The organism is Hymenobacter taeanensis, from assembly GCF_013137895.1.
Lineage (GTDB): Bacteria > Bacteroidota > Bacteroidia > Cytophagales > Hymenobacteraceae > Hymenobacter > Hymenobacter taeanensis.
Genome location: NZ_CP053538.1, coordinates 3593347 through 3651017, shown reverse-complemented (window position 1 = coordinate 3651017; position 57671 = coordinate 3593347). Strand labels below are relative to the sequence as shown.

Below are 57671 nucleotides of genomic sequence, written 5' to 3'. Positions count from 1 at the left end.
GAGGGCAGGCGCCAGCAGCGAAGCCACTCCCAGATTTGAGAAGCCAATAATTTTAACGTCTTGGGGAATAGCCCGGCCAAGGGCTTGGCAGGCTTGGTAACTACTGATTACCAGCCGCTCTACGGAGGCAAATATGCCGTTTACTTCAGGGCGGCGGCGGAGCAGGTCCTTGATGAGCTCGGTATTGCTCTCATCATCTCCATTACCGTCTATTATGAGCGTCTCATCAAAGGGGATGCCGGCGGCCTGTAGTGCCGCCTGGTACCCCTGCATCCGCATGCGCCCGATGGAGAGGTTCCCCGATACCAGCAAGTGCGCAATATGCGTGCAGCCGGCTTCAATCAGGTGCTGGGTAGCGAGGTAGCCGCTTTCGTAGTCGTTGGTAGTAACATTAGCCGTGTGTATGGCTTCGCACACCCGATCGAAAAAAACAATGGCTGGCTTGCTGGCGTAAAGCTTCTGCAAGTGCGAAAACTCCTGGCTGCCGCTGGCCACCGACATCAGCAGGCCATCTACCCGCCCACCCATCAGGTACTGCGTAATAGCTACTTCACGCTCGTAGTCGTCGTGAGTGAGATAAATTAATACGTGGTAGCCGCTCTGGCGGGCTACTTCCTCAATGCCATTGATGGCCAGCGAAAAGAAGTGGTTGTTGACTTCCGGAATAACCACGCCAATGGTTTTACTGATGTTTCGGCGCAGACTGCTGGCGTAGGCGTTCGGCTCATAATTCAGTTCCGCCGCTAGCGCCCGCACCCGCTCCTTCGTTTGCGCCGACACCTCATAACTGTCTTGCAGCGCCCTGGATACCGTGGCAATAGACAGGTTAAGCTCTTGGGCAAGCCGTTTTAAATTAACTGAATTCATGTACTACTTGTGGGCTACAACCGAAATGGTGAGTAAAATGAGTTGTAGCTGAGCTTGGTAAAGCTAACGCATTTTGAGTAATGCCAAATGACCCTTTACCGCGTGTTTTCTCCTCATCATTAGTGGCCCCACGGTTTCGAGCCTGGCTTTTCTGCTCAGACATCGTAAACGTTTGCGTAGATAAACCCACACGGCAGTGCCCGAATCGCAGGTGAGTGTATCGTACTTGGCACTAGCGGGAAGAGGTAGCTTAAGGTGATTGTTGCTTCAGCGTTTCTACCTAAGTTCTGTGCTGCCCATTCTTTCCGCTTGTTTACAAGCCACTACAATACACCGGCAGCATTTCCCATGCACTGGCCTAGGTGTTGCTTGACTTTAGTAGCGTGCCTTGCTTTGGTGTTGAATACCTATTTTACGCAATAGAAAACAGCTCCCCTTCTTTCCATCTTCCTGCTCCACTTAATGGCCTCCCACCCTCTGCTAAAACCTCTTCTCATTGTGTTGCTGCTGGTTGGCGGCGTGATGGGACATACACTGCGCGCCCAATCCACTTTGCTACAGAATGCCCCAGCCCGCCGCGTACTTAGCCTTAATGGCAGCTGGAACTACATCATCGACCCCTACGAAAACGGCTTTTATGATTACCGCCGCGAAGCCTTCGACCAGTCGAAGTCGGGTAAGGGTGGCTACTACGATAACGCTAAGCCTAGCAGCACGCAGGAGCCAGAACTGATTGAGTACGACTTCGACAAATCGGCGGCGCTGCAGGTACCCGGCGACTGGAACTCTCAGGACCCCAAGCTGCTCTACTATGAGGGCACCATCTGGTACAAGAAGAGCTTCCACCTGGCTCCCAAGGCCGGACAGCGGTACTTCCTCTACTTCGGGGCTATTAACTACGAGGCCCATATATACCTGAACGGTAAAAAGCTAGGCATGCACAAGGGCGGCTTCACGCCCATTCAGTACGATATTACCGACCAGCTCAGTCCCAGCGGCGACAACTTTGTGGTGGTGAAGGCCGATAACACACGCCGCCCCAACGAGGTGCCCACTATTAACACCGACTGGTGGAATTACGGCGGCATCACGCGCGACGTATTTATTGCCGAAACTCCTGCTACCTACATCAGCGACTATAAAGTACAGCTGGCCAAGAATGATGCGAATACGCTGGCGGGCTACGTGCAGCTCAGCGGCCCTAACCGCGCAAACCAAGCGGTAACGCTCACTATCGAGGAAGCGGGCATCAAGCAAACCCTGAAAACAGACGGTGAAGGCCGCGTTGCCTTCCGGCTACCGGCAAAAAAGCTGATGCGCTGGTCGCCGCAGAACCCGAAGCTGTATGCCGTGCGGCTCAGCAGCGGCCCCGACGCGGTGCAGGACCGTATTGGGTTCCGCACCATCCAAACGCGCGGAGCCGATGTGTTGCTGAATGGGCAGAGCATTTTTATGCGCGGCATTTCCATCCACGACGAAAACCCGCTAATTCCGGGCCGGGCCCGGGGTGAAGGCGATTTGCGCATGCTCCTGACCTGGGCTAAAGAACTGGGCTGCAACTACGTGCGGCTAGCTCACTATCCGCACAACGAAATCATGCTCAAGCTAGCCGATGAAATGGGCCTGCTAGTGTGGGCTGAGGTGCCCGTGTACTGGACCATTGCCTGGGAAAACCCAGATACGTACCAAAACGCCGAAGCCCAGCTCACCGACCTGATTTCTATGGGGAAGAACCGCGCCAGCGTTGTGGTATGGTCAGTGGGCAATGAGACCCCGCTGGGTGAGCCCCGCCTCAAGTTTATGAGCAGCCTGGCCCAGAAAGCCCGCGCCCTCGATGATACCCGCCTGATTTCGGCGGCTCTGGAGCTCCACCGCACCCCCGATAACGTGATTCACGTGGATGACCCCTTGGGCGAATATCTGGACCTGACCAGCATCAATGAGTACGCAGGCTGGTATTGGGGTGGCAGCCCGAGTGAAATCACCAAGTACACCTTCGATATCAAGTACAACAAGCCCGTAACCATCAGTGAGTTTGGGGGTGATGCGCTGGCCGGCTACCACGGCGACGCCAACACCCGCTGGAGCGAGGAGTATCAGGAGGCGCTGTATGTAAACCAACTGAAGATGCTGAGCACCATAAAAAACCTGCGCGGCATGACCCCCTGGATTCTGGCCGACTTCCGGGCCACGCGCCGCCAGCACCCCGTATACCAAAACGGCTTTAACCGCAAGGGCCTGATTTCAAGCACAGGCACCAAGAAAAAAGCCTTCTTTGTACTGCAGGAATATTACCGGCAGATGGCCCAGAAGTACGACAGAAAATAACCTCACAACTGTGGGGCCCATGTGCCTCTCCTGTAGCGCTTAACAACCCGGACGTTTTTACGTGCCTGCATGCATATGATTTACAAAGCACTTGTATTCTTGCTGTTGTTAACCGCACTGGCGCCCCAGGTACAAGCTCAGAACCTGCAGCCGGTAGTCCGTAAACTGCAAGCACCGCCCGCGCGCAAGGAGAAGTTTCAGCTGTACCTGCTGGTAGGCCAGTCGAATATGGCGGGGCGGGGCCAGGTAGAAGCTCAGGATACCGCCACCAACCCACGAGTGCTGCGCCTGAACAAGGCCGGGCAGTGGGAACTCGCCCAAGACCCGCTCCATTTTGATAAGCCTACGGCGGGCGTAGGCCCGGGCCTGACTTTTGGGCGCGATATGGCGGCCCTGGACCCCAGCGTAGTGGTTGGGCTGATTCCGTGTGCTGTGGGCGGCTCGGGCATTGATGTGTGGCAGCCGGGCGCCTACTTCCCCGATACCCAGGTTAAGCCCTATGATGAAGCATTAGACCGCGCCCGGCTGGCCATGCAGCAGGGTAGGCTGGCCGGCATTATCTGGCACCAGGGCGAAACGGATTGTACTCCGGAGAAGAGCGCAGCCTACCAGCAGAAGCTGCGAGACATGATTGCTCGCTTCCGCCAAGATTTACAGGCACCAACGGTGCCTTTTGTGGCCGGCCAGTTGCCAGCATTTCAGTTTACCACACCTGGTCCCAAGGGCAAACCACAACCCAGCCCCGACCTGACGCGCATTAATCGGGCGCTGGTGCAGCTCAAGCACGACGTAGGCCACTACGAGTACATCAGCACCGAAGGCACCCACGACCGCGGCGACCAACTGCACTTTGACGCCGCCGCCGCCCGCTTACTAGGCCACCGTTACGCGCAGGCCATGCGCAAGCTGCAACAGTCTGGGCGCTCCCGCTCGCACTAAGAAGGCTCTTACACTCCTCAATTAGCACACGCAGCGGCCCGCGGTTATTGTACTGCACACGTTGCATTTGCTCAGGAGTGGCCTAGAGCAGCATTCTTGGTGCTTTTCCACACGTACCGGCTATACGCGTTTAAACGCCCAGTAAGCCGGCACTGGCCTAGCCTCCGGACAAGTGTGCTGCTGCCTGCGCAACCGCACTCACGCAAGCTTATGAGCGGCAGTAACTCCTACCAAACGCTCCCCTTCTGGGTGGCGCACCAGCCGGCTCAGCTCAGATGCATTACGCGCCGAGGAATTTCGCACTAACAGCTCGGGGCGTAGTGCCACTTGGCGGGGTGCAAACGGCCGACCATCGGCTTCAATCAGCTCCAGCAGTAACCGCACCGCGGCCTGCCCCATTTCCTCGCACCGCTGATCAATAGTAGTGAGTGCTGGCTCCGTAACCACGGTGAAGGTTTCGTTACTGAAACCGGCAATGGCAACATCTTGCGGCACTCGCAACCCGTGGCGCTGTACTTCCTGCAGGGCTCCCAGCGCGCCATAGTCGCCGGCGGCAAATACGCCATCCGGAGGATTGGGAGAGGCCAGCAACTCGCGCATGGCGTCTACTGCCTGGCTCTGGACCATATCAGTGTATGCAATCAGGCCCTCGTCTTCGGGTAGGCCCGCTTCGCGCAGTGCATCGAGGTAGCCCTGGCGCCGGTTTTTATAAATGTTGAGGTGCTGCGGCCCCGCAATGTGAGCTATACGGCGGCAGCCCTGCTCAATGAGGTGGCGGGTAGAAACATAGCCTCCCTCCTGGTCGTCGAGCACTACGGCGTTTACGTTGTCGCCCTCCACAATCCGGTCGAAGAACACCAACGGCATACCACGGCTGCGCAGCTTCTCAAAATGCCGAAAATCGTGGGTTGTGCGGGATAAAGACACTAGAACGCCCGCTACCTGAGCACTCAACAGAATATCGAGGTTGCGGCGCTCCTGGGCCACATCTTCATTTGATTGACAGATAATCACGTTGTAGCCCGCCTTGCTGGCAGCCGACTCGATGCCATGCACTACCGACGGAAAGAAACGGCCTTCAATATAAGGCACCACAATGCCCAGCAGTTGGCTCTTACCCTTGCGCAGGGCTGAGGCCAAACGATTGGGCTGGTAATTATACTTCTTGGCCAGCTTGAGCACCTTTTGCTTCATTGCCGGGCCAATGCTGTAATGGTCACTCAGCGCCCGCGAAATAGTAGTCATTGATACGCCTAGCTCCCGAGCCAGGTCGGCCATGGAGACGGGGGTAGAGGTATTTAGTTCGGGTGCTTGCTTTTTTCGAGGAGCCATATTGCGGGATGCTGCACAATGCTTTGTGTAAAGATATAACTATCTGGAGTCAAAAGGCAGTGTATGGTAGCATGCATTTGATTTAGAGGTGGATTATGCTGTTTACCGGCAGCAGCAAAGCCTAGCTACAGGGTATAAAACTCTGCCTTTATTTTCTGAATATAGCCCACTTATTCTGATTTTCTTTTTACTTTACACAATCGATTGTGCATATTAAACATCTCGATAGCCCCTTTTTGATGACGTCATTCTCCAGAAATGTGGCTCTGTGCATTATCGATCCACCCTGTCTGCCTTTCTGACTCCTGTGTCCTTTTGATCATTCCAACCATCCCATGCCCACATCTTCTTCCACCCGTTTAACGCCTCTTCTTACTGGCCTAGCCTTTCTCGGCACGTTAGGTTTAGGCGATGCCTTTGCCCAAACCACGGCCGCTAACACCCTCACGGTGCAGGTAAATAAGCCTGGGGCCCCCATCCAGAAAACGATGTATGGCCTCTTCTTCGAGGACATCAACTTTGCGGCCGACGGCGGGCTCTACCCTGAACTGGTGAAGAACAAGTCGTTTGAGCTGGATGAGCACCTGCTGGGCTGGCGCGGCATTCGGGGCGCGGCGGCGCTTACTACCTACACAGTTTCGAGCCAGCAGCCCATCAGCGCCACTAACAACCATTTTCTGCGCATGACGGCCGCCACGGCCAGCCCCGACGCGGGCTTTATTAATGAAGGCTTCCGGGGCATGGGCGTGAAACAGGGCGGCGAATACACCTTCTCGGTGTATCTGCGCCAGGGTCCTGGCAGTGTGAGTGGCCTCAACGTGATTTTGGAGGAAGGTCGGGCCGGCAACGGCCCCGAAGCCGGGCCCTCGGGAAAAGTACTGGCTCAGACCACCATTACCGGTCTTACCAGTGCGTGGAAGAAGTACAGCGTAGTCCTGAAATCATCGGGTACGGCCGAGAGGGCCCGCCTGAAGCTAACCATGGAAGGCGCCGGCACCCTGGATATTGACGTGGTGTCGCTGTTCCCGAAGGATACCTATAAGAACCGCGAGAACGGCCTGCGCACCGACCTGGTGCAATTGCTGAAAGATATGAACCCTGGCTTCCTGCGCTTCCCCGGCGGCTGCATTGTGGAAGGCCGCAACCTCACGGAGCGGTATCAGTGGAAAGAAACCATCGGCGACGTGGCCAGCCGCGTGCCGCTGGTAAACCGCTGGAACATGGAGTTCAAGCACCGCTCTACCCCCGACTACTATCAGTCGTTTGGCCTGGGCTTCTTCGAGTACTTCCAGCTTTCCGAAGACATTGGCGCTGAGCCCGTACCGATTCTGAACGTAGGCATGGCCTGTCAGTTCAACTCCGCCGAGCTGGCGCCCATTTCGGGGGTAGCGGCCGGTGGCCCGAATGCCAGCTCCTCACACAACCACGAGGACGACGACCCGACGCTGGAAACCTTTATTCAGGATGCGCTGGATTTGATTGAATTTGCCAACGGCCCCGCCAGCAGCCCCTGGGGCGCGAAACGCGTTGCTATGGGGCACGCCGCGCCGTTTAACCTGAAGTACATCGGTATTGGCAACGAGCAGTGGGGGCCCCAGTACCTGGAGCGCTACGAGCCGTTTATGAAAGCCGTGAAGGCTAAGTACCCCAAGATGAACATTGTATCCAGCGCGGGCCCGAGCCCCGATGGGGAGCTGTTTGATAAGGCTACCCAGCGCCTGCGGGAGCTAAATGCTGAGGTGATTGATGAGCACTACTATGCTAAGCCCGAGTGGTTCCGCCAGAACGTGGGCCGCTACGACAGCTACCCCACCACCGGCTCCAAAATCTTCGCGGGCGAATACGCCGCCCAGAGCGTGGCCATCGGTAGCCCCGACAACAAGAACAGCTGGGACTGCGCCATCTCGGAAGCCGCCTTCATGACAGGCCTAGAGCGCAACGCCGACAAGGTGGTAATGGCTTCCTACGCCCCGCTGTTTGCCCACGTAGATGCCTGGCAGTGGACGCCGGATATGATCTGGTTTGACAACTTGAAAGCCTACGGCACGCCGAACTACTACGTGCAGAAGATGTACTCTACCAACCCTGGCACCACCATGCTGCCCGTGCAGCGCGGCGGCAACGCTAAGAATGGTGAGGACAACCTATTCAGCAGCGCCACGGCCGACGACAAAACCGGCGAAATTATTGTGAAGCTGGTAAACTACTCTACGGCTGCGCGTCCGGTTACCATTAACCTGCAGGGGGTGAAGAAGCTGGGCAAAACCGGCAAAGCCACCATACTGGCCAGCAACGACCTGAACGCCGTGAACAGCCTGGAGCAACCTATGAACGTGGCCCCCAAAGACGAGTCGTTTAAGGTGAAGTCCTCGAATGTGACCTACACACTGGCCCCGAACTCGTTCACGGTGCTGCGCATCCCGGGCAAGCGTTAATCAGCCGCAGCTATGACCATGAAACTCTCTCTGCGGCCAGGTATGCGCGCCCTGCTGACTGGCCTGGCACTAGCAATTCTCACTCCTACCCTGGCGCCCACTACGGCGCTGGGGCAGGCCCTGCCGGAGCCCGTGGCGGGCAACCCCATCATCAAAGACAAGTACACCGCCGACCCAGCCGCTATGGTATATAAGGGCACAGTGTACTTATACACCGGCCACGATGAGGCCCCCGCCCGCCAGGAGCGCTACGTGATGAACGACTGGCTCTGCTACTCCTCCACCGATATGGTGAACTGGAAGGAGCACCCCTCCCCCCTGAGCGTGAAGGCGTTTTCCTGGGCGAAGGGAGATGCCTGGGCCTCGCAGGTGATTGAGCGCAACGGCAAGTTCTACTGGTACGTGGCCGTAGAGCATGGCTCAATACCGGGCAAGTCCATTGGGGTGGCCGTATCAGATAGTCCCACGGGGCCGTTCAAGGATGCGCGCGGCTCGGCCATCATCACCAACAACATGACGGAGAGCCCTATCTCCTGGGACGACATTGACCCGACTGTTTTTATCGACGACAAGGGACAGGCCTACCTGTACTGGGGCAACACCAACTGCTATTGGGCCAAGCTGAAGTCGAACATGACGGAGCTGGACGGCCCCATCAACAAGGTGACCACCCTGCCCAAGTTCACGGAAGCGCCCTGGATTCATAAGCACAACGGCTGGTACTACCTCAGCTACGCTTACCAGTTCCCCGAGAAGATTGCCTACGCCATGAGCCGCAGCATTGAGGGCCCCTGGGAATTCAAGGGCATTCTGAACGAGGTAGCCGGTAACTCCAACACCAACCACCAGGCTATTATCGACTTCAAAGGCCAGTCGTACTTCATCTACCACAACGGCAGCATCCCCACCGATGGCGGCAGCTTCCGCCGCTCCGTCTGCATCGACCAGTTGTACTACAACAAGGATGGCACGATGAAGCGCGTAGTCATGACCACCGAAGGCGTGAAGCCCGCCAAGTAGTGGCCCAGCTATAATAAGCGTCATGCTGAGCTTGTCGAAGCATCTCTACCTCTGGCTAATCAACTGGCCCAACGCCCCCCTGCTCACTAGCCCAGGGTTCAAACCCTGGGCTAGTGAATGTTCGTCAGACTGGCTAAGGCCTCTGCAACGAAGCGGTAGAGATGCTTCGACTCCGCTCAACACGACGGGTGAGTGTAATAGCAATCAGTTGGCAAAACCGTGTGACTAGCCCGACATTATGGGCTAGCACACCCGGCCGAACTCCACCCACCAACATTACACAATCGTTTATGTACTCTACTCTTCTGAAGCAGTTTCTAGTGCTGGCTCTCCTGCTAGGCCACTTTGGCACATCAGCCCAAACTACTTCGGCGCTCATTCCGGCGCACGACCCGGTGATGGCCCAGGAGAACGGCACCTACTACATGTTTTGCACGGGGCCGGGCATTGCGGTGTGGTCGTCAAAGGACCGAAAGAACTGGACGCGGGAACAGCCTATTTTCCCTGCGGCGCCGGCCTGGGCTACGCAAGCGGTACCGGGCTTTAAGGGCAACCACATTTGGGCGCCCGATATCTCTTACCACAATGGGGTGTACTCGCTATTCTACTCGATTTCAGCATTCGGAAAAAACACCTCCTGCATAGGCCTGGCCACCAACAAAACCCTCGATCCCAAGTCGAAGGATTTCAAGTGGGAAGATCATGGGCGCGTAATTCAGTCGGTGCCGGGGCGTGATATGTGGAACGCCATCGACCCCAACCTGATCCGGGATGAAAAAGGCACCCCATGGCTTTCTTTCGGTTCTTTCTGGTCAGGCATAAAGCTGGTGAAGCTGCAACCTGACCTAGCGGCCCCGGCCGAGCCCCAGCAGTGGCGCACTATTGCCAAGCGCCCCCGCTCACCCCAGCTCAACGACTCCCTGCCCGGCGATGGTGCCATTGAAGCGCCGTTTATCTTCCGTAAGGGCGATTATTACTACCTGTTTACCTCTTTTGACTTCTGCTGCCGGGGCCCGCAAAGCACCTATAAGATCATGGTGGGCCGCTCTAAAAACGTGAAGGGCCCTTATGTAGATAAGGCTGGGGTAGCCTTAGACCAAGGCGGCGGAACCGAGGTACTGGCCGGCGACAAAAACTGGTTTGGACTGGGCCATAACTCCGTCTATACGTTCAACAAGACCGATTACTTAGTGTTCCATGGTTACGACGCCGCTGACCAGGGCCGCTCTAAACTGCGCATTGAAAAGCTGGGCTGGGACGCCGCGGGCTGGCCGGTGGTGCAGCTATAGTGGCAGCACAAAGGAAATTGTGTAACACAATCGTTTGTGTTTTAACTCCCTGTTTCATACCTTTCTATTGCAGAAAGAATGCTTCTCCTACCGGCGTCGATTTCGGTATCGTTTCCGGTCCTTTTTCTCGTACACAACCTATTTGAAAGGTGGCCTAGGGCTTCTGGAAGCCGTAGCTTAGCACCTTTCCCACTTTTTTCTGCCATCTCGTGACCAAGCCGAATCCTTCTCTCGCTGAATTGAGTGTCAACACCATTCGTCTGCTATCAGTAGACATGGTACAGGCCGCAAACTCAGGCCATCCGGGCCTACCCATGGGGGCCGCACCAATGGCTTACGTGCTGTTTTCACGCTTTCTACGCTTCAACCCCCAAGACCCCGCGTGGCCGAACCGCGACCGGTTTGTGCTGTCGGCAGGCCATGGCTCAGCGTTATTATATAGCCTGTTGCACCTCTACGGCTACGACTTGTCGCTGGATGACTTGAAGAGCTTCCGGCAGCTGCACTCCAAAACGCCCGGCCACCCTGAGTCGAACCTGACGCCGGGTGTGGAGGTAACCACCGGCCCGCTCGGCCAGGGCTTTGCCAACGGCGTGGGTATGGCCATGGCCGAAGCGCACCTTAGCGCCGTGTACAATAAGCCCGGCCACGAGCTGATGGACCACTTCACCTACTCTATTGTGAGTGATGGGGACCTGATGGAAGGCATTGCCTCGGAAGCCGCTTCCCTGGCGGGCCACCTCAAGCTCGGCAAGCTCATCTACCTTTACGACGACAACGATATCAGCCTCGACGGGCCCACCAGCCTGGCCTACACCGAGGATGCTCTGGCCCGTTTTGACGCTTACGGCTGGCACACCCAGCGCGTGATGGACGGCAACGACCTCGATGGCATTGAGGCCGCCATTAAAGCGGCTCAGCAGGAAACTGAGCGGCCTTCTATCATCTCCGTGAAGACCATTATCGGGTACGGCAGCCCCCAGGAAGGCACCAGCAAAGTACACGGCTCTCCCCTCGGCCCCGACAATGTCAAGAAGGCCAAGGAGTTCTTTGGCTTCGACCCCGAGGCCACGTTTGTAGTACCCGAAGAAGTGCGCACGCACCTGGCCGAAGCCGGGCAGCGCGGTGCACAGCTTCAGGCCGAGTGGCAGCAGAAATCAGAGGCGTACCAGCAGGAGTTCGGCACAGAGTGGGAACTGTTCCGGGCTTCGTTTGCGGGAGAGCTCCCCGCAGGCTGGGACGCCTCACTGCCCGTCTTCACGCCTGCCGATGGCGCCATGGCTACCCGCCAGGCTTCCGGTAAGGCACTTACCGCGCTCAAGAAAAGCGTACCCTTCCTGTTTGGGGGCTCCGCCGACCTGGCCAGCTCCAACGAGATGCCCACCGGCGGCGACGCCAGCTTCCAGCCCGGCGCCTACGAGCACAACAACATCTGGTTTGGGGTGCGCGAGCACGCCATGGGCGCGGCCATGAACGGCATGGCCCAGCACGGCGGCGTGCGCACCTACGGCGGCACCTTCCTCACCTTCTCCGACTACATGCGCGGGGCCATCCGCCTCACGGCCCTGGCCGAGTCGGCTGCCACATTCGTGTTCACCCACGACAGCATCGGTCTGGGAGAAGACGGCCCCACTCACCAGCCAGTAGAGCAGGTAGCTGCCTTGCGTACCATCCCGAATATCGTGGTGATTCGCCCCGCCGATGCCAACGAAACGGTGGAAGCCTGGCGCATTGCTATGACCACGCCGAAGTCGCCGGTGGTGCTGATTCTGTCGCGCCAGAAGCTGCCGACGCTTGATCAGGAGAAGTACGGCTCGGCCCGCGAAGGTGTGGCCAAGGGTGGCTACATCCTCAGCGAAGCCGAAGGCGGCAAGCCCCAGCTGATTCTGCTAGCCACCGGCTCGGAAGTATCCTTGGTGATGCAGGCCCAGGAGCAACTCCAGCAACAAGGCGTGCCAACCCGCGTGGTAAGCCTACCCTCCTGGGAGCTGTTTGAGAAGCAGGACAAGGCCTACCAGCAGCAGGTGCTTCCCTCCGACGTGCGCAAGCGCGTGGCTGTGGAAGCTGGCTCGCCCATCGGCTGGCACAAGTACGTGACTGACGAAGGCACCGTCATTGCCATGAACCGCTTCGGCGAGTCGGGCCCGGGGGAGGAGGTAATGGCGTACTTCGGCTTCACGGTAGAGAACGTGGTAAAGCAGGCTAACTGGGTGCTGCAAGGCCAACCCGCCGACATCGAGAAGAAAGAAGTTCTTTCCTAATGGTTGGAAGCCCATCATGCTTGACGGTATTCATAAGTATAGAGCAACAATACCAGCGGGGAGCCATAGTATGGCTCCCCGTTTTCTTACCGCATTACGATGGCTGAAATTACGCCTGCTCAGCGGCGCGTTGCCGTAAGCGCTTTGTTCTTTGTGGCGGGGCTGTGCTTTGCCTCCTGGGCTTCCCGCATCCCCGACATCCGCCTAAAACTTGGGCTCAGTGAAGGTGAGCTAGGCCAGTTACTGCTGGCCTTACCGGTGGGTTCTATGCTGGCGTTGCCGGTGGCGGGCTGGCTAGTGCACAACCACGGCAGCCGGGCGGTGGTCTTGCTTGCTACTTGCCTGTATGCTTTATTTCTGCCCCTGCTGGGGTGGGCACCGGGCTTCTGGAGCTTGGCGGGCAGCCTCGTGCTGTTTGGCTTTGCCGGCAACCTGCTTAACATCTCCGTCAATACGCAAGCAATAGGCGTGCAACAGGCCTACGGGAAACCCATCATGGCCTCTTTCCACGGGCTTTGGAGCTTGGCGGGCTTTCTGGGTGGAGCCCTAGGCACCTTATTTATTCGGTGGCAACAGCCACCCCTCTGGCACTTTCTGCTGGTGATGGTTCTAGGCCTGTTGCTGACGGTGCTGGCCCATCAACGCACCCTTCCGCAAGATACCGGCGCAGAGGCTGGCGGCCCCAGCCTGCGCCGCCCCGAACCGTACCTGCTGCGTATCGGGCTGATTGCGTTTTGCGGGATGCTCTGCGAGGGCTGCATGTTCGACTGGAGCGGCGTGTACTTCCAGAAAGTAGTGCGCCCCGATGCTACGCTGGTTACGGCCGGCTACGTGGCGTGCATGAGCACCATGGCCCTTGGCCGCTTCATCTCCGATTATTTCACTCACCGTCTCGGTACCAACCTCATGCTGCAGATCAGCAGCGCCCTCATCACCGTAGGCCTGGTCACGGCTGTGGTGTGGCCGGCGTTTGTGCCATCGGTGGTGGGGTTTCTGCTGGTGGGGTTTGGCATTGCCTCGGTTACGCCCCTGGCCTACAGCGCCGCCGGGCAATCCACTACCGTGTCGCCGGGCGTGGCATTGGCGATGGTATCTACCATCGGGTACTTCGGGTTTCTGCTGGGCCCACCTCTTATTGGCTTTGTGGCCGAGATATCGAGCCTGCGGGTGTCATTTGCACTGGTAGCTGGCCTGGGCGCGGCTATTGGGGTGCTGGCCGCATTGCCTTCTCCTACCCGGAAGCCAGCTAAACAACTGGCTTAGGACACCTATTTTTAGGTCCATTATCAGAAACAGCTGCCTTAGCTCACGCCAATACTGCGTGGGCTGAGGCAGCTGTTTTTGATGTTTTATCAGTTACCCCTCAGAAAAAATATTTCACCGTAAGCTGTAACCTTCGTGAAAAGGCGCAGTTTCCACCGCCGAATACGCTCCCACACCTCACCGACCAACCGCTTGAACTCGCTCACTGATAATTCGCTCATGCTGCAAGTGAAGGCCGGCCAGGTTGATAAAATGGGCCTGCTGTTCGAGCGTTACCATAGGCCGCTGTTTGCGTTTTTCTACCACTCCAACGGTAACGCCACGGTCAGTGAGGATCTGGTGCAGAATGTATTCTACCGGATGCTGAAATACCGCCACACCTTCACGGGTGAGGGCGAGTTCAGAACCTGGATGTACCACTTGGCGCGCAACGTGCTAGCCGACGCCGCCAAGAAAGACAAACCCTCGCTCCACCACAAAGACGTGGCTGACTTAGCCGAGAAGATTGCCGGCGGTACCCCCGCCGATGGCAGTTTGCAGAAGTCGCAGGATGTGGAGCTGCTCCACCGGGCCATGGCTCGGCTAAGCCCCGACCAACGGGAAGTGCTCGTGCTGAGCCGCTTTCAGGAGCTGAAATACGAGCAGATAGCGCAGCTGCTCGACACCACGGTAGGAGCCGTAAAGGTGCGCGCGCACCGGGCCCTCTGCCAACTCAAGGATATTTATTTGAAACTGGAAAATGGAAGCAAAGTTGAACTGTGAGGGCGTGCAAGTGGAGCTGATGGATTGGTTGGCGGGCACCTTACCAGCCGCCCAGCACCAAGCCGTAGAAGCCCACTTAACCCAATGCCCGGGTTGCCAGCAGGAGCTGGCCACTGTGCAGGCCCTCTGGACCACTATGGGCGAGTTGCCCGTGCCCGCAACCAGTGAGCAGATGCGCCCGCGCTTCTACTCTATGCTGGCCGAGTTTCAGGTGGAGGAGCAACGCAAGCAACGGTGGTCGGTGAGTGGCCTACTGGAGCGGGTGCGCGAGTGGTGGCAACCAGCCTATGCCGTACGCCTGGCCTACAGCCTTGCCTTACTCATTGTAGGCCTAGTGGCAGGCTACGGATTGAAAGGCCGCCCGGAGACGTCCGAGCTGGCCGTGCAGCAACCCGCCACCACTATGCCCGCCGCCACAGAGGACGATGTGCACCAGACCAACGTGCTGGCGCTGCTGAACAACCCCTCGGCGGTGCAGCGCCTGCGGGCCGTGAGCTACGCCGAAGAGGTGGCGCCCAGCAATGAGCGGGTGGTAGCGGCCCTACTCAGCACCCTCAATCAAGACCCCAACGTGAACGTGCGCCTCGCTTCGCTGGAGGTACTAAGTGGGCTCTCCCAAGACCCCATGGTGCGCCAGGGCCTCGTTCGTTCCCTTCCTCTGCAGGAGTCGCCCCTGGTGCAATCGGCTCTGGCCGATGTGATGGTGCGCCTGCAGGAGCGCCGCTCGGTGCGCCCTCTTCGCAAGTTGCTCCAGCAGGACAACCTGAATGAGCAGGTGAAAGACAAAATCGAGCAAAGCATTGAGTCCTTGTCAGATGGCCAGGCTCCCCAACCTTCTACTCCCTCAACCTATCATGAAACGCCCCCTACTACTCAGCCTGATCTGGGCTCTACTGTGGCTGCCTAGCTGCTCTCTGAAAGCCCAGAACCGCGAGGCCACGGAGAAAATCAACAAAGAATTTACCCTCACGGGCAGTGCCGGTAGCAGCACGCTGGCCCTCTACAACATCTTCGGCTCCGTGACGGTGCAGGGCTACAGCGGCAAGACCGTGGTAGTGGAAATCACGAAGACCATTAAAGCGCCTAGCGCCGAGTTGCTGGAACAGGGCAAGAAAGAAGCCCAGCCCGGTTTTGAGCAGCACGGCGACAGTGTGCTGCTGTACGTAGCCGGCCCTCAGGACTCCCGCCCCAACCGCGACCGACAGCAGAACGGCCGCTTTAAGGATAGCTGGAACAATACTAATGAGCGCCCGCACTACTCCTACCAGTTTGATTTTGTGGTGAAAGTACCGGCCGGTATGGAAGTGCGCGCTTCTACGGTGAACGGGGGTAAAATGCTGGTGCAGGATGTAACCGGCCCGCTACAGGCCCGCAATGTGAATGGCCCGGTCACGATTAACAATGCCCAGCAGGCCACCCTGGCGCACACCGTAAATGGTGATGTAAACGTCACGTACGCCGTGGCCCCCACCAAAGCAGCTTCCTACCACACCATCAATGGCAACATTCTAGTGAGCTACCCCGCCAACGTATCCGGCGACCTGTACTTCAAGAGCATGCACGGGGAGATGTTCACCGACTTCCCCAAGGCCGAGGTACTGCCAGCGCGCGTGACGCAAAACCAGCAGCGCGATGGACAGAGCATCAAATACAAACTCAGCAAAGAGACGGCCGTGCGGCTGGGTAAGGGCGGCCCCGATTTCCGCTTCGAAACCCTCAACGGCAACGTCACTATTAAACAGCAAACCCGATGAACAAGCTCCTCTATAGAACCCTCCTGACCCTGCTCGCTTTGGCGTGGGTCCGGCCCACGGTGGCCCAACAAGCTGGCAAAGAACAACTCACCGTGGCTCTCAGCTCGCCTGGCAAGCCTGGCACGCTTCACCTAAAACTAGTGGGTGGCTCCATCAAGGTAGAAGGCACCAGCGGCAAGGAAGTAGTGATTGACGTAGCCAACCGCGGTGCCGGGCGGGTTTCCGGCTCTTCTGATGAGCCCACTCCGGGTGGTATGCGGCGCATATCCCGGGTGAATGGCCTCGATGTGACGGCTCAGGAAAAAGACAACCACGTGTACATCAAAACGCAGTCGTGGCAGAACCCGGTTGACTTCGTGATTAAAGTACCCCGGCAGTTTTCCCTCCAGATTGGCACCGTAAACGAGGGCAACATCTCGGTGCAAAACGTGGCCGGCGAGCTGGAAATCTCCAACGTCAACGGCTCCATCACCCTCGAAGACGTAGCCGGCTCAGCCGTGCTCAACACCGTGAATGGCAACATTATCACCAACTTCAAAGACATCACCAGCGGAGTGCCCATGGCTTTCTCCAGCGTGAACGGCAAGATTGATGTGAGCTTGCCGGCCAAAGCCAAAGCCGACCTGAAACTGAAGTCAGACCGTGGCGAAATCTACAGCGACTTTGACCTGGCCGTGGACAACAACGCCCCCAAAGTAACCCGCACTGCCAAAGACGGCACCTACCGCGTGAGCGTGGACAGCTGGACCAGCGGCAAAATTAACGGCGGCGGCCCTGAGTTTATGATGAAAACCCTCAACGGCAACATCTACATCAGAAAGGCTAAGTGAGTGAAGTAGCCTGCGGAGCCTCTAGCTGCAACTAGAGGCTCCGCCTTTATCGGGTAGCTATCCTGCCTGTCTCTAATACTACTAGATGATGTAGAGACGCAATATTTTGCGTCTTGGCGTTAGCCGCTCTGCGCTTTGGGCGCTGAGGTTCTGTGGGCTGTCATTTAATTACGGTTATGCTGAGTGCAGCCGAAGCCCCTCCACTGTTTCGTTGCAGAGGCCTAGGCCAGTTGAGTAGCCAGGGGTAGAGATGCTTCGACAACTGGACGCCAGATCAAGCAGGATATTCTTTATCTGCCCGAAGAATTTTGGGAGCTGGAATACCAACACCCCCTCCCTTCAAACGGCCACTAGGCTAACCGATTAAGTACAATAGCGCCACGGTGAGACGCGAAATATGACGTCTCTATAGCTGAGTCTGCTACGGCATCTGTAACGAATATTCGTTCGGCCGGTACTCCCTTTCCTGCTCCCTATAACAGCGCAGCTTTTGCTGCTGCCGGGCACGCGCTTGCCCGATTTTTCGCCTCCCTCCTCTTATTCTGACTCTTTCCTTACACCGCCAGGCTATGTCTCGTACCTCTATTCTGCGTTTTTCATTTGTGCTTCTGGGGCTGGCTAGTGGCCTAGGCCTAGCTCAAGCCCAGACCCCGACCCCTCCCCCGGCTGCTACCGGGGCCTCCTCTCCCGCCCCGAAGCGCCAGCTGCAAACCCTGCGCATCACGGAAGCTATTAAGCTGGATGGGGTGCTCAATGAAGCCGTGTGGCAGCAGGCGCCCATTGCTACGGGCTTCACCCAGCAGCGCCCCAACCCCGGCGTACCGGAAAAGCAGAAAACTGAAGTGCGCGTGCTCTACGACGACGCCAGTATCTACGTGGGAGCCATCATGCACGATGTATCCCCCGACTCCATCCCGCGGGAGCTAACGGCGCGCGACAACACCGGCAACTCCGATTTCTTCGGCATCTTTCTCGATACCTATAATGACCACCTGAACGGTTACGGCTTCATTGTAACCAGCAGCGGCGTGCAGCTTGATTCCCGTTACTCCCCAGCCGGCGGCGAAGACTTCAACTGGAATGCTGTGTGGGAAAGCAGCACCTCTCTGCAGGGTACTGATTGGGTGGCGGAAATGCGTATTCCGTATTCGGCCATCCGCTTCAGCAACGCGCAAGAGCAGCTCTGGGGCCTGAACTTTATGCGCCAGCGCAAGCGCGACAACGCCGCCTATTTCTGGAATGAGGTGAAGCCCGCCGCCAGCGGCTTCGTGAACCAGTGGGGTGAGTTGCGCGGCGTGCGCAATATTAAGCCACCGCTGCGCCTCTCACTCACGCCCTACGTATCAAGCTACGTAAACCACAACCCGCTAAACGCGGAGGGCACGCGCCGCACCACCACCAGCTTCAACGGTGGCGCCGATATTAAGTGGGGCATCAACGAGAGCTTCACGCTAGATGCTACGCTGGTACCCGACTTCGGGCAGGTGCAGAGCGACAACCAGGTGCTTAACCTCTCCCCCTTTGAGGTGCAGTTTAATGAGAACCGGCAGTTTTTTACGGAGGGCACCGAGCTGTTTAACAAGGGAAACCTGTTCTACTCGCGGCGGGTGGGGGCCACGCCCATTGGCTTCTACGGTGTGCAGGCGGGCGCTACGGAGAAGATCATTCGTAACCCCGCCGAAACCCGCTTGCTGAACGCTACCAAAGTCTCGGGCCGCACCAAGAGTGGCCTAGGCATTGGGTTTTTCAATGCCCTCAGCAATGATGTGTATGCTACCCTGCGCAACACCGAAACCGGCCAGGAGCGCGAGGTAAAAACCCAGCCCTTCAGCAACTACAACATTATGGTGCTGGACCAGAGCCTCAAGAACAACTCCTACGTTTCGCTCATCAACACCAACGTAACCCGCGCCGGCAGCACCTACGATGCCAACGTAACGGGCGGCCTGTTCCGCTTTGCCAACAAGAAAAATGCCTACGCCGTAGATGGCAGCCTGGTGTATTCGCGCCGGCGCGGCACCGCTTTCGGCTCCGATAGGCCTATCGACGACCAGGATGGCTACAAGTATACGCTGGGCGTGGGCAAGATCAGCGGCAACTTCACCTGGGGCCTGAACCACGGTATTGAGTCGGCGTCGTACAACCCCAACGACCTGGGCATCTTGTTCGGCAACAACAATATCACGCAGTCGGTGGAAGTGGCCTACCGTAAGTACAAGCCGTTCTGGAAGGTGAATAACATGTCCTTCTTCGCGCAGGCCAGCCACTCGCTTTTGTACCGGCCTACGCTCTACCAGAACATGAGCTTCTACACGGGCTTCAACACCACCTTCACCAAGAGCTTCCTGCAGGTGGGGTACGACTTCGACACCAACCCCACCACCCACGATTTCTATGAGCCCCGCACGTTTCCGCTAGGCCAGTACTACGTGCGGGTGCCCGGCAACACCGGCATCGTGGTGTTCGTCAATTCCGATACGCGCAAGAAGTTCTCGTACGGCTGGAACCTTGGCAACCGCACTTTTGCCCTGGATGAGCGTTTGCCCCGGGAGCGGCGCGTGAAGTACAGTGCTGGCTTCTACCCCCGCTACCGCGTCAACGACCACCTCACCTTCCGCTATAGCCTCGACTGGAGCCTAGTGAATAACCAGATTGGTTACGTAAACGGCGGCATGAGTGCCAGTGAGCCGCTCGACAAGCCTTTCCTAGGCCAGGTCATCCTCGGCCGCCGCGATGTAGCCACCGTTTCCAATGTGGTATCCGTGGCCTACACCTTCACTAACCGCATGTCGTTTACGCTGCGCACGCGCCACTACACCAGCAACGTGCGCTACGCCGATTTCTCCCAGCTGGGCCCCAATGGTGAAGAGAAACTAGTGGCCTACCAGCGCAACCGCGACAATACCTACAACGCCTTCAACGTGGATGCCGTGTACTCGTGGTGGTTCGCGCCCGGCTCGCAGGTGAGCATCGTCTGGAAGAACGCCGGCTCTACCTACCTGCTCGCTGAACAGGCAACACCTCTTTACTTCGATAACTTCAACAACACCATTAACACGCCCCACAATAACTCCTTATCAGTGAAAGTACTCTATTACCTCGACTATCTGAGCTTCCGAAAGAAGCGGTAACTGCCCAGCTGCTGCCGTACTGGCTTAGCAGCACGTTATAGAACAAAAAGCCCCTGCTAAAACAGCAGGGGCTTTTTTGGTTGAAGAGGTAAGAGAGAACTGCGTTTAGTGCGCGATGGTGATGCGCTTGTTCTCTACTTTGCCATTCATAATCATGCGGCAGAAATAGACCCCATTCGGTAACTCACTGCCATTTACCTTCACATCATACGCACGCCCACCTTCTACCTCAGCATTGAAGAGCGTTGATACCAGGCCACCTGCGCTGTTGTAGAGATACACCTGCGCCTTACCACCCAGCACCATACGGAAGTGGATAGTGCCCTGTTCAGTCATGGGGTTAGGATAGACTTCCAGCAGGCCGCTCTCGGGTACTGCCGTTGGAGTAGGCCCGCTCAGGACCATTGGCTTGCTGCTGCTAGTAGTAGCGAGAGTCGTGGTATTAGTACCAGAGCCGGTTACCGTTACTACGTCTCCTGCTCCCAAGTCGCGCCGTAGAGTTTGCGTTCCGTTCCAGTTATTTGAGAACCAGACACCACCACTGCTGCGGTACACGGTAATAGCTAGTCGATCTACCTTCTCCGTTGCCGCTGGGTTGTCAATGCCATCAAATAGATCCAACTGCATGGTGCAATTGCCTTCGATGCTTTGCGCAACTCCACCTACAATTTCTGCAATGTTGGCTTTGCTGCTGAATTGTGCAGTGGGGTTGGTAGTAGCCAGAGTAGAAATAGCGTTGCTCTTCAGCTTATAGGTGTGCAACACACCGGGCGTTTCTTTGCCATTCCGGTCGTAGTAGCTGTTCACCGTAATTTCGGCACCACCCTGTGGGTTTTTCAGGCTCTTGTTGTATTGCACATAGAAGGCAAAACTAGAGGAGCCTTTAATGTAGCCAGCAGTGCCAGTGGCATCAAACTTACCACCGCCCGCAATCAGGCCACCAGGAGTTGGTGCTGCTACCATTACCTCTTTGTCGAGCGTTGAATTATCTATGCTCTTGTAGTTTCCGGTTACCACTACGGCAATATTCAGGATAGCGGCCGAGCTACTGATACTGTATTGCACACTAGCTGCAGCGGTTCCTACCGTTAGGTCGCCGGGGTTAACCAGCCCCACCGGCAGGTTTTGCGCCCCATTGATGGGCACCAGCGTTGTACCGTTCCGAACAAAGAACGAGGCTTTGGCTGTCCGGATATCTCCGGTGAAGTTGGGGTTGTTCCGAATGGTAGCCACTAAGTTCAATGTGGCCGTAGAGCTGCTTGAACCAGTTGTCCAGAAGAAGCTAGAGCCTGTGTAGTACGTATCCGCTACTGGATTAGCAGTCTGCTGCGTGATGGTAGCCTTCGTAGTGGCGCTGGTAGTCGTCAGGCTATAGTTGCTGGCGGCTGTTCCGGCCAATGTAAAGCCAGTAGCTGTTACCACTTTGTCAACTCCTACATTTTCATCAGAGAAGGTAGCAGTTCCTCCTGTCAGGGTCACATTAGGCACGTCAGCGGTGAGTACACCAGTTAGTGAGCGGGTCAGGATGGTAGCAGTAGTGGTACCATCATACATCCTGCTGGCCGCTGTGAAGGAAGGCGTAATACCCAGCGGCGTAATATCTGCGGAGGTAGATGCCACCGACATGAGGCTGTAGTTGCCGGCCTGAGCTCCTGCCAGGCTAAAGCCGGTGCCGGTCACCGGCTTACCGGTTCCAACATTCGCATCAGCATAGGTGGCAGTTCCACCGGCCAGGGTTACCGCGTCACCCGCAAACACGTTGTTAAGGCTTCGAGTGGCAATTGTGCTGCCAACCGTACCATTGTAAACTCTGCTATTGGCAGTAAATGAGCCCGTGATACCCAGGGCCGTGATATCGGCAGTGGTAGTGGCGGTGGTCGTTGTCAGGCTGTAGTTACCAGACATGTTTCCTGACAATGCCAGGCCGGTGGCGGTTACCGTTTTACCCGTACCTGCGTTTTTGTCGCCAAAGGCGGCAGTACCGCCCGTTAGCGTCACATCATCCTGACCAACAATCCCCGTAAGGGTCCGGCTGGAAATAGCCGCCGTTGTGTTGTTGTTGTAAACCTTATTGTTGGCCAGAACAGCAGGTACTAGCGGCTTGGCGGTAATGGCAAACGTAGCTCCGGGCGCCAGGCTCAGATCGTAGTTGGTGCCAAGGCTGAGGGTGCCGAGGGAAATAGCATACGTCTTTACCTGTTCACCGTCAGCCCGCACTAATTGCCCGGAGAAGCTGTCCTCGGCCACTTTAGAGCCGGTGGCAATAGTGTAGGCCAGTTGCGGATCAGCAACGGTGCCGTACACCTTGCTTTGGCCTGCCGTAGCTGTTACCTGAATAGGGCGCGGCGTAATATCAGCCGTTGTGCTGCCCACAGATGTGAGGTTATAGTTGCCGGCCTGGGCACCGCCCAGAGTCATACCGCTCGCCGCAACTGTTTTGCCGCTTGCTACATCTTTAGTGTTGAAAGCGGCAGTACCGCTGATCAACGTTACAGCATCGGTACCAAGTACCCCATTTGGAGTCCGACTGATAACGGTAGCAACGGTATTACCATCATACACCTTGTTGCTGGCAACGAATGAGCCCGTTATATCCAGTCGAGCGATGGTGGCCGTTGCAGTAGCCACCGAGCTCAGGCTGTAGTTGCCTTTATCGGCGCCATCAAGAGTAGCATCGGCCAGGGTCACTATTTTGTCAACACCCACGTTTTTATCGGCGAAGGTAGCCGTACCACCTGCCAGGGCCACCGCGTCCTGACCAATTACGCCCGTCAGCGTACGAGTTAAGACGGCGGCAGCGGTTGATGCGTTATAGATTTTGTTTTCGGCGGTGAAGTGACCCACAACTGCCAAAGGCGTGATGTTTGCCGAAGTGGAAGCTGTAGCATTAGCAGAGTAATTCCCCTTATCGGCGCCGCCCGCTATGCTTACATCAGCCCATACAGGTTTTCCGTTGCCTACGCTTTTGTTATCAAAGGCCCCATGGGTGGCTTCTACCAGTACCGCATCACCTTGCACTAGGCCACTACCTATAGTGGCATGAGCCGTAGCATCTGCATTGCCATTATAGGTTTTGTTGTCGGCCGTGATGACGATTTCCAACGCCTTGGGCGTGATAGCAGCAGTAGTGGAGGCACTTGTGGAAGTGAGGCTATAATTGGAAGAAGCGGTGCCACTCAAGGCTACAGTTGCCGTCACCGTTTTACCACCGCCAACATTCTTGTTGTTGAATGCGGCGTAGCTTACTGTAACTCCTACTGCTTCCCCATCAATGAGGTCAGCATCAGGCACCGAACCAGTAGCCGTAGCCGCAGGGCTACCGTTGTAGGTTTTGTTCTGGGCCACAATTGTAGCCGTGAGCTGCTTAGCCGTGATGGCTGCTGTGGTTGTGGCGGTAGCGCTGGCGCTATAGTTCCCCCTGTCAGCGCCACTGAGTGCCAAGCCATTAGCCGTTACTGTTTTATTAGCACCCACGTCCTTGGTATCAAACGTAGCCGAACCACCGGTCAGGGTTACGTCGTCATCCGGTAGCTGCCCGGCAAGGCTGCGGGTTAGAATGGTGGCATTTGTGTTGCCATCGTAGGTTTTGCTTTGTGCTGTGAATACCGGAGTAATGGCTTTGGGAGTGATGGCCGCCGTAGCTGTAGCCGTACTATTGGCGGTATAGTTGCCAGCATCGGCGCCGGCTTTACTAACAGCAGCCGTTACCGTTTTGCCAGAAGCTACATTCTTATCATTGAAGTTGCCTCCTCTGCTGCTCACCGTTACTACATCATTCATCACCAGTCCGCTGGTAGAAGCCAGGAGTGCAGAAGTTATAGCAGCTGTATTTCCATTGTAGACCTTATCGGTAGCGGTAATGGAAATAACCAGGGGTTTGGCCGAAATTGCAGCAGTTGTGGTAGCCGTGGTATTAGCCGTGTAGTTGTCCGCATCAGCCCCTGCTTTGCTCACATTGCTGTTTACAGTTTTGGTGGTACCCACGTGCTTATCGGCAAAGAGTGCTTCCGTAGCACTCACCGTTACTACATCATCGTCTACTAGGCCACTTGCAATGGAAGCCGTTACGGCTGCGTTCCGGTTGCCATCATACACTTTGTCTTGGGCCGCAATGGCAATGGAGAGTGCTTTACTGCTGATAGCCGCCGTGGTGGTGGCCGTGGTGTTGGCAGTGTAGTTGCCAGCATCGGCACCGGCTTTGCTTACAGCAGCCGTAACCGTTTTGCCAGTACCCACATTCTTGGTATCAAACAAGCCATTGCCTGCGCTTACCGTTACGGCATCGTTGGATACCAGGCCACTTTCAATAGAAGCTGTTACAGCAGCATCGCGGTTGCCATCATAAGGCTTATTAGTGGCGCTGATGGCAATGGTCATTGCCTTGGGCGTGATATCAGCTTTGGTAGTTGGGTTAGTAGCAGGTAAGCGGTAGTTGCCTGCGTCCGTGCCGGTCAGGCTGAAACCTGTACCAGTTACGGTTTTTGCCTCACCCACATTCTTATCGACGAAGCTGGCAGTGCCTGCTGAAAGGAATACCTGATCGGTGAGCAATACCCCATCAATGGAGCGGCCAGTAATACGCGTTGCCAGGTCACCGTTATACACTCTACTAGCGGCCGTGAAGGAAGGCACCAGCTCAGCGGCCGTAATATTGGCCGTGGTAGCGGCCGTGTTAGAAGTCAGGCTGTAGTTACCGGTTGCCCCGCCACCCAGCGCTACCGTAGCCATAACCGGCTTGGTATTCCCAACGCGCTTGTCGTTGAACTGGGCATCGGTAACTGTTATCGTTACGATGTCGTTGCCAACCAGATCAGCAGCTAACACGCTGCCGGTGGCCGTGGCATCCACAGTAGCATCATATACCTTATTCTGGGCCACAATGGATGCTGTCAGGGCTTTGCGTGTGATGGCAAAGGAGCTGCCAGAAGCTAGGCTGAGGCTGTAGTTGTTGCCCAGCGTCAGGCTACCAAGACTGATGGCGTAGGTATTTACCAGTTCACCTTCAGCACGCAACAGTTGTCCGGAGAAGTTGTCGCCGCTTACTTTGGTACCGCTGGTAATGGTGTAGGCCAGTACCGGATCGGTAGTGGTGCCGTACACTTTGCTCTGGCCCGCCGTGGCGGTTACCTCCAGAGGGCGGGGCGTGATGTCGGCAGTAGCCGTGGTTGTAGCACTGACGCTGTAGTTGCTCTCATCGGCACCCGTCAGGCTTAGGCCTGTGATGGTAACCGTCTTGGTATTCTGAACATTCTTATCGGTGAATGTAGCCGTACCCCCAGTCAGTGAAACCACGTCGCTGGGCACTACTCCATCTAGGGTGCGAGTGGCAATTATTGCCGCTGTACCACCGTCGTAAACCTTGTTGTTGATGGTTACTGAGGCGGTAAGTGGTTTAGCCGTTATGTCGGCTTGAGCCGTGGCGATATTTGCTGACAACCGGTAGTTAGGCGCTGATGCACCGCTCAGGGCCACAGTAGCCGTTACCGTTTTATCAGCTCCAACCTGCTTGGTGGCAAACACAGGGTTGGTTACATCTACCCTCACTTCATCACCGCTAACCACTTCTGCGGGTAATACGCTGCCGGTAGCAGTGGCTACTAGGCCACCATCATATACTTTATCATTTGCAGCAATAGAGGCCGTTAGGGCTTTAGCCGTGATGGTAAATTTCACTTGGGGCGTGAAGTTCAAAGTGTAGTTATTGCTCAAGCCCAAGGAACCCTGCGTGATGTTATACGTGCCCACAGTGTTTCCCTGTACTCTCGATAAGCTGCCTGTGAAAGCATCGTTACCCACCAACGTAACGGGCTCATAGGCCAGTACGGGCTCAACAGAACCATACGTTTTGCCTTGCCCAGCCGCAGGTGTTACCGTAACGGCTTTCGGAGTGATGGTAAAATCGTTGGGCACATAAGTCAGCGAATAGTTATCGATTGTGGAAGCGCTGGTTGACTTGCTCCTGATAGACAAGCTCCCCTGACCAATTGTGTAGGCTCCTACAGTATTCCCTATGGCCCGGCTTAAGGCTCCGGTGAAAGCATCAACACTGGCCAGGCCACTGCCGCTTACAGCATAAGTGAAAGCCTCTGGCTCATTGTCGCCGTATACTTTGGTTTGCCCAAGGTTTGCTGTAATCGTAATGGGGCGAGCCGATACTTCCAGCGCAGTGCTGTTGTCAGAAGCTTGTGCAAACGTATAGTTACCATACTTAGCAGCCAGGCCTGCTCCGGTTACCCCATACCGGCCTACCGGACTAGCAGCATCGGCCACAGAAGTAAAGCTTGCTGTTCCGGTGGTAGCAGTGGCAGCAGTTTCATTATTGACGAAACCAGTTACGGTGCCACTGAGCGAACCATTTGCCTCGCCATACATTCGGGTAGCGGAGTTAGCGGTATACGTCAGCGTAGCGGCCGTAATGTTGGCAGTAGCGGTGGGGTTAGTGGCTGACAGGCTGTAGTTGCCGGCCTGTGCTCCGTCCAACGTAAAGCTGCTGACCGTAACCATTTTGCTGGTGCCCACATCTTTGGTATTGAAGTTGGCTATGCCACCTTCCAGCGTCACATTATCACCTTCCAGTACCCCATTTAGGGCCTTGTTCAGAATTACTGCCTGCGCAGTGCCATCATATACTTTGCTTTGGGCAGTGAACGAAGCCGTGAGTTCCGCAGCCGTAATGTTGGCTTTAGTTGTGGCAGTGGCATTAGCCGTGTAGTTGCCGGCATCAGCGCCAGCTTTGCTAACATTGGCCGTTACCACCTTGTTCGTACCTACATTTTTGTCTTCGAACGAGCCACCGCCCGCGCTTACGGTCACAACGTCGTTGTCTACTAGGCCACTTTCAATGGAAGCGTGCGTCGTGGCTGAGGTAGAACCATCATATGTCTTGTTATCAGCCGTGATGGCGATAGTAAGTGCCTTCGCTGTGATGTCGGCGGTAGTAGAAGCACTCGTAGAGGTGAGGCTGTAGTTGCCTTTGTCTGTACCCGCAAGCTCTAGGCCACTGGCCGTAACTGTCTTGCCGCTGCCTACATTTTTGTCCGAGAAGTTCAGCGCGTTAATGGTAAAGCTTACCGCATCCGACTCAACGATGCCTGACAAGCTGAGCCCGTTAATCAACGCCGTAGTCGTACCATTATATTCCTTGTTCAGGGCAGTAACGGTAGCAACCAGCGGTTTGGGGGTGATATCCGCCGCAGTGGTAGCGGAGCCATCCAGGGAGTAGTTACCCGCATCGTTACCTGACAGGGTCAGGCCCGTGGCCGTAACGGTTTTGCTCTGGCCTGCGGCCTTGCTAGCAAAAGTAGCGGTGCCCAAGTTGCTCAGGCTAACATCATCACCCTGTAGCTGGCCACTTACCGAGCGCCCCGTGAGGGAAGCCTCCGTATTGCCGTCGTATACTTTGTTGCTAGCCACAATATGTGCCGTAAGCGACAAGGCTTTGATGTCAGCAGTGGTAGTAGCCAATGGTGTAGCCTGCAGTGCATAGTTGCTTGCTTGTGCCCCACTCAAGGTAAAGCCCGCTCCGGTTACTGTTTTGTTGTCAGCAGCAGTTTTATCCGCAAACGTGGCAGTACCACCTGCCAAGCTTACGTCTTCGTTGCCAACCTTCCCGCTTACTGAGCGGGTAAGGATTTCAGCGGCGGTGTTACCGTCGTATGTTTTGCTTTTGGCAGTGAAAGAAGCCGTGAGCAGTTTGGGGTTGATGTCGGCTGTAAGGTTTGTTGGCAGCGAGAGGCTGTAGTTGCCGGGCGCAGTGCCACCGAGGGTTAGCCCCGAAACCGTTACCGCTTTAGTAGTTCCGATAGAGGCAGAGGCGAATGCACCAGCGGCTGTACCGTTCAGAGCAACGGCTCCTGCTACTTCTGCGGCAGGAACACCAACCAAAGAAGGCGTACCCGTCAGGGCCGCCGCAGCAGTACCATCATAGGCTTTAGAGCTGGCAGCTAGTCCGGCTACTGTTAACGGTTTAGCCGTAATACCCGCTGTAGTGGTAGGTGAGGTTGCCGACAAAACATAGTTCGTCGCATCCGCTCCAGTTAAAGAAAAGCCACTTGCCGTTACTGTCTTACCGGTGCCGACGTTCTTATCAGCAAAGCTGGCTGTTCCTCCCGTTATGTTTACGGCATCAGTGCTCAAAACACCGGCTAAGTTTCTTTCAACAATAGCTGCAGCCGTGGTAGCATCATACTCCCGGGTAGCCGTTGTAGTGAAGGAAGGGGTTAGCGTGGCCGTCGTAATATTCGCCGTGGCAGTTGTAGTGGCCGAAGCCAGGCTGTAATTTCCTGCTGCCGCACCTGTCAGGCCTAGGCCTGTAACTGTTACGGTTTTGCCATTTGCTACCACTTTGTCAGCAAACGCAGCCGTACCGCCAGTTAGGGTTACATCTTCGCTACCAACTTTACCTGTTACTGAGCGCGTCAGAATGGTAGCCGTTGTGCCAGCGTCGTATACTTTGTTGCTGACCGTGACGACAGGAGTCAGGGACTTGGCCGTGATGTTAGCAGAGAGGCCTGTTGGTTGAGAAAGGCTGTAGTTTCCTGCGTCCGTATTGCTGATCGCAAATCCTGATACAGTCACGGCTTTGCCCGTTCCTATGTTACCATCATTAAATGCTCCCTGAGCACCTGCACTGCTGAAGTTTACCGCATCGCCAGAAAAAACGCCGGATAAAGCAGCGCTACCTGTGTTCAGAGTGGCTGTTGAATTTCCGTCGTACACTTTATTACTGGCAGTTACGCCAGTAATAGTAATTCCCTTTGCTGTGATGGTAGCGGTTAGGCCAGTAGGCTGAGTCAGGGTATAGTTGCTGGCTGTGGTACCGCTCAAGCCTAAGCCTGACACGGTTACAGGCTTGTTCGTACCTACTACCTTAGTTGCAAATGATGCTGTAGCGCCGGACGTATTCAGCGTGACGGTTTCGCCACTGACCACTCCGGATAAAGTGGCGTTGCTTGTATTTAGAGTTGCTGTTGAAGTAGCATTGTACTCTCTGTTATTAGCAGTAATGTTCGAAACAGTTACCGTCGCTTTGTTAACAGTAAGCTGATTCGCGCCGGAAGAAGAATCGTAAATATTATCGCCCACGAAGCTGGCAGTAATACCATTACTATAAGTAGCAGAAGGAATAGTGCTTGGAAGATTAACCGTGATCATAGCTACTCCTGCAGAAGTCGTGTTTGTAGACCCAACAAAAGTATTATTCAACGAAAAGCTAATGGGCTTACTCGCCACCAATGAGCCATTACCCTGTCCACTTGACTGGGTAAGAGTCGCTTTTAGCGTTATAGACCCATTATAAACTCCTGCACTCGACTCTACGGCTAGATTTGTCTTAAAACCATCCGTAAACACCCATGTTGCTTTTGCTCCACTCTGGCGTCCAACAGCCGTAACTATGAACTTCACCCCTAAGTGACGTTCCTCAATGGCATAATCAATCTGCCACGTCCCATCAGAGTTTACCCCAATGTCATAACTGTGGTAATCAGGATAGTCAGGTTCCTCTTTGAACTCGACGTGCACCATTTGATCCTGAGTCCAGCCGGTGCCAGTAATGTGAGCTATTTCACCGGGCGCGTAGTCATCCTTATCTGAAGTGACTGTTTGTGCCATAGCGCCTACTGATACAAAGAAGCTCAGCAGCAGGAACAGCAAGCACCAATAGGCCTTGAGTTGTCTCCCGATTTTTGGGGTGGGTAGGGGTGTACGCATAGGTGTGCTAAGTGAAGGGTTACGAAGCTCTACTACTGTAAAAAGTTCAAGAATTGGCTGGCACTAACCCTAGCTTTATAACCTCAATGAGGAATAACAACCACTAGCAGGATGCCATTATTCATCTAAGTTATTGTCATTTTTTAATAAAAATTATCATAAAAATATTTTTTATTGTTTTATATCAAGTTTTAATTCGCTTTATTATGGAATATGACTGACGCAACATGAATATGACTATAACGTTATCAACAACGGCTTTAAACCCTATTTGCACGCTGTTGACCGTCATTTCCAGCTATAAAAGTCCTATTCGTTATTTCAGCAACCTACTGTTCTGCTTACCCTCGTATTTCAGCTGTTCACCAAGCCAACTATGTTACAGCAGATAAGCAGTGCTTTCAATGCACTAACTTCAACCGGTGGATGTACATAGCTTCGTAAGACAATGAATAATCCTATTATAGGCTACTGTATATTCTGACTTACTATATTTAGCTAGAAATACATAAAAGCTGGTCAAATTGCCCTATTGGCCAATTTTTCAGATTTACAAGGATATACTCACCTTGAATGGCGAATAGTTCAGTAGGAACTGTCAGTGGTAAACGATATTAAACAAAGCAAAACTCCTATATGAAACCCTTGAGTAAGGATTTACCCTTTATTAAGTAACTGCGCTCTGATTATATTAAGATAAGTGGGTATAAGCGTTGTTAACAAAGGCTATAATGAGCGAGGACGAGTGACGCCGTTGTATACTCACGACCTTATATTTTCTCCCACAAGTTAAATTTGCACCGTTGAAAAGCTAACTCAGGTAAAACTGAACAATTCTATCATTTAGCCACTAAAAGAATGTTCTCAGCCAGTTTTTGAGGCTTTTCGCCGAATTTTTTTGGAATAAAAATTAACTCCTTCAGCCTTCCTTACTTCAGTCCTATTTTTTAGCTATCAACTCAGGAGCTTTATGGAGCATTACTTCAACGCCAGTAAGCTGTTGAGGTAACCACATCATCTTTTCACCACTGCCGCGGTTGGTGCAAGCGTAATAAGAAAGCCCGTCATGGCTTGGCGAGTAGTGCTGATGGGGTTGTTAGTAGCCTCTATTCACACGGCGGGTACTATGGCCCTAGCTGCACAATGGCCTTAAGTATCTCAGGTTGGCAGGCAGCAGTGAAGCTGGTAGCAGCCAACAGAATCAGGTAGCTGGCTTTACCGTTGTTGCCCTTCCACTCAGCACACTACACCATAGGGCCGCGCTGCAGAGCTACTTAACCTGGGTCATTCTGCACTTTGGGGTTAGCTACTACCCAGTAAACTCACCCGATCTGGTGGCTCTCTCGAAGTTCTTTCCCCTGCTCGTGGCTTCGCACCGCTGAAACTAGGCGGGGATGGTTACATCGGTGTTGGTTTTCAGGCGGAGCACCCAGAAGTTGTCGGGCAGCTTCACCTTGGTAAACGACACGGCTTGGATAGGGTAGTCAGATCCTTGACCGCTTGCGCCAGGCCAGGGCTGGTAAACAGCCCGGCAGCAGAAAACGCTTCACAGGAAGCTGGTAAGGCGAAAGAACGAGACAATCAGGCCTGAGCTTATTTAGCGGTTGCCGTTCCACGCGTTGATATTCGATACAGCTTGGCGCCATGCCTACGCACATAGGGAGCAAAATTCCCTGTTACCTGGCCTAGCTGCTTGCCGGTCCACAGATCATGCACGGTGCAGGGCCCAGATAGGCCTAGCTGCGCCAGCGTCACGAAAATTTTGGCGGAATCGGCGGGCATGGGCCGCAACGGGTTTTTGGTGTAGACCAGGAACTGAAGCGTGCCGCCGGTATTCTGGGCGGCGCCCGCGTTGTCGAGGCCGGCCGTGGCCCGGAAGCGGGTGAAGCCGGCGGGCAGGTCGTACTCAATCAGGGAGTTGGAGTGTGTTCCGATGCCCTGCTCATACGTCTTCCCGGCTACCAGCAAATCGGCCCCCGATACACTTTTATTAGCCGTGACTTTACCCCAACCGGCCGAAGCGCTTTTCCAGGGCAGCGCGCTGAGCGGCACCGTTTGGCTCCCGTTGCTGAGCACGGGGTTGAGCCAGTCGGCGTGGTCCCAGGCAATGTCGTCGCCCCCATCACGCACGTTGAGATAGAGCTTGGTAGCGCCCGTAATGTCTACGTCTACGGACTGGATCTGGCCGGGCGTTTGGCGCGTGATGATGTTGCTGGCCCAGGCGGCCTCATTGGCAGGGGCCAGCTCCTGGTCCTGAGCGTTGAACAGACCCAGAAACTTGTCGCCGGTTTTGGGGTCGTCAGCGGTCCAGGCAATCAGGTTGTCGCGGCGGAAAAGCTGGCGGTTGTTGGTGCTGTTGTGGTGCATAGCCAGCACGGCCTTGTTGGTGAGCAACGACAAGGTGAAGGCATCGTTGCTGGGCAAATCGCCGCCAAACATCAGCGGAGAGCGGAAGATGCTCCAGAGGCTCATCAGCGTAAACTGTTCGTCGTGGGAGAAGCGGGTCATGCGGTCGTCGCCCCGCTCAGCCCGGATGCCCAGGTGACCGAGCGGCAGCATATCGGCATCGGGGAAAGCACCCGGCCGGATAAAGGGCGCCCAGCGGTTGCAGACATCAAAGTGCTCCTTGAGTTGCTCCCAGCTGTCCCAGAAATCACCCACGGTGCGCCACATGTTGGCGTTGGCCTGCACGTGCTTGGCTTCTGCAATGGGTGTTTCGCCGGGTGAGGTGCTGAGCACAATCTTGCGCCCCGACAGGTCAATAGCCTTCCGAATCATTTCCACCTCCGGCTTGTGGTAAGGCGACGACAGATCATCGACCTTCACAAAATCAACGCCCCACGAGGCATAGAGCTTGAACAGCGAGTTGTAGTACTCCTGTGCCCCTGCCCTACCTGCTACCACGGTGTACATATCGTGGAGCCAGCCGGCCTGGCCTTCCTTGGAGTAGATATCGGCGGCGGAGGCTTTGCTCCCAAAGATGGGGAGCTTGCGCTGCACAGCTATTACCGGCACGCCGCGCATAATATGAATGCCAAACTTCAGGCCCTTGGCGTGCATATAATCGGCGAGGGGCTTAAAGCCCTTTCCTCCTGCCGCCGACGGAAAGCGGTTTGGGGCCGGCACAAAACGTCCATACTCGTCAATATTCCACTCGGGGTTCTTCTCGTTGTAGCCATGGGCGGTGTCGTTGCCTACATACCACCGGATATCCACCACCACGTACTCCCAGCCATTACTTTTAAGGTTGGCAGCCATGTAGTCGGCGTTGGCTTTTACCTCGGCTTCCGTGACGGTGGGGCCGTAGCAGTCCCAGCTATTCCAGCCCATGGGCGGCGTAATGGCCCACTGGTGGAAGTCAGAATTAATGGGTGCTTTTTGAGCGAAAGCCAGGGCTGCAGTTAAACTCAGCAATCCGCTTAGTAAGGTGGTATGTCGTTTTTTCACAGCGAAAGACGTAGCAGGAAACAGGCTATAGTTAGAGCATGAGAAGCTTGCGGGTGGTGATACCAGCTGCCGTTTTTACCTGCACCACATAAGCTCCTGCTCCTAGGCCTGTTATAATTTCTGCGCTGCCACGGCCGGATAGCTCGCGGTGATATACAACCCGACCGCCCATGTCCGTGACCATGATGGTAGCAGCAGTGCCGGCGGGTAGTTGCACCGAGAAATTCCCATCCCGCGTAGGGTTAGGGAAAAGCTGAATCTGAGCCTCATGAGCTGAGCGGGCAGCCGTAACTGTGCTCACGGGAGTAATAGTCCAGCGCTGGTTTGCTTCGCCGGTATAGTCCAACAACTGTAGCACTGTTCCGTCGGTAGTAGAAGCATTGGGTACTCCAATTACCCGGTTGCCGTAGATATATGATAGCACGTACGAACCATCAGCCGCACGTTCTACCCAAAATCGCTGGCAGGTGAAAGGGGAAGCAGCCCGTATGCTCAAGGCTGTACCAGCTGCTTCATTGCAGTCAATCACATCGACATTAATGCCCTGTGATGAGGAGCCAATGATATAAACGCCGTTGCCTGTAGAACGAAGTCTCCACTGCTGGCAGTCCTGACCGGGAACAGCCGTGGTTTGTAGTAAGGGTTGCCTAGCTGTTACATCAATATTACACCCAGCGTAGGCCCACACCTTACCGCTAGTGGGGCTAGTAATAGTATAGGTAGCACTCGGCAGCCAGTCATGGGTGACAGCAGGCCAGCCGTTGGAATCCCAACTAAGGTTACTGATTCCCAGCGCAGGAGTTCCGTTGTGGAAACCATCATAGTAGTGAAACGAAAGAAAATTGACGCCATTTTCGGACAATAGACCCACATGGCCTGGGCCGTAATGGCTATCAAACCGGGCGTTGTTATTATCATCTCGGGCCAGGAAATCGGTGCCGCCGCCTGCCAGCAGATCAACGCCGTTTTTGTCAACAAAGGGGCCGTCAGGACTTGTAGAGCGCCCCATTTGCACGTAATAGGTGCTGTTGATGCCCGCGCAGCAAGTACCCCGATTGTAAAACAAGTAATAGTAGCCGCCATGCTGCATCATATAGGCCGCTTCATGCTCTGACTGCCCACTACCCGCTAGATTCTTCGCCACATTGTTAAGCCGCTTGCCAGTAGCGGGGTCCAGCTCGATGCTCCAGATACCGGTTAGGTGCGAGCCAAATACCATCCAAAACCGACCATTGGCATCATCAAACACGGCGGGGTCAATGCTGCCATACACGGTGCTGTTGTCGGAGTACACTACCATGCCTTGGTCCGTCCAGGTGGTGAGGTCTGTGCTGGTTGCTAGGCCTATAGCGCAGGGTCGCTGCCCCGTTGAGCAGGAATAGTACATGTAGTACTTGCCGTTCCGATAAATACACTCAGGCGCCCAAAAGAAACCCTTAAAATCAGACACATAGTTGTTAATCCAGCCTGGCCAGGTGCCGGCGGCAAACACCGTAGGAGCCGTTTGCCAGTGTACCATATCCGTGGAGGTAAGATGGTAGATCTGGTCACCGGTGCCCCAGGTATGGTACACCCCGTTGCGCTTAATAATGGTAGAGGGGTCGTGAATACCAGTCATACCCTGCAAGGCCAAGGAGGAATGGCCTATTAGCAGCAGAAACCCTAGAATAAGGAGCAGTTTGACCTTGTTACGTAACTGTGATAGCATGCGAAAAGGGGAAAAAAGCAGGCGGACGAGCGGTATAGCAGCTAAAGCTACAGTAATATACACAAACGATTGTGTATAGCTATGCAAAAAAGAAAGCCAGAGCCTAACGAAGCTTGGCTCTGGCTTTCTTTTTGAAATAACAATGCCGCTCAAGCACTTAGCTACAAATGGCTATTAGGCGGAGTATGGCCTACCGTTAGGATTATACTGTCTTATTGCACTACTACCTTCTGCGTATAAGTGCGGCCCGCTCCACTGACCTGCAGCAGGTAAAGGCCAGCCGGGACACCGGCTGCTATGGGCAGGGCCTCTTTGCCAGAGCTCGTGAGTGAATACACACGCTGGCCTTTCGCATCAGTTAGCTCTACCTGTACCACTGTTCCTAACATTTCAGGACCAAGCATAATGGTAAAGTGGCCGCGGGTGCTGGGGTTTGGGTAGAGGCTGAACTGCGCGGCTTTGGCAGGCTGCGCGGCCAAAACTTTAGCCGCTGTGGCGGGCGCAATACCCCATTTCTGACAGTTGTTGCCCAGATAATCGTAAAGGGCTAGCTGTACGCCAGCCGTAGCTGAACAGGCGGGCACTTCCACCACGCGGTTTCCATTCACTGATGACAACACATACGTGCCGCCACTAGCCCGCTCAATTTTGAACCGCTGGTTTGCTCCGCCGCTATAGGGATAGAGTTGCAGCACGGCCCCATTACTGGAGCTATTGCCATACACATCGGCAGCTAGACCTGCTCCTACCGCCGACGTGATCTTGTACTCGCCGTTTCCAACCGGCGTTAGGTTCCACTGCTGGCAGTTGAGGCCGGCGGGGCTGCCCTGGGCAATAGCTTGGCCCGAAGTACCCGTGCAGCCCCAGGCATCCCACACCAAGCCACTGTTCTGGTTGGTGAGCGTGTAACGGCCACTAGCCACCCAGTCGCGGGTGATAAAGGGCCAACTGGCAGCATCCCAGCCCATGTTGCTCACGCTTAGGCGCGCACGGCCATTTTGGTTGGAATCGTAGTAATGATGTGTGAGGTAGTTGGCGCCGCCTTCCTGAAACAGGCCTACGTGGCCGGGGCCCACGTAATTTCCGCTGGTGGCAATGAGGGTAGTACCGCCGTTGCGATTCAGATCAACACCGTTTTTGTCGAGGTAAGGCCCCGTGATACTAGTGGAGCGCCCCACCTGAATGTAATAGGTGCTGCTGGAGCCCTGACAGCAGGCGCCCTTATTGATGAACAGGTAGTAATAATTGCCGTTGCGCACAAGGTAAGGTGCTTCGCTCCCACTGTTGTTGCGTGTTACGCCATCGGCGGCCACGTTGCCGGCTATCCAGCTGAAGCTGGTACCGGAGCGCTTCCCCGTAACACCATCGAGCTTAATCAGGCCAATACCTTTGAAGAACGAGCCGAAGGTCATCCAGAGTCCGCCGCTGGCATCCGTTACAATGGCGGGGTCGATGGCGTTGAAGGCGCTGCTGGTAGTGCTGGAAATTACCTCGCCCTGGTCTACCCACTGGTAGCTGGGGTTGGCAGGGTCCAGGGTAACATTGGTGGCTAGGCCTATGGCCGAAACATTGGAGCCAAAGGCATCGGTGAGAGAGTAGTATAGGTAATACTTTCCGTTCCGATAGATGCACTCAGGGGCCCAGTAGTCGCCCTTAAAGTTGGGAGCCTTGGCCGCAATCCAGGCTGGGCGGATGCCGTTGAACACGGTTTTTGGGCCCGATTCCCACTTCACCAGGTCATAAGAATACATGGCGTAGATGTCGGTGCCGGTAGTAAATACCCAGTATTTGTTGCCATCCTTGATGATGCTAGATGGGTCGTGGCAGTTATCGTTTCCCTGGAGGGCATACGCGCCGGTATTGAGTCCCAGAGATAAGCCCAGCAGTAAAGCCAGCAGCTTAATAGAGCGGTGTAGTTTTATGGCAGCTGGCCATGAAGCTTTTTGGGGCTCCAACGATGAGGTGGTACAAGTAGTGTTCATGGTTGTGGTGGGGTTTGGTTGAGGAAAGAAGAGCGGTCAGAAACTAAAACGGGGTCGTGAACACAAATCACGACCCCGTTTTAGCGGTGTGGTACTGGCCTGGCAGTACCGTATAAGAGTGGCTAGTTGCATCTAGCCAGCGCCGGAAACACAAAACGCTTTCGGCTCAGGCTAAAGGCAGCCAACTGGCGCTAGGCCAGTGCTACCAGAATTTGACGTACAAGGCCGTCAGCATGAGCATGGTGATGACAATAAGCGACATGGTTTGGGCACTCACGCGGAACATGCCGGGGTTGAGCTGAATGGCGCGGGGGTTGATTACCGGCCCCGCCAGGCTCACTCCTACCATCAGCACCATCGTGATGGCGAACGACAGGCCCATGCAAATCAGGAAGGGGATTTCGTAGGCTCCGTGGCCGTTGGGGAAGGCAGTGTACAGTACGGTTTCAGTGCCCAGCACCGTGGGAGCGTAGTTGTTGAAAAATACCGACAGCGCAAAGCCCGCCAGAATACCCACAATACCGGCCGTAGCCGTAGTGCGCTTCCAGAACATGCCCAGCAGGAAGATGGCCAGAATACCGGGCGAGATGAAGCCCGTGTATTTCTGAATAAACTGGAAGCCGCCTTCGCCCCCGATACCCAGCAGGTCTTTCCACGTCATAGCCACGCTGAGCACCACGGCAGCCAGAATGGTCAGGCGCCCCACCCACACTTGCTTCTTCTCGGTGGCATCCTTGTTCAGGTAGCGCTTATAAATATCAAGGGTGAAGATGGTGGAGATAGAGTTTACCTTACCCGCCAATGAGGCCACAATGGCCGCCGTGAGGGCCGCCATGCTTAGGCCCTTCAGGCCATTAGGCAGGAAGGTGAGAATGGCCGAATACGCATTGTCGGAGTTGAAAGCCCCCGTAGAGGACATTTCGGCCTGCAAAGCTCCGTTTTTGTAGAGCACGTAGGCCGCAATGCCGGGTAGCATCACAATCACGGGCATCATCAGCTTCAGAATACCTGCGAACAGGATGCCGGTGCGCGCCGTGTGCAGGTCAGCGCCCAGGGCGCGCTGCGTAATGTATTGGTTACAGCCCCAGTAGTTCAGGTTTACAATCCACTGGCCAGCGAAGTACATGGCAATGCCCGGCAAGGCCAGATACTTATCTATTTCTACCTGCGGGGTGGTCTGGGTGGGCTTGTCGAAAATCATCCGGAAGTGGTCGGGGGCTTTGTCCATCAGGGTATTGAAGCCGGTGATGGCGCCTCCGCTCAAGCCAAAATGCTCACTTACCAGCGTAAGGGCAATGTAGGTGGTCACCAGGCCACCTACTACCAGCACTACCACCTGAATCACATCGGTGTAGCCTACCACCTTCATGCCCCCAATAGAGATGAGCAGCGAGAAGATGGCCAGCAGCACAATGATGATGTGGAAGCTGTCGCCACCAATCAGGTTGCTTAACGCCAGGGCACCCAGGTACAAAATGGAGGTTAGGTTAACCAGCACGTATAAAAACAGCCAGAAAATACTCATAATCAGGCTGAGCGTGGAGTTGTAGCGCTGCTCCAGAAACTGCGGCATCGTGAAGATCTTGTTCTTCAGATACACCGGCATAAAGAACACGGCCACAATGATGAGCACTACGGCAGCTACCCACTCGTAAGCGGCCACCGCCACCCCTACCTTAAAGCCCGAGCCGGACATGCCAATGAACTGCTCGGCGGAGATGTTGGAGGCAATCATGCTGGCCCCAATGGCCCACCACGTGAGCGAGCCTTCGGCCAGAAAGTAATCTTTGGTACTCTGCTCGGCCTTCTGCTTACTCTTATAGATGTAAAACCCGTAGGCCGAAACCCCAATCAGGTAAACGAAAAAGACCAAGAGGTCAAGCGTAGTAAGGTTATTACGCATGAGGTGGGAATTGCTATGCAGGAAGCGGGTTGAATGAACGAGGAGAATAGAATGGGCTTAGAATAAGACCAATAGTGGCCTAGCCGAAGCAACTCGCGGGCGGCCGTTGCAGCGGCTTTCACTTCCTGCCCGTGAGTTGCTTCGGAGGTACTCCCCCACTTTTTTGTTAATCGGCCGAAGTGGCCTAACGCTGGCTAAAGGCCACGTCGTTGTAGCGTAGTTCGTTTTTGAAAGTGCGCAGCTTGGTTTCGTCGTCGATGATGAGGTACTCGATGCCCGCCATTTCCGCGAAGTCTTCGAGGTACTCGGCGGTCAGGTTTTGGCTGTAGCCGGTGTGGTGAGCACCGCCGGCATAAATCCAGGCGGCAGCACCCACACTTAGGCTGGGCTTCACTTTCCAAAGCACGCGGGCTACGGGCAGGTTAGGCACATCCTGCTCGGGAGCTACAGCTTCTACCTCGTTCACAATCATGCGGAAGCGGTGGCCTAGGTCCACAATCGTAGCATTCAGGGCCGGACCAGCAGGGCAGTTGAATACCAAACGGGCCGGATCGGCCTTGCCCCCAATGCCGAGGGGGTGCACTTCTACTTTGGCTTTGCCTTCGGCAATGGTGGGGCAGATTTCCAGCATGTGCGAGCCGAGCACCTGCTCGTTACCGGGCTGGAAGTGGTAGGTGTAGTCCTCCATGAAAGAGTTGCCGCCGGGTAGGCCACTGCCCATCACTTTCATGGCGCGCACCAGCGCCGAGGTTTTCCAGTCGCCTTCGCCCCCAAAGCCGTAGCCCTCCGCCATCAGGCGCTGGGTGGCAATGCCGGGCAGCTGCGCCATGCCGTGCAGGTCCTCAAAGGTATCGGTGAACCCGATGGCCTTGTTGTCTTGCAGGAACTTGCGCATGCCCACCTCAATCTTGGCCGCCTCATGCAGTGACTCGCGCTGGCTACCACCTTCACGAAGCGCATCGCCCAGCTCGTACTCTTGCTCGTAAGTAGCCAGCAGCTCCTTCACCTGCTCGTCGCTTACCTCATTAATCACGGCCACCAGGTCGCCGATGCCATAGGTGTTCACGGAGTAGCCAAACTTGAGCTCGGCTTCTACTTTGTCGCCTTCGGTTACGGCTACGTAGCGCATGTTGTCGCCGAAGCGAATGATGCGGGCACCTTGCCAATCGGCCCAGGCGCAGGCGGCGCGGCTCCAGATGCTGAGGCGCTCCTGCACGTCCTGGCTTTGCCAGTGGCCTACCACCACTTTGCGCTTCAGGCGCAGGCGCGCGCCAATGAACCCAAATTCCCGGTCGCCGTGCGCCGACTGGTTGGTGTTCATGAAGTCCATGTCGATGTCGCCCCACGGAATGTCGCGGTTGAACTGGGTATGCAGGTGGGCCAACGGTTTCTGCAGAATTTTCAAGCCGTTGATCCACATTTTGGCCGGCGAGAAGGTGTGCATCCAGGCAATGAGGCCTACGCAGTTGGGGGTAGTATTGGCTTCCTGCACCAGCTTGGTGATGCCATCGGGGCCTGTCAGTACGTCTTTGTACACTACCTTGATAGGTAGCGCCTGGCCTAGGGCCTCCGCAATTTGCTGGGAGTGCTGAGCAACTTGCTCCACGGTTTCGGGGCCATAGAGGTGCTGGCTACCGGTGATAAACCAAGCTTCGTAGTGAGAGATATCAATCATGAGAAAAGGAGATTGGGCTCAGGAAAAGCCCGGTAAATCGATTGTGTAAATAGGTACAGAAGAATTTGCCGCTGGCCAGCATTGCTGCTTTTCAGGCGCAGAGCTGGCAGAAAGCATTAGCTCTGTCCGTAATAGGAGTTTGCACCATGCTTGCGCTCATAGTGCTTTTGAATGAGGGCTTCCTTCAGGCGGGGCACGTCGGGGCGCAGGGTGCAGCTGAGGTAGGCCATGCGGGCTACTTCCTCCAGCACGGCGCTGTGGTACACGGCTTTTTCTACCGTTTTACCCCAGGTAAAGGGCGCATGGTTGCTCAGCAATACCATTTCCACTTCCTCCGGCGAAAGCCCACGGCGCTGAAATTCCTTGATAATCTGCCTGCCCGTTTGGTGCTCATAGTCGCCCGCAATCATGTCATCAGACATGGGCGGCGCGCAGGGGATGTCGGCCGTGAGGTGGTCGGCGTGCGTAGTGCCCAGAATCGGGATATCCAGCTGCGCCTGAGCCCAGGCCGTGGCATAGGTGGAGTGCGTGTGCACAATGCCGCCAATATGCTCCCAGTGGCTGTAGAGTACCGCGTGAGTTTTGGTATCCGAAGAAGGCCGCTTGGTGCCTTCTACCATGTTGTTGGCGAAGTCCACAATCACGATGTCTTCGGGCTTTAGCGTGGCGTAGGGCACTCCGCTGGGCTTGATGGCAAACACACGCTGGCTGCGGTCTACCACGCTGGCGTTGCCGAAGGTGAAGAGCACCAGCCCTAGCTCGGGCAGCTGCATGTTGGCCTCGTAGCAGGCCTGCTTTAATTCCTGAAACTGACTCATGCTTGCTCAACCAAAGCGGTTTCGGCCACTTCACCGGCACGCTGCTCGGTGGCCTGTTCTACATAGTGCCCAAAGGCCTGGTACTGCTCGTAGCGGCGCTGATAATCAGCCACCCGAGCCGGGTTAGGCTCGTAGCTTTCGGCAAAGCCGTTGCCCATAGCCTTCTGCGCGGTTACCACATCGGGGTGGATACCGGCCGCCACGGCCGCGTACATAGCCGCACCCAGCGCGGGGGCCTGGTCCGACTCGGCCACCCGAATGGGGCGGTTCAGTACGTCGGCCAGCGTCTGCATCATAAAGGCCGATTTCTTGGCAACGCCGCCTAGGCCTATCACTTGCTTGATGGGAATACCTTCCTGCTCGAAGCGCTCTACAATTTGCTTGGAGCCGTAGCAGATGGCTTCCACCAGCGCCCGGAAAATATGCGGAGCGCTCGTACCCATTGTCAGGTTCATGATGGCGCCTTTCAGCGCCTGGTTGGCGTCGGGCGTGCGGCGGCCGTTTACCCAGTCAAGGGCCAGTACCGCCGACTCATCGGGGTTTACTGCGGCAGCCGCAATGTTCAGCTCGGCCATCATTTTGTCGCTTAGTTCAGCGCGCAAGGCTTCCTGCTGCTCGGGCGTCAGTACCGCTGATTGGGGCACCAACGTGCGCAGCGGCCACTCAATAACTCCCCGGAACCAGGCTAGCAAGTCACCCACGGCCGACTGCCCGGCCTCTAGGCCCAGCATACCCGGAATAACTGAGCCATCTACCTGGCCACAGATACCGGGTACCAGCTTCCCTCCTACTTCCTGCATGGGGGCTACCACAATATCGCAGGTAGAAGTACCCATCACCTTCACCATGGAATAGGCTTCAATTTCGCCGGCTAAAGCCCCCGCGTGGGCGTCAAATGAGCCAACTGCTACCACGGTGTTTGTGGTCAGGCCCAGGCGCTGCGCCCACTCCTCAGAGAGGTGCCCGGCTACCTCATCGGCAGTGTAGGTTTCCTGGAATAGCCGCTCGCGTAGGCCACTCAGCTTAGGCTCTAGCAGGGTAAGAAACTCTTCCGATGGTAGGCCACCCCAGTTCTCGTGCCACATGGCCTTGTGGCCCGCGGCGCAGCGGCTGCGCTTAAACGTAGCCAAATCACCGCCAGTAAGTAGTAGAGTCAGCCAGTCGCAGTGCTCCATCCAGGAGTAAGCGGCTTTCGCTACGGCCTCATCTTCCCGCACCACGTGCGCAATCTTGGCCCAAAACCATTCCGAGGAATAAATCCCCCCCTCAAACTGCGTAAAGTCCTCACCACCCCAGTGGCGGGCTTTTTCATTGATTTCGGCGGCTTCGGGTAAGGCCGTATGGTCTTTCCAAAGCACAAACATAGCGTTTGGGTTTTCCTCGAAGCCGGGCGTGAGGGCCAGAGCCACGCCGTGTTCATCCACGGCGCCAGGCGTTGAGCCGGTGGTGTCAACGGCTAGCCCTACAATTTGCTCGGCCGGAACGTGCTTGGCTACTTGGCGTACCGTGGCCTCCAGGCCCTCAATGTGGTCGAGGGGGTGCTGGCGAAACTGGTTCCTGGCAGCATTGCAGTAGCGCTGCTCTTTCCAGCGGGCGTAGTTATGCACGGCTTGGGCTACTTCGGCGCCCGTGCGGGCATCCACAAGCAGGGCCCGCACAGAGTCAGTGCCGTAGTCGATGCCAATGACGTATTTCATCAAGGGTAAGATTGAGAAGTTGTGAAGTTGAGAAAGGGCGGATTTGAGAAGTAAAATTCTGTGAACCTGGGTTTCTACACCTTCACAAATCCATCTTTACACTTATTTGCGCACACCAAACTGATAGATAGTAGTTGATTGCAGCGTTTGGCCGGGCTTAAGCGTGGTGCTGGGGAAGCTGGGCTGGTTAGGAGAATCAGGAAAGTGCTGGGTCTCCATGCAGAAGGCCGCGTGCTTGCCGTAGGTCAACCCATTTTTGCCCTTGAGGGTCCCATCGAGGAAGTTACCGGTGTAGAACTGCAGGCCTGGCTCAGTGGTGCGCACCTCCATAGTGCGGCCCGTGGTGGGCTCATATACAGTGGCGGCGGTGTGCATGCCGCTGGTCTGGTTGAGAATCCAGTTGTGGTCGTAGCCACCGGGCACCTGCGTAATTCGCTCCCCAATGGTATGGGGGGTGGTGAAATCAAAGGGCGTGCCTTTCACGGGGCGCAACTCACCGGTTGGTATCAGGCCGGCATCTACCACGTTGTAGCGGTCGGCGGCAATGGTTACCTCGTGGCCCAGGATATCAGGCTTCTGACCCAGAGCCAAGTTGAAGTAAGCGTGGTTGGTCAGGTTAACGGGTGTGGCCTTATCAGTGGTAGCCGAGTAGTCAATCTTCAGGGCGTCGTCGTTGGTGAGGGTGTAGGTTACCGTCACGTTCAGGTTGCCGGGGTAGCCCTCCTCCCCATCCTTGCTCAGGTACGTGAGCCTGAGCGTTTGGCCATCGGTGGAGGTGCCGGGCTCAGCCTGCCACATCACCTTATCGAACCCCTGCTTGCCGCCATGCAGGGTATTCTCGCCGTTGTTTTTGGCCAGCGTGTACTGCTTGCCATCTAAGGTAAATTTTCCGCCTTTGATACGGTTGCCATACCGGCCAATAAGCGCCCCAAAGTATGGCCCCGACTTCACGAACTCCGGGCTCTGGTAGCCGCTTACATCATCAAAGCCCAGTACCACGTCGCTCAGCTTGCCGTCTTTGTCGGGCACCAGAAGGCTGGTGATGGTACCACCGTAGTTGGTGATGGTAGCCTTCAGGCCGTGGGCATTGGTGAGGGTATAGAGCTGGGTTTCGGTGCCATTAGTGGCTTTGCCGAAGGAGGTAGTAGTAGGCGCTGCACTGGTGGCACCGGCAGCAGCCTGAGTAGAGTCGGTCATAGGTTGGGAAGCTTCAGTTGCCTGCTCAGTGGAGGCTGATTGGGTACATCCAACCAGGAGTAATAGGCTGGCAAGGCCAGTTACGCTGCTTGTCAGGAGGCCGGCACGAGAAATAGTGGTCATGAGCACAAGTGGGTTGGGAAGTTCTGGGTAGAGGACGGGAGAATAAGAGCTACTAAAGCACACAATAAAGGTACGCTAGGCCTGTAACCAGCGGGTTTTACGCTGCTGGCCCACAACTAACTACCTCACTTCTGCCTGGTTGGGTTGCATTTGCTGAGCCCTTACCCTACTGAAATGGTGTGTAAAGTAGAAAATGATTTCGAATTTACACAATCGTTTGTGTATTACTTAAGCTATTTAGCTAAATCGTTTTGCTGAGCCTGATATGCTTTTCTGCCACATAGCTTCCCTGTCCCGCGTGCATTGGCACCATTAGCTTTCTCTCTCACAAGCCTTAGAGTACCACCAGCTTTTGGCTGGTGGCTAACGCACCACGCCGCACTGCTATCTGGTACACACCAGGCGCCAAACCCGCTTGCACCGTTAAAGTAGTTAGCTGCTTGCTGAACTCCTGGCGGTACACAACGGCACCTTTCAGATCAGTTACCACAATCTGCGTTTCGGCCCCCAGCGGCTGTCCTGCTAACGCCACCGTGAAGCTCCCCGTTGAGGTGGGCTGCGGATAAATGCTCACCCCCTTCAGTAATTTTCGGTTGGTGCTGGTCAGCACACTCACGTTTGTTAGCGTCCAGCGTTGGCAGGAGCAGCCGTTGTAATCCCAGAGGCCTAGCTGCTGGCCTACGGTGGTAGAAGCATTAGGTACTTCTACTACTCTGTTGCCGTTTGCGGAAGCAAAAACCAAGGTACCGTCATTAGCCCGGTCAATGCGGAAGCGTTGGCAGAAGGCCCCCGTATAGGCACCTAGCTGCAGCTTTGCGCCGGCATCGGGAGAGCACCCGGCTACATCAGCCGCCAGGCCACCCAGGGCGTTAGTAATCTTATATTCACCTTCACCCAGGGGCGTGATGTCCCAGCGCTGGCAGTCAAGCCCAGCAGGCGTGCCCTGCGCAATCATTTGGCCCGCTACCCCGGTGCAGCCCCAGGCATCCCACACCAGGTTGCTGTTCTGGCTCCTGATTTCGTAACGGCCCGCCGTCACCCAGTCGCGGGTTACGCTAGGCCACCCGGCGGCCGTCCAGGTCAGCTTGGCTATTCCCAGCTTGGGGGCGCCGTTATCAAACCCATCGTAGTAGTGGTGCGAAAAGTAGCTTACTCCGTTCTCTTCATAGATGCCCGTATGCCCCGGCCCAATGTAGCGGCCGGCCGCGTTGAGCACCACCGTGCCGCCCCCGTTGTTCAGGTCTGCCCCGTTCTGATCTAGAAAAGGCCCGGTGGGCGATGCAGACCTACCCACCACCATGTAATAGGTGCTATTAACACCGTTGCAGCACGCACCGCGGTTTACGAACAGGTAATAGAAGCTGCCATTTTTGGTCAGGTAAGCGGCCTCGGGGTTTCCATTGGCTACGGCGTGCGTGGTGCCGCCGGTAGGCTTACCCGTAGTGGCGGAGAGCTGGGTAACTCTGATGCCGCCGAAGAATGAGCCGTAGGAAAGCCATACGTCGCCGTTGGTATCCCGGAACACGGCCGGGTCAATGGCATTCACGTCGCTGCTGGCGCTGGTAGAAACTACCTCGCCCTGGTCTTCCCACTTGTAGTTGGGGCTGGTGGGGTCCAGCGTAACGTTGGTAGCCAAACCTATGGCCGACACTTTGGAGCCGAACGTGGAGCAGGAATAGTAGAGGTAGTATTTGCCATTGAGGAAGATGCACTCCGGCGCCCAGAAATTGCCCGCGAAGCCCGGCACCTTGCCGTTAATCCAACCTGGGTAGGCGTTGTTCACAAACACCGTTCGGGGCCCGGGCGTCCAGTTTACCAGGTCAGTTGAGTACATGCTGTAGATGCCCTGGCCGGTGGCAAAAATCCAGTACTTATTGCCCTCCTTTACAATGGTTGACGGATCATGCACCCCCAGCGCGCCCTGTAAAGCACAAGCCGGAGCGCTAGGCCACCCCAGCAGCACAATCAGGAGCGCTCCTAGCTGCAGCAGGTGGCGCAAAGGCCCGCGCGCTGCTTTGGCACGCCGGGCGGAATGTATAGATGGTATCATGTGTAGAGTTAGATGGTGAGGATGAAGGCAAACTGGCACCCAAAATGTAGCTTACTCGCCGCTGGGCTTGGCAATGGGGGTATTAATGGCCACCGGCACCCCAAAGTTGGGCGTACCATCGGGATTCCAGGTGTACCTCTGCATGCGAGGGTTGCGCTTGTCTACGCAGCCCTCATTGGGGTTAGAGTTGGCGTGGTATATAATCCAGTCCTCTTTCCCATCCTTTGAGGTAAAGAATGAATTGTGCCCCGTAGCAAAGGCCCGGTTGGCCGCGTCCTGGGAGAAAACGGGTTTATCTGACTTCTTCCAGGAGGCCGGCAGCAGCGGATCGGCGGTGGCATCGGTGGTGAGCATGCCCAGGGCGTATTGATCGGTGCCGCAGAAGCTGGCTGAGTATACCAGGAACGTTTTGCCGCCGTGCTTCAGAATCTCGGGCCCTTCATTCACGTAAGGAGGCCCTACGTTTTCCCAGATATACTCGGGGTGCGAGAGTTCAACGCGTGGCCCTATGAGCGTCCAGGGGTTGCCCATCTGGGAGATGTAAATGCGCTGGATGCCATCAACCCCATTGTGGCCCGACCAGATGAAGTAGTGCTTGCCGTTTTGCTCCAGCACGGTCCCGTCGATGGCCCAGAAATCTTCGGGTGAGCTAAACAAGCGGCCTTTGTCGGTCCAGGTGCCCGTGGTGGGGTCAGTGGCTGCATTTTCTACTACCCAGGTGCGCTGCCGGCCCAGGTCGGGGCCGGCGGGGCCCGCCGAGTAGTAGATGTACCACTTGCCATCAAGAAAATGTAGCTCCGGCGCCCACAGGTTGCCGGCGGCATTACCCGTGCTGGGCGGCGTCCAGACTACCTTGCTGGGAGCCGTGCGCAACTCCGACATGGCCGCCGTCTTCCAGATTTCCAGCCGGTTGTTGAGCGTGTGCATGTAGTAGTAGTACCCGTCCTTTTGGGTTACCCACGGATCAGGACCCGATGCCAGCAACGGGTTGGTAAACGTGGCCGACGACGTAATAGGCGGCACTACCACGGGCGGCACTATTGCCGCGGGGGCTGGCGCAGGTTTCTGGCAGCCTGCTGCTACTAGCACTACCCCCGCCAGCGTGGCGTAGGCCAGGTGCGAAAATCTTCTCATACACTTAAATCAAGCGGGGCACTAGCTACCCGTTAGAAGAATAACAGCCGCTCCTGGCGGGCCCGGAGCGGCTGTTTTACTTACACCGGGGGTTAGTAGCCGGGGTTCTGCTTTACATTGGGGTCAATGTCAATATCAGACTGCGGAATGGGCAGCAGCTTTGATTTGCCCAGCACAAAGTTGCCGAAGTCGGCGTCGCGCGTTTTTAGGTCGTCAATGCCCGTTTGGTTATCAAGCAAGCCCCACCGGATAATGTCGTACCAGCGCTGCCCTTCACCCGCCAGCTCCTTGGCCCGCTCATTACGCATCTGCAGCCGGAGGCTATTCTGAGTGAAATTGCCAGCCACCAGCGGCGCCAAACCTACCCGCTGCCGAACCTGGTTTACCAGTGGCACGGCGGCGGCGGTTTGTCCCTGCTCATTCAGCGCTTCGGCCTGCAGCAGCAACACATCGGCGTAGCGAATAACACGGAAATTGATGCCCGAGGTGAAGTTTTCCGGGGTGGTGCGGGTACGGTCGTTCAGGTACTTGCGCCAGTACTGCTGGCTGGGATTGTAGCCCAGCTCAGCAAAGGTTTTACCGTAGAAGCGGTCGGGGTTGAGGTTGCTGATGATAGAAATATCGCGGCGGGGGTCAATGCGGTGCTTCGTGGTGCTGCCCGCGGCAAAGGCCACCGTTGAGTCGGTGTAGGCATCGAGCAGCCAGCGGCGGGGCTGCACATCAGAGAACGTGTAAATAGGCGGCCCAAAGAAGTTGGGGCGGTCGTAGGCCTCTGAGGCGGAAGCATTGTCCTGGCCCTGGCCTACGTCGAGGGGAGAGCCTGTGTACTGCACCTCAAAAACCGATTCGCTGTTGTTCTCATTGGTCTCCGTGAAGTTATCCAGGTAGTTGGGTACCAGGGAATACACATTGGAGTTGATAACCTGAGCCAGCAAGGCTGAGGCATCGGACCACCGACGCTGCTGCAGGTACATCTTAGCTAGCAGAGCCTGCGCGGCCCCCTTGGTGGCGCGGCCCCGGTCAGCACCGGAGTAGGTGAGCGGCAGGTTCGGGATGGCGGCCTGCAGATCGGCAATTACCTGGGCCTGCACCTGCGCCGGAGTGGCTTGCGTGGCACGCGTAGACACCACCGATTCGGTGATGATGAGCGGAACGTTGCCAAAAAACGACTCCAGATCGAAATACATCAGTGCCCGTATGAACTGGGCTTCCCCCAACAGGCGGTTCTTCAGCACCGGATCCATGTTGATATCGGGCACGTGGGTAATTACCTGGTTGGTCCGATAAATGGTGCGGTAGTAATCATTCCAGGCGAAGGAGGAAATGAAGAAGTTGTTATCGGGCTGAATGAAGCGCGTGAAGTTGGCCAGCTCAACAAACGGACTCTGGCTGTACGACTCATCGGAGCGGGCCGTAATAAACTGCCAGGAGTGGCCGTAGCAGGCATACTGCTGAATGCCCGAGTAGCAGGCATATACGCCCTTGATGGCATCGTCCTGGCTTTTCCAGAACTGCGCCGTAGAGGGAGCATTGGGGTTGGTTTTATCCAGTAGGTCCTTCTCGCAGCCAGTGGCAAAGAGCAAGGACCCCGCTAGCAACAGAGCGGGAATTTTATTCAGTTTCATACAAGTAAAAGCAAGACGGTTTACCAGTAGGCCACCCGCTGCAGGTGGCCCGCTGAGCTATTAGAAATTAACCTGCACGCCGCCCGTGAAGGTGCGCACGTTGGGATAGGCGCCATCATCGATGCCGCGGCCATAGAATCCCGTACCGGTTATTTCCGGGTCAAAGCCCGAGTACTTCGTGAACGTCACCACGTTTCGGCCTGTCACGTACACCCGCACGCTACCCAGGCTGGGCACTTTGCTGGTCAGTACTTTAGGGAAGGTGTACCCAATCTGAATGTTCTTCAAACGCAGGTAGTCTCCGTCTTCGAGCCAGCGGGTGGAGTTGAACAAGGCATTGGATGCAGCAGCCAGGCCCAGGTCGCCGGCGCCCCCACCCTGCAACAAGCGGGGCGTAGTAGTAGAGGGGTTTTCGGGCGTCCAGGGGTGCACATCACGCTCATAGTTGTTGGGGCCGTTGTAGCTTTCCAGGGCCGCCTTAGAGCGGTTAAACACCTGGTTACCCGTTACGGCCTGCAGGAACACCGACACATCAAAGCCCTTGTAGGCGGCGCTGAGGTTGAGGCCCATTTGCAGCTTGGGGAAAGGCGTGCCCACAAATACCCGGTCGCGGGTGTCAATCACGCCGTCGCCGTTTGAGTCTTTGTAGCGCACGTCGCCGGCTGATGCGTAGGGCTGAATTACTTTCCCATCGGCGTTGCGGTAGTTCTGCACCTCATCCTTCGACTGGAAAATGCCATCGAACGGAATCAGGTAGAAAGCCCCAACCGGCTGGCCTACCTGCGTGCGGGTAAGGCCAATACCGTCGGAGAACGACTGGCCTTCGGTGGGCACCTTGGTTACCCGGTTTTTCACCGTAGTCAGGGTAAAGTCGGCGCCGTAGGTGAAGGCGTTGCGATTCTCGTGGTAGCCCAGGGCCAATTCAAAGCCCCGGTTTTCGAGGTTACCCGCATTCTGGAATACGGCCCCGCCAAAGTTGCCCAGGTACACCGGAATAACCACCGGAGCCAGGGCTTTCTTGGTTTCGGAAATGTAGTAGTCCGCCGACAGCGTAAAGCGGTTGTCCAAGAAGCCTACGTCAATGCCGGCATCTTTCGTGTAGCGCTCCTCCCACTGAATGTCGGGGCTGCTTAGGGTAATCTGGGCAGAGCCGTTTACAATGTTGCCGTTGCCGTCAACGTAGTTCACGTTTTGGTTGATGATGGGTGCCGTGAGGTAGTTGCCGCCGTAGGCCCCACCCAGGCCATCGTTGCCGTTTACGCCGTAGCTGGCGCGCAGCTTCAGGTTATTAACTGCCGGTACGGAAGTCTTGAAAAACTCTTCTTCGCTCAACCGCCAGGCCACTGAGCCTGCTCCAAAGTTGCCCCAGCGGTTCTCGGGTGCAAACTTAGAGGACCCATCGCGGCGGAAGCTGCCCGAAACCAGATAGCGGTTCTTGTAGTCGTAGGTTACCTGGCTGAAATAGGAGCGCTTGGAGTTTTCAATGGTGGCACCACCGCTGATACCAGCAACCGGGCCCGCATCGAGCTCAAAATAGTACTGAGGAGCACTCGTAAAACCCTGGCGCTGCACGGTAGTATTGTGCTGCCGGTAGCGCTGCTCTGAGTAGCCAACAATACCGTTTACGTGACTATCGCCGAAGCTTTTGTTGAAATTCAGTGTGTTCTCCGTCAGCAGGAACACGTCATAGCCCTGAAACTCACTCAGGAAGGAGGTGTTAATGGCGGTATTCTGCCGAATGATACCCGCCTTCTGAGCATCGGAGTTGCTATAAACGTGCCCGTCGATGGCCATATTGAGTCGATACGACAGGAAGTCGAAAATGGAAACATCGGCCGATACGTTACCGGCAATGCGGTTGTCGTTCTGCTTGCGGTTTAAGAGCGACTGCGCCCCAATGGGGTTAGTGGCAAACGTGTTGAGCGTGGTGGAGCCCGTACCGAAACCGCCCTCGTTGCGGGGGTCATACACGGGTATGCTGGGCAGCATCAGCAACACATCAATGAAGGGAAAGCCGTTGAGCAGGGTGCGGTTGATGTGGGTTAGCTGCACATTCTCCTGAAACTTCAGGCGGCCCCGGGTCAGGCCCGAGTTAAGGCGCAGGCTGTAGCGCTCAAAGTTGGGGCCCTTCACAATGCCCTGCTGGTGGAAGTACTCCCCCGATATCAGGAAGTTGCTGGCCGATTTCTCGCCGCTGGTACCGCCCGAAAAAGTCAGGTTGTAATCTTCCACCCGTCCGGTCTGGAAGAACTCCTTTTGCCAGTCGGTGTCAATGGTAGGATCAAACTTTCCGCCCGGGCCTTTCACAGCCCCAGCCAAGCTGTTCTGGCCGGCATTAAGGGGGTCCAGACCGGCGTTGGTGTAGGCCTGCACGGCCCGGTCGGCCCACTCGCTGGCGTTGGTGAGGTTATAGCGTTTGTAGAGCTGATCAACGCCCGCATACGCATTTAAGCTAATGCTAGGAACGCCTGACTTACCTTTTTTGGTGGTAATCTGCACTACCCCATTGGCCCCCCGCGAGCCATAGATGGCCGTAGAGGAAGCATCTTTCAGCACATTCAGGGTCTCGATATCGTTGGGGTTCAGGTCGCGGATGTTATCCGTCCATAAGCCATCAATAACGTAGAGAGGGGCACTGCTGGCGTTACCCAACGTACCAATACCCCGGATGGTGATAACCGGCGCTTCGCCTGGGCTGCCCGAGCCTTGCACCTGCACGCCCGCAACCCGCCCCTGCAACGACTGGGTAACGGTTGCTACCGGCGCCTTCACGGCTTCTTTCACGTCAAGGCTGCTCACGGCGCTGCTCACGTTCTGGCGGTCTTGCGCCAGGTAGCCCACCACCACTACCTCATTGAGGCTACGGCTGTCGGGAGCCAGGCTTACGTTTACCGAGGTGCGGCCACTCACGGGCACTTCCTGGGAAGTATAGCCAACGAAGGAAAACACAATGGTACCATTGTCGGGGGCCGTGAGGGTATACCGGCCTTCAATATCGGTTTGGGTGCCAACGGTGGAGCCTTTGACTACCACGTTCACGCCGGGCAAGCCGACTCCTTTCTCATCCACTACCCTACCCGAAACAGTAATGTCGGGCTGGGCGATTTCTGCGGACAGAGACAGGCGCGCCTCTGGGGTAGCCGCCGCCAGTACCGATGGGATAGGCAGGCAACACATGAGGGCCGGTAGGGTAAGCCGGCGCAGTTTGGGTATGGGCTTTCTCATGAGAAAAAATTGTGGGAATTGAGGTGAATTAACACAAACGATTGTGTGATAAAGAGACTGCACAAACGATTGTGTGATGGGGCAAAAAAAAAACTGTTGTTAGAAATTCCGGCGTAAAAAGCCGCCTACACCATGTTTGAGGCGTATTTCTTACCTCACGCGTGCTTAAGCCATGGTGTTGGTTGAGTAAGGTTAGTAAAAACGTAACAAATAACCAACAAATTATTACAGACTGTCCTACTGTCCAGCTATTTCTTTATTTCTGCTACTGCCCGGAAAAAAGTCTCCCTGTCATCTTTCGCCTGGTTAAGAACAGGTCTATAGCACTACTTACAACCCAGTGGTTTATGCTCCCCAGCCCTGGCTATACCTACTGTGCACTACCCCACTACCCGGAAAAGCTACGCCGGCAACCCATTGCCAGTCACGAAAGTGAGCTGGCAGCGTGGCTTCTACTATACGGCAAGAGCAAGGCCTAGAGCACTGCGCTTACCTCATGATACCAATCCAGGCCTTACAGGCTGCAATGGCCTGGATTGGTATTATGAGGTAAGCGCGGTGCTCTAGGCTACATTATGCAAAGTGGCCTAGAGGCTGTGGGCATAGTGGTTACTTAGTAGTTAAACTTACCACGGCGCTTTTCAGGCCCTTGCCCGTTACCTTCAGCTGGGCAGGGCCGGCTTTGTCAGTTGTCTGCACAATTGCCACCACTTGCCCCTGAAAGGCTTTCATGCGGGGTACGTGAAACAGCTCCAGGCTAGCGGCATTGCCGTTGGCGGCCGCCCGGAAACGGCCCGCGCCGCTCACGGCAAACTGCAGTTCATTGGTTGCCTCAGGGCAGAGGTTGCCCTGAGCATCTTCTACGCGGGCCGTCACGTAGGCCAGGTCCTGGCCGTTGGCGGTGAGGGTGGTGCGGTCGGCAACCAGCTTAATATGGTGGGGCTTACCTGCTGTCTTTACTTCCTCCTCCCCTACAGCTTTACCCTGGGCATCGTAGGCCACTACCTTGATGGTGCCAGGCTCATACTTCACATCATTCCACATTAGGCGGTAGCGCTCCTGCGGGGTACCCGTGGTTGATTTTGTTTGGCGGCCCTGGCTTTTGCCATTCACAAACAACTCGGCTGAGGGGTAGCTGGTGTAGCAGTATACGGGGGTAATTTGGCCTTCACGGCCGGGCCAGGTCCAGTGGGGCAGCAGGTGCAGCGTGGGAGACACGCTGTTCCAGCGGGCACGGTACAGGTAAAACCGGTCTTTGGGCATGCCGGCCAAGTCCAGAATACCAAAGTAGGAGCTGTGGGAAGGCCAGCTCTCATCGTAAGGCGTGGGCTCCCCCAGGTAGTCAAAGCCAGTCCAGACAAACTCGCCCAACATGTAGGGCAGGTCATCTTGCTTCACAAATTCCTCATCGGGGGTCTGCGACCAGTTGCAGACTTCCAGGTCATAGGACGACGACTGATTATCGGGGTACTTCTTATCCTTGGCTTTTACTACCGGAAACTTATATACCCCGCGGGAGCTAACGGTAGAGGCCGTTTCGGAGCCCAGCAGGAAGCCCTGGGGCAATTTGCTGTAGGCCTCTTCGTAGCGGTGAGGCTTATAGTTGAAGCCCGGAATATCGAGCACGGAGGCAAAGTTGTTCTTGATAGCATCGTCGATGCGGTCCATGCCGGCAGTTACGGGCCGGGTGGGATCTTCGCGGTGCACAATATCCTGGAGCTGCTTGGCCAGCTTGTTACCGCCAGGCATACTCTGGTCGGGCACCTCATTGCCAATACTCCACATAATAACCGACGGGTGGTTCCGGTCGCGGTGCACCATATTCACTAGGTCTTTCTCGGCCCACTGATCAAAGTATTGGCTATAGCCATTTTTCACCTTAGGCGTCTTCCACTCGTCAAATGATTCTACCATCAGCATAAAGCCCATTTCATCGCAGAGGCTCACCAACTCAGGCGCGGGCATATTGTGGGAGGTTCTGATGGCATCGCAGCCCATTTCCTTGAGCAGCGTAAGCTGCCGGCGCAGCGCAGCCACGTTTATGGCAGCACCCAGGGGGCCCAAATCGTGGTGGTTGCACACGCCCTTAAACTGCCGAGGCTGCCCATTCAGCGAGAACCCTTTGGTGGGCTCGAACCGAAATGAGCGGATACCGAAGCGGGTAGTATACTCATCGCGCAGCTCTTCGCCGGCAAACAGCCTGGAGTGGGCCGTGTATAGGGCCGGCGTTTCCGGCGACCATAGTTTGGGCGATTTTACCACCAGGTTTTGCTCAAACTCCTGCCCATCGGTGGCCAGCAGCGGAGTGCTTGCCGTGGCTACTACCTGCCCGGCAGCATCCCTAATCTCTGTTTGCAGGCGCAGGTTTGCAGAGCCTGTGCGGGTGGGAGCTTCTACTTTGGTTCTAAGTTTTACCTTGGCGTAGTCGGCCGTTATTTCAGGGGTAGTAAGGTAGGTACCCCACACCGGAATGTGTACGTCGTTGGTCACAATCAGGTGCACGTTGCGGTAGAGCCCGGCGCCGGGGTACCAGCGCGAGGCCTCCGGCTGGTTTTGCAGGCGCACGGCCAGGGTATTGTTGCTGCCCGGTTCGAGGAAAGAGGTGATATCGAAGAAAAAGGAGTTGTAGCCGTAGGGCCAGGAGCCCACCTCTCGGCCGTTCACAAACACGTGGGCATTGCTCATGGCCCCATCAAAAAGCAGCACGGCGCGCTTCCCGGCGCCAAACCCTGGCACCGCCAGCGGCCGCCGGTACCAGCCCGTCCCGATGAAGGGTAAGCCTCCCGTTCGGCCGGCTTTCAAAGTAGCTTTCTGCTCGTTGTTCTGCTCAATTTTTACGGCTTGCAGGTCATTGTTGCCATCAAACGGGCCGTAAATAGCCCAGTCGTGGGGCAGCGTTACGGTTTGCCAGCTTTTATCATTGAAGTTCGGGCGGGCGGCATCGGGCACATCACCTTTCGTGAACTTCCAGTTGGTATCCAGTACGTATTCCTGGCGGGCCTGCGCCGAGGCTAATTGAGTAGTTAGCAGCATGAGCAGGGCGCCAAACAGCATAGCTCGGGCGCTGGCTAACCAGAAGCAGATTGGTTTCATAAAAAGCAGGAAGTGCTGACAATATCCAGCCACAAAGTACGGCTGATAGCGAAGGGGAACCCCTCAAGGTGGCCGCAAGCTACGGTATCAGGCATAAAACACCTAGTTACGCCATATCTATCGGGCGGCACCTGGCACGCTGGAACACCCAGCATGTAGCTCAGAGCTTAACTAGTTATTTGTTTAGAACTAAGCAGATGCCTCTCGTTTTTCAGGTGGCTCCTTACTTCTATAGTAAGTTTAACCCCCTCTGCTTATAAAGCATATATACCTGATAACCTGGATTATAACGGAATAAATCTATACACTCAGCTATTCTACTTAGAAAAATTATTTTACTATGTCGTATACATACTACATAGTTATGACGTATAATTGCGACATACTTCATAACCTACCTCATGACCTACGCCAAAACCAGTGCCTTTACGGAAGAGCAGCAGCAACTGGCCCGCGTGGCGAAAGCGCTGGCACACCCCGCCCGGGTGGCCATCATTCAGTTACTAGCCTCCAAAACCACCTGCATTTCCGGCGACATAGCCGCTGAGCTTCCCCTTTCCCGCACTACTGTTTCGCAGCATCTGCAAGAGCTGAAAGCGCTGGATCTGATTCGGGGTGAGATTGACGGGCTTACCGTTTGCTATTGCCTCAATACTGAACTACTGCGGCGGGTGCACCAGCAGTTCACGGCCTTCTTTTTGGAGGCTTCTGCCACGCCGGCGTGCAGCCCTTCCGATGCTTGCTGCTAACTACTTGGTATCACTCTTACCCCACTTACCCAATGAAAACTCCCGTTTTTCCCCGGATGCACGTTTCCCTGTACGTGTCTGATTTAACTGCCACAGTTAATTTCTACACGGCGTTCTTCGGCCAGCCCGCCGTGAAAGTGCGGCGCGGCTACGCCAAATACGTGCTCGATAATCCGTCGCTCATCATCTCCTTTGTTGAGAACCCAGAGCGCGTAGCCAGCAACTTTGGTCACTTAGGTTTTCAGGTAGAAACGGTAGCCGAAATGGAGCAGCGCCTGGAGCTGGCCCGCAAGAGTGGCCTAGTGGCCCGCGAGGAAATGGGTACCAGCTGCTGCTATGCCAAGCAGGATAAGTTTTGGGTGAATGACCCCGATGGAGTAGAGTGGGAAGTGTATTATTTCCACGAAGACGCGGAGTTTAACGACCCACGCTATCAACAGGAGTATGATCAGGCTAGTGGCAATAGCCAGTGCTGCATTGCTCCCGCGGCCAACGTGGCACCAGCAACTGCCGAAGTTCTCACTACCGCCCCCATGGCTTTCACGCTGCTAGAAACTTCCCCTACCCCCACTCCGGTGGCTTGCACGCCAGGCGGCGGGTGCTGCTAGCGGCGCTGTTCTATCATATCGCATCTGTTTGCTTTCTACCTCTCAGAGCCTGTACCATGCACCTGTTACCATTAACCGCCGACCACTGGCCTAGCGTTCGGGCTATTTACGAAGAGGGTATGGCCACCCGTAATGCCACCTTTAACACCGCCGCTCCCGAGTGGGAAGAATGGGACCGGGGCCATTTAGTACATAGCCGGCTCATTGCTATTAGCCCAGAGCAGGAAATTGTGGGCTGGGCCGCCCTGTCGCCGGTTTCGGGTAGGTGCGTGTATGGTGGGGTAGCTGAAGTAAGTGTGTATGTAGCCAGAGCCGCTCGCGGCCGGGGCGTTGGGCGGCAATTACTGGCCGCCCTCGTGGCCTCTTCTGAGGCAAATGGCATCTGGACTTTGCAGGCCGGGATATTCCCCGAAAATAGGCCTAGCCTGACTATTCACGCCGCCGCTGGTTTCCGAGAGGTGGGCCGCCGCGAGAAAATTGGCCAGCATTACGGCGTGTGGCGCGACACGGTACTCCTTGAGCGCCGCAGCAGCGTAGTGGGAATTTCTGAAGCCCCGCCGGCAGCCGCCCCTACTACAGTGCAGTATACAACTCGCTAGGCCAGTACGCCCATTTCACTATCTCAGGGCTAGGCGCGCCTCTCGCCACTCCTACTACTACATTCTTCCATGTATGGCCGTTAGCAAGAACATTCTGGTGCTATGTACCGGCAACT

32 protein-coding genes (2 of these 32 only partly in view) are annotated in these 57671 nt (G+C 55.9%); 16 read left to right on the top strand and 16 right to left on the bottom strand.

Annotated features, from left to right (window positions below; genetic code table 11):
- Positions 1-867 carry the 5' portion of a LacI family DNA-binding transcriptional regulator gene (locus tag HMJ29_RS15310; RefSeq protein ID WP_171592308.1) on the bottom strand. Its footprint begins 153 nt before the window's first position, so the window shows 867 of its 1020 coding nt (coding positions 1-867); its start codon is at positions 865-867; its stop codon lies beyond the left edge, outside the window.
- Positions 868-1329: 462 nt separating this feature from the next.
- Here HMJ29_RS15310 and HMJ29_RS15305 point away from each other — a divergent pair, with 462 nt between their 5' ends.
- Together HMJ29_RS15305 and HMJ29_RS15300 are read left to right on the top strand one after the other, a co-directional pair.
- Positions 1330-3195, top strand: a complete 1866-nt coding sequence (locus HMJ29_RS15305) for a glycoside hydrolase family 2 protein (protein ID WP_171592307.1) — start codon at positions 1330-1332, stop codon at positions 3193-3195.
- Positions 3196-3270: 75 nt separating this feature from the next.
- Complete coding sequence (locus HMJ29_RS15300; protein WP_171592306.1) at positions 3271-4134, top strand: sialate O-acetylesterase; 864 nt, start codon at positions 3271-3273, stop codon at positions 4132-4134.
- Positions 4135-4332: 198 nt separating this feature from the next.
- Here HMJ29_RS15300 and HMJ29_RS15295 read toward each other — a convergent pair whose 3' ends face one another.
- Positions 4333-5412, bottom strand: coding sequence for a LacI family DNA-binding transcriptional regulator (locus HMJ29_RS15295; protein ID WP_171592305.1), 1080 nt, complete (start codon positions 5410-5412; stop codon positions 4333-4335).
- A gap of 389 nt (positions 5413-5801) precedes the next feature.
- Between HMJ29_RS15295 and HMJ29_RS15290 the strand changes: the two genes are divergently transcribed.
- From HMJ29_RS15290 to HMJ29_RS15245, 10 genes are all read left to right on the top strand, one after another.
- Positions 5802-7901, top strand: a complete 2100-nt coding sequence (locus HMJ29_RS15290; protein WP_171592304.1) for an alpha-L-arabinofuranosidase family protein — start codon at positions 5802-5804, stop codon at positions 7899-7901.
- Positions 7902-7919: 18 nt separating this feature from the next.
- Positions 7920-8921: a glycoside hydrolase family 43 protein gene (locus tag HMJ29_RS15285; protein WP_244679184.1), complete on the top strand. Its 1002-nt coding sequence runs from the start codon at positions 7920-7922 to the stop codon at positions 8919-8921.
- 290 nt (positions 8922-9211) lie between these two features.
- Positions 9212-10210, top strand: coding sequence for an arabinan endo-1,5-alpha-L-arabinosidase (locus HMJ29_RS15280; RefSeq protein WP_171592303.1), 999 nt, complete (start codon positions 9212-9214; stop codon positions 10208-10210).
- Positions 10211-10419: 209 nt separating this feature from the next.
- Positions 10420-12471 carry a transketolase gene (gene tkt / locus HMJ29_RS15275; RefSeq protein WP_171592302.1) on the top strand — a complete coding sequence of 684 codons (2052 nt, stop codon included), beginning with the start codon at positions 10420-10422 and terminating at the stop codon, positions 12469-12471.
- A 99-nt stretch (positions 12472-12570) separates the two neighbouring features.
- Entirely contained in the window at positions 12571-13734 is a 1164-nt protein-coding gene (locus HMJ29_RS15270) for an MFS transporter (RefSeq protein ID WP_171592301.1), read from the top strand.
- A 192-nt stretch (positions 13735-13926) separates the two neighbouring features.
- Positions 13927-14496 carry an RNA polymerase sigma factor gene (locus HMJ29_RS15265; RefSeq protein ID WP_317241567.1) on the top strand — a complete coding sequence of 190 codons (570 nt, stop codon included), beginning with the start codon at positions 13927-13929 and terminating at the stop codon, positions 14494-14496.
- Complete coding sequence (locus HMJ29_RS15260; RefSeq protein WP_171592300.1) at positions 14474-15403, top strand: HEAT repeat domain-containing protein; 930 nt, start codon at positions 14474-14476, stop codon at positions 15401-15403. The genes HMJ29_RS15265 and HMJ29_RS15260 overlap by 23 nt, the downstream gene beginning before the upstream one ends.
- A complete protein-coding gene (locus HMJ29_RS15255; RefSeq protein WP_171592299.1) occupies positions 15351-16250 on the top strand; it encodes a DUF4097 family beta strand repeat-containing protein in 900 nt (299 codons plus the stop codon). Before HMJ29_RS15260 ends, HMJ29_RS15255 begins: the two co-directional genes overlap by 53 nt.
- Entirely contained in the window at positions 16247-17080 is an 834-nt protein-coding gene (locus HMJ29_RS15250; RefSeq protein ID WP_171592298.1) for a DUF4097 family beta strand repeat-containing protein, read from the top strand. Before HMJ29_RS15255 ends, HMJ29_RS15250 begins: the two co-directional genes overlap by 4 nt.
- Before the next feature lie 569 nt (positions 17081-17649).
- Positions 17650-20211, top strand: coding sequence for a DUF5916 domain-containing protein (locus HMJ29_RS15245; RefSeq protein WP_171592297.1), 2562 nt, complete (start codon positions 17650-17652; stop codon positions 20209-20211).
- A 105-nt stretch (positions 20212-20316) separates the two neighbouring features.
- Here HMJ29_RS15245 and HMJ29_RS15240 read toward each other — a convergent pair whose 3' ends face one another.
- The 14 genes from HMJ29_RS15240 to galB all read right to left on the bottom strand — a co-directional run bounded on the left by HMJ29_RS15240 (position 20317) and on the right by galB (position 55599).
- Complete coding sequence (locus tag HMJ29_RS15240; protein ID WP_171592296.1) at positions 20317-29922, bottom strand: YDG domain-containing protein; 9606 nt, start codon at positions 29920-29922, stop codon at positions 20317-20319.
- A 1593-nt stretch (positions 29923-31515) separates the two neighbouring features.
- A complete protein-coding gene (locus HMJ29_RS15235; RefSeq protein ID WP_171592295.1) occupies positions 31516-33369 on the bottom strand; it encodes an NPCBM/NEW2 domain-containing protein in 1854 nt (617 codons plus the stop codon).
- A gap of 31 nt (positions 33370-33400) precedes the next feature.
- Positions 33401-35077, bottom strand: a complete 1677-nt coding sequence (locus HMJ29_RS15230; protein ID WP_171592294.1) for a family 43 glycosylhydrolase — start codon at positions 35075-35077, stop codon at positions 33401-33403.
- A 212-nt stretch (positions 35078-35289) separates the two neighbouring features.
- Positions 35290-37059 carry a family 43 glycosylhydrolase gene (locus tag HMJ29_RS15225; protein WP_171592293.1) on the bottom strand — a complete coding sequence of 590 codons (1770 nt, stop codon included), beginning with the start codon at positions 37057-37059 and terminating at the stop codon, positions 35290-35292.
- Positions 37060-37261: 202 nt separating this feature from the next.
- Complete coding sequence (locus HMJ29_RS15220; protein ID WP_171592292.1) at positions 37262-38962, bottom strand: sodium:solute symporter family transporter; 1701 nt, start codon at positions 38960-38962, stop codon at positions 37262-37264.
- Between the two features lie 184 nt (positions 38963-39146).
- Positions 39147-40637: an L-arabinose isomerase gene (gene araA, locus HMJ29_RS15215; RefSeq protein ID WP_171592291.1), complete on the bottom strand. Its 1491-nt coding sequence runs from the start codon at positions 40635-40637 to the stop codon at positions 39147-39149.
- A gap of 116 nt (positions 40638-40753) precedes the next feature.
- A complete protein-coding gene (locus HMJ29_RS15210) occupies positions 40754-41455 on the bottom strand; it encodes an L-ribulose-5-phosphate 4-epimerase (RefSeq protein ID WP_171592290.1) in 702 nt (233 codons plus the stop codon).
- Positions 41452-43152 (bottom strand): ribulokinase, encoded by a 1701-nt coding sequence (locus tag HMJ29_RS15205; RefSeq protein WP_216634064.1) that lies wholly within the window; start codon positions 43150-43152, stop codon positions 41452-41454. Before HMJ29_RS15205 ends, HMJ29_RS15210 begins: the two co-directional genes overlap by 4 nt.
- A 102-nt stretch (positions 43153-43254) precedes the next feature.
- On the bottom strand, positions 43255-44349 hold the full coding sequence (locus HMJ29_RS15200; RefSeq protein WP_171592288.1) for an aldose epimerase family protein: 1095 nt from the start codon (positions 44347-44349) through the stop codon (positions 43255-43257).
- 457 nt (positions 44350-44806) lie between these two features.
- On the bottom strand, positions 44807-46522 hold the full coding sequence (locus HMJ29_RS15195; protein ID WP_171592287.1) for a family 43 glycosylhydrolase: 1716 nt from the start codon (positions 46520-46522) through the stop codon (positions 44807-44809).
- A gap of 51 nt (positions 46523-46573) precedes the next feature.
- On the bottom strand, positions 46574-47656 hold the full coding sequence (locus tag HMJ29_RS15190; RefSeq protein WP_171592286.1) for a glycoside hydrolase family 43 protein: 1083 nt from the start codon (positions 47654-47656) through the stop codon (positions 46574-46576).
- Positions 47657-47748: 92 nt separating this feature from the next.
- Positions 47749-49281, bottom strand: coding sequence for a RagB/SusD family nutrient uptake outer membrane protein (locus HMJ29_RS15185; RefSeq protein ID WP_171592285.1), 1533 nt, complete (start codon positions 49279-49281; stop codon positions 47749-47751).
- A gap of 60 nt (positions 49282-49341) precedes the next feature.
- Positions 49342-52506: a SusC/RagA family TonB-linked outer membrane protein gene (locus HMJ29_RS15180; protein WP_171592284.1), complete on the bottom strand. Its 3165-nt coding sequence runs from the start codon at positions 52504-52506 to the stop codon at positions 49342-49344.
- Positions 52507-53115: 609 nt separating this feature from the next.
- Complete coding sequence (gene galB / locus HMJ29_RS15175; RefSeq protein WP_244679187.1) at positions 53116-55599, bottom strand: beta-galactosidase GalB; 2484 nt, start codon at positions 55597-55599, stop codon at positions 53116-53118.
- Between the two features lie 401 nt (positions 55600-56000).
- On the opposite strand from galB, the gene HMJ29_RS15170 reads away from it, so the two are divergent.
- The 4 genes from HMJ29_RS15170 to HMJ29_RS15155 all read left to right on the top strand — a co-directional run.
- Complete coding sequence (locus tag HMJ29_RS15170) at positions 56001-56348, top strand: ArsR/SmtB family transcription factor (RefSeq protein ID WP_171592283.1); 348 nt, start codon at positions 56001-56003, stop codon at positions 56346-56348.
- A gap of 32 nt (positions 56349-56380) precedes the next feature.
- The gene (locus HMJ29_RS15165; protein WP_171592282.1) at positions 56381-56956 is read left to right on the top strand and encodes an ArsI/CadI family heavy metal resistance metalloenzyme; all 576 of its coding nucleotides are present in this window, start codon (positions 56381-56383) and stop codon (positions 56954-56956) included.
- 56 nt (positions 56957-57012) lie between these two features.
- The gene (locus HMJ29_RS15160; protein WP_171592281.1) at positions 57013-57555 is read left to right on the top strand and encodes a GNAT family N-acetyltransferase; all 543 of its coding nucleotides are present in this window, start codon (positions 57013-57015) and stop codon (positions 57553-57555) included.
- Positions 57556-57628: 73 nt separating this feature from the next.
- Positions 57629-57671: the 5' end (the start) of an arsenate reductase ArsC gene (locus HMJ29_RS15155; protein ID WP_171592280.1), read on the top strand. The gene runs 383 nt beyond the window's last position; the window shows 43 of its 426 coding nt (coding positions 1-43); the start codon lies at positions 57629-57631; its stop codon lies beyond the right edge, outside the window.

Coding starts and splice junctions, on each gene's coding strand:
- HMJ29_RS15195 (WP_171592287.1), bottom strand. CDS start 46,522: ATGATACCATCTATACATTCCGCCCGGCGTGCCAAAGCAGCGCGCGGG.
- HMJ29_RS15255 (WP_171592299.1), top strand. CDS start 15,351: ATGAAACGCCCCCTACTACTCAGCCTGATCTGGGCTCTACTGTGGCTG.
- HMJ29_RS15185 (WP_171592285.1), bottom strand. CDS start 49,281: ATGAAACTGAATAAAATTCCCGCTCTGTTGCTAGCGGGGTCCTTGCTC.
- HMJ29_RS15300 (WP_171592306.1), top strand. CDS start 3,271: ATGATTTACAAAGCACTTGTATTCTTGCTGTTGTTAACCGCACTGGCG.
- HMJ29_RS15230 (WP_171592294.1), bottom strand. CDS start 35,077: ATGCTATCACAGTTACGTAACAAGGTCAAACTGCTCCTTATTCTAGGG.
- HMJ29_RS15270 (WP_171592301.1), top strand. CDS start 12,571: ATGGCTGAAATTACGCCTGCTCAGCGGCGCGTTGCCGTAAGCGCTTTG.
- galB (WP_244679187.1), bottom strand. CDS start 55,599: ATGAAACCAATCTGCTTCTGGTTAGCCAGCGCCCGAGCTATGCTGTTT.
- HMJ29_RS15245 (WP_171592297.1), top strand. CDS start 17,650: ATGTCTCGTACCTCTATTCTGCGTTTTTCATTTGTGCTTCTGGGGCTG.
- HMJ29_RS15240 (WP_171592296.1), bottom strand. CDS start 29,922: ATGCGTACACCCCTACCCACCCCAAAAATCGGGAGACAACTCAAGGCC.
- HMJ29_RS15180 (WP_171592284.1), bottom strand. CDS start 52,506: ATGAGAAAGCCCATACCCAAACTGCGCCGGCTTACCCTACCGGCCCTC.
- HMJ29_RS15205 (WP_216634064.1), bottom strand. CDS start 43,152: ATGAAATACGTCATTGGCATCGACTACGGCACTGACTCTGTGCGGGCC.
- HMJ29_RS15250 (WP_171592298.1), top strand. CDS start 16,247: ATGAACAAGCTCCTCTATAGAACCCTCCTGACCCTGCTCGCTTTGGCG.
- HMJ29_RS15165 (WP_171592282.1), top strand. CDS start 56,381: ATGAAAACTCCCGTTTTTCCCCGGATGCACGTTTCCCTGTACGTGTCT.
- HMJ29_RS15220 (WP_171592292.1), bottom strand. CDS start 38,962: ATGCGTAATAACCTTACTACGCTTGACCTCTTGGTCTTTTTCGTTTAC.
- HMJ29_RS15225 (WP_171592293.1), bottom strand. CDS start 37,059: ATGAACACTACTTGTACCACCTCATCGTTGGAGCCCCAAAAAGCTTCA.
- HMJ29_RS15200 (WP_171592288.1), bottom strand. CDS start 44,349: ATGACCGACTCTACTCAGGCTGCTGCCGGTGCCACCAGTGCAGCGCCT.
- HMJ29_RS15260 (WP_171592300.1), top strand. CDS start 14,474: ATGGAAGCAAAGTTGAACTGTGAGGGCGTGCAAGTGGAGCTGATGGAT.
- HMJ29_RS15305 (WP_171592307.1), top strand. CDS start 1,330: ATGGCCTCCCACCCTCTGCTAAAACCTCTTCTCATTGTGTTGCTGCTG.
- HMJ29_RS15210 (WP_171592290.1), bottom strand. CDS start 41,455: ATGAGTCAGTTTCAGGAATTAAAGCAGGCCTGCTACGAGGCCAACATG.
- HMJ29_RS15295 (WP_171592305.1), bottom strand. CDS start 5,412: ATGGCCGACCTGGCTCGGGAGCTAGGCGTATCAATGACTACTATTTCG.
- HMJ29_RS15285 (WP_244679184.1), top strand. CDS start 7,920: ATGAAACTCTCTCTGCGGCCAGGTATGCGCGCCCTGCTGACTGGCCTG.
- HMJ29_RS15160 (WP_171592281.1), top strand. CDS start 57,013: ATGCACCTGTTACCATTAACCGCCGACCACTGGCCTAGCGTTCGGGCT.
- HMJ29_RS15190 (WP_171592286.1), bottom strand. CDS start 47,656: ATGAGAAGATTTTCGCACCTGGCCTACGCCACGCTGGCGGGGGTAGTG.
- HMJ29_RS15280 (WP_171592303.1), top strand. CDS start 9,212: ATGTACTCTACTCTTCTGAAGCAGTTTCTAGTGCTGGCTCTCCTGCTA.
- HMJ29_RS15170 (WP_171592283.1), top strand. CDS start 56,001: ATGACCTACGCCAAAACCAGTGCCTTTACGGAAGAGCAGCAGCAACTG.
- HMJ29_RS15290 (WP_171592304.1), top strand. CDS start 5,802: ATGCCCACATCTTCTTCCACCCGTTTAACGCCTCTTCTTACTGGCCTA.
- araA (WP_171592291.1), bottom strand. CDS start 40,637: ATGATTGATATCTCTCACTACGAAGCTTGGTTTATCACCGGTAGCCAG.